General features: G+C 32.9%; 64 protein-coding genes. All 64 read left to right on the top strand.

Features of this window, described 5'->3' with window-relative positions; translation table 11 throughout:
• Positions 1 to 108 precede the first annotated feature (108 nt).
• The 64 genes from CH361_RS18535 to CH361_RS18880 all read left to right on the top strand — a co-directional run bounded on the left by CH361_RS18535 (position 109) and on the right by CH361_RS18880 (position 55,877).
• The gene (locus CH361_RS18535) at positions 109 to 798 is read left to right on the top strand and encodes a hypothetical protein (RefSeq protein ID WP_100792319.1); all 690 of its coding nucleotides are present in this window, start codon (positions 109 to 111) and stop codon (positions 796 to 798) included.
• Positions 799 to 997: 199 nt separating this feature from the next.
• On the top strand, positions 998 to 1,699 hold the full coding sequence (locus tag CH361_RS18540) for a hypothetical protein (RefSeq protein ID WP_100792320.1): 702 nt from the start codon (positions 998 to 1,000) through the stop codon (positions 1,697 to 1,699).
• Positions 1,700 to 1,995: 296 nt separating this feature from the next.
• A complete protein-coding gene (locus CH361_RS18545) occupies positions 1,996 to 2,631 on the top strand; it encodes a hypothetical protein (RefSeq protein WP_100792321.1) in 636 nt (211 codons plus the stop codon).
• A gap of 227 nt (positions 2,632 to 2,858) precedes the next feature.
• Complete coding sequence (locus tag CH361_RS18550; RefSeq protein WP_100792322.1) at positions 2,859 to 3,569, top strand: SH3 domain-containing protein; 711 nt, start codon at positions 2,859 to 2,861, stop codon at positions 3,567 to 3,569.
• 210 nt (positions 3,570 to 3,779) lie between these two features.
• Positions 3,780 to 4,376: a hypothetical protein gene (locus tag CH361_RS18555; protein WP_100792323.1), complete on the top strand. Its 597-nt coding sequence runs from the start codon at positions 3,780 to 3,782 to the stop codon at positions 4,374 to 4,376.
• 200 nt (positions 4,377 to 4,576) lie between these two features.
• A complete protein-coding gene (locus CH361_RS18560) occupies positions 4,577 to 5,272 on the top strand; it encodes a hypothetical protein (RefSeq protein ID WP_100792324.1) in 696 nt (231 codons plus the stop codon).
• 294 nt (positions 5,273 to 5,566) lie between these two features.
• Positions 5,567 to 7,666 (top strand): UvrD-helicase domain-containing protein, encoded by a 2,100-nt coding sequence (locus CH361_RS18565; RefSeq protein WP_100792325.1) that lies wholly within the window; start codon positions 5,567 to 5,569, stop codon positions 7,664 to 7,666.
• Positions 7,667 to 7,683: 17 nt separating this feature from the next.
• Positions 7,684 to 7,992 (top strand): hypothetical protein, encoded by a 309-nt coding sequence (locus CH361_RS18570; protein ID WP_100792326.1) that lies wholly within the window; start codon positions 7,684 to 7,686, stop codon positions 7,990 to 7,992.
• A 242-nt stretch (positions 7,993 to 8,234) separates the two neighbouring features.
• Complete coding sequence (locus CH361_RS18575) at positions 8,235 to 8,594, top strand: hypothetical protein (protein WP_100792327.1); 360 nt, start codon at positions 8,235 to 8,237, stop codon at positions 8,592 to 8,594.
• A 17-nt stretch (positions 8,595 to 8,611) separates the two neighbouring features.
• On the top strand, positions 8,612 to 9,007 hold the full coding sequence (locus CH361_RS18580) for a DUF1801 domain-containing protein (RefSeq protein ID WP_100792328.1): 396 nt from the start codon (positions 8,612 to 8,614) through the stop codon (positions 9,005 to 9,007).
• 194 nt (positions 9,008 to 9,201) lie between these two features.
• Positions 9,202 to 10,446 carry a hypothetical protein gene (locus CH361_RS18585; protein WP_100792329.1) on the top strand — a complete coding sequence of 415 codons (1,245 nt, stop codon included), beginning with the start codon at positions 9,202 to 9,204 and terminating at the stop codon, positions 10,444 to 10,446.
• A gap of 309 nt (positions 10,447 to 10,755) precedes the next feature.
• Entirely contained in the window at positions 10,756 to 11,457 is a 702-nt protein-coding gene (locus CH361_RS18590) for a hypothetical protein (protein ID WP_165782285.1), read from the top strand.
• Between the two features lie 195 nt (positions 11,458 to 11,652).
• Positions 11,653 to 12,402, top strand: a complete 750-nt coding sequence (locus tag CH361_RS18595) for a hypothetical protein (protein WP_125232079.1) — start codon at positions 11,653 to 11,655, stop codon at positions 12,400 to 12,402.
• 299 nt (positions 12,403 to 12,701) lie between these two features.
• Positions 12,702 to 13,016 (top strand): nucleotidyltransferase family protein, encoded by a 315-nt coding sequence (locus tag CH361_RS18600; RefSeq protein WP_100792332.1) that lies wholly within the window; start codon positions 12,702 to 12,704, stop codon positions 13,014 to 13,016.
• Positions 13,006 to 13,356: a HepT-like ribonuclease domain-containing protein gene (locus CH361_RS18605; protein WP_100792333.1), complete on the top strand. Its 351-nt coding sequence runs from the start codon at positions 13,006 to 13,008 to the stop codon at positions 13,354 to 13,356. The genes CH361_RS18600 and CH361_RS18605 overlap by 11 nt, the downstream gene beginning before the upstream one ends.
• A gap of 203 nt (positions 13,357 to 13,559) precedes the next feature.
• Positions 13,560 to 13,832, top strand: a complete 273-nt coding sequence (locus CH361_RS18615; protein ID WP_100792335.1) for an ECs_2282 family putative zinc-binding protein — start codon at positions 13,560 to 13,562, stop codon at positions 13,830 to 13,832.
• 7 nt (positions 13,833 to 13,839) lie between these two features.
• On the top strand, positions 13,840 to 14,292 hold the full coding sequence (locus CH361_RS18620) for a hypothetical protein (RefSeq protein ID WP_100792336.1): 453 nt from the start codon (positions 13,840 to 13,842) through the stop codon (positions 14,290 to 14,292).
• Positions 14,293 to 14,507: 215 nt separating this feature from the next.
• Positions 14,508 to 14,963: a hypothetical protein gene (locus CH361_RS18625; protein ID WP_125232080.1), complete on the top strand. Its 456-nt coding sequence runs from the start codon at positions 14,508 to 14,510 to the stop codon at positions 14,961 to 14,963.
• A gap of 359 nt (positions 14,964 to 15,322) precedes the next feature.
• The gene (locus CH361_RS18630; RefSeq protein ID WP_100792338.1) at positions 15,323 to 16,108 is read left to right on the top strand and encodes a hypothetical protein; all 786 of its coding nucleotides are present in this window, start codon (positions 15,323 to 15,325) and stop codon (positions 16,106 to 16,108) included.
• 213 nt (positions 16,109 to 16,321) lie between these two features.
• Complete coding sequence (locus CH361_RS18635) at positions 16,322 to 16,711, top strand: hypothetical protein (RefSeq protein ID WP_125184883.1); 390 nt, start codon at positions 16,322 to 16,324, stop codon at positions 16,709 to 16,711.
• A gap of 572 nt (positions 16,712 to 17,283) precedes the next feature.
• Positions 17,284 to 17,592: a nucleotidyltransferase domain-containing protein gene (locus tag CH361_RS18640; RefSeq protein WP_208861470.1), complete on the top strand. Its 309-nt coding sequence runs from the start codon at positions 17,284 to 17,286 to the stop codon at positions 17,590 to 17,592.
• Complete coding sequence (locus CH361_RS18645; protein ID WP_100792340.1) at positions 17,582 to 17,971, top strand: HEPN domain-containing protein; 390 nt, start codon at positions 17,582 to 17,584, stop codon at positions 17,969 to 17,971. The genes CH361_RS18640 and CH361_RS18645 overlap by 11 nt, the downstream gene beginning before the upstream one ends.
• Positions 17,972 to 18,623: 652 nt before the next feature.
• Positions 18,624 to 19,379, top strand: coding sequence for an Lp29 family lipoprotein (locus CH361_RS18650; RefSeq protein ID WP_100792384.1), 756 nt, complete (start codon positions 18,624 to 18,626; stop codon positions 19,377 to 19,379).
• 34 nt (positions 19,380 to 19,413) lie between these two features.
• A complete protein-coding gene (locus tag CH361_RS18655; RefSeq protein ID WP_100792341.1) occupies positions 19,414 to 19,920 on the top strand; it encodes a hypothetical protein in 507 nt (168 codons plus the stop codon).
• 218 nt (positions 19,921 to 20,138) lie between these two features.
• A complete protein-coding gene (locus tag CH361_RS18660) occupies positions 20,139 to 21,029 on the top strand; it encodes a hypothetical protein (protein WP_100792342.1) in 891 nt (296 codons plus the stop codon).
• Positions 21,030 to 21,273: 244 nt separating this feature from the next.
• Positions 21,274 to 21,933, top strand: coding sequence for a homing endonuclease associated repeat-containing protein (locus CH361_RS18665; protein WP_100792343.1), 660 nt, complete (start codon positions 21,274 to 21,276; stop codon positions 21,931 to 21,933).
• Positions 21,934 to 22,000: 67 nt separating this feature from the next.
• The gene (locus CH361_RS18670; RefSeq protein ID WP_100792344.1) at positions 22,001 to 22,567 is read left to right on the top strand and encodes a hypothetical protein; all 567 of its coding nucleotides are present in this window, start codon (positions 22,001 to 22,003) and stop codon (positions 22,565 to 22,567) included.
• 651 nt (positions 22,568 to 23,218) lie between these two features.
• Positions 23,219 to 23,659: a WapI family immunity protein gene (locus CH361_RS18675; protein WP_100792345.1), complete on the top strand. Its 441-nt coding sequence runs from the start codon at positions 23,219 to 23,221 to the stop codon at positions 23,657 to 23,659.
• Positions 23,660 to 23,869: 210 nt separating this feature from the next.
• A complete protein-coding gene (locus CH361_RS18680) occupies positions 23,870 to 24,643 on the top strand; it encodes a hypothetical protein (RefSeq protein WP_100792346.1) in 774 nt (257 codons plus the stop codon).
• Between the two features lie 191 nt (positions 24,644 to 24,834).
• Complete coding sequence (locus CH361_RS18685) at positions 24,835 to 25,668, top strand: metallophosphoesterase (RefSeq protein ID WP_100792347.1); 834 nt, start codon at positions 24,835 to 24,837, stop codon at positions 25,666 to 25,668.
• Positions 25,669 to 25,943: 275 nt separating this feature from the next.
• A complete protein-coding gene (gene vapB / locus CH361_RS18690; RefSeq protein WP_100792348.1) occupies positions 25,944 to 26,174 on the top strand; it encodes a type II toxin-antitoxin system antitoxin VapB in 231 nt (76 codons plus the stop codon).
• Positions 26,174 to 26,572: a type II toxin-antitoxin system tRNA(fMet)-specific endonuclease VapC gene (gene vapC, locus CH361_RS18695; RefSeq protein ID WP_100792349.1), complete on the top strand. Its 399-nt coding sequence runs from the start codon at positions 26,174 to 26,176 to the stop codon at positions 26,570 to 26,572. The genes vapB and vapC overlap by 1 nt, the downstream gene beginning before the upstream one ends.
• 199 nt (positions 26,573 to 26,771) lie before the next feature.
• On the top strand, positions 26,772 to 27,860 hold the full coding sequence (locus CH361_RS18700; RefSeq protein WP_100792350.1) for a hypothetical protein: 1,089 nt from the start codon (positions 26,772 to 26,774) through the stop codon (positions 27,858 to 27,860).
• A 216-nt stretch (positions 27,861 to 28,076) separates the two neighbouring features.
• Positions 28,077 to 28,739, top strand: coding sequence for a hypothetical protein (locus CH361_RS18710; protein WP_100792352.1), 663 nt, complete (start codon positions 28,077 to 28,079; stop codon positions 28,737 to 28,739).
• A gap of 229 nt (positions 28,740 to 28,968) precedes the next feature.
• Positions 28,969 to 29,589, top strand: a complete 621-nt coding sequence (locus CH361_RS18715; protein WP_100792353.1) for a hypothetical protein — start codon at positions 28,969 to 28,971, stop codon at positions 29,587 to 29,589.
• Positions 29,590 to 29,856: 267 nt separating this feature from the next.
• Positions 29,857 to 31,182, top strand: coding sequence for a hypothetical protein (locus CH361_RS18720; protein WP_100792354.1), 1,326 nt, complete (start codon positions 29,857 to 29,859; stop codon positions 31,180 to 31,182).
• A 176-nt stretch (positions 31,183 to 31,358) separates the two neighbouring features.
• A complete protein-coding gene (locus tag CH361_RS18725; RefSeq protein ID WP_100792355.1) occupies positions 31,359 to 32,249 on the top strand; it encodes an LA_2444/LA_4059 family outer membrane protein in 891 nt (296 codons plus the stop codon).
• A gap of 202 nt (positions 32,250 to 32,451) precedes the next feature.
• Positions 32,452 to 32,967 carry a hypothetical protein gene (locus CH361_RS18730; protein ID WP_100792356.1) on the top strand — a complete coding sequence of 172 codons (516 nt, stop codon included), beginning with the start codon at positions 32,452 to 32,454 and terminating at the stop codon, positions 32,965 to 32,967.
• Between the two features lie 309 nt (positions 32,968 to 33,276).
• Positions 33,277 to 33,846, top strand: coding sequence for an SH3 domain-containing protein (locus tag CH361_RS18735; RefSeq protein ID WP_100792357.1), 570 nt, complete (start codon positions 33,277 to 33,279; stop codon positions 33,844 to 33,846).
• Between the two features lie 295 nt (positions 33,847 to 34,141).
• Positions 34,142 to 34,480, top strand: coding sequence for a type II toxin-antitoxin system RelE/ParE family toxin (locus tag CH361_RS18740; protein ID WP_100792358.1), 339 nt, complete (start codon positions 34,142 to 34,144; stop codon positions 34,478 to 34,480).
• Position 34,481: 1 nt separating this feature from the next.
• The gene (locus tag CH361_RS18745) at positions 34,482 to 34,811 is read left to right on the top strand and encodes a helix-turn-helix domain-containing protein (protein WP_100792359.1); all 330 of its coding nucleotides are present in this window, start codon (positions 34,482 to 34,484) and stop codon (positions 34,809 to 34,811) included.
• A gap of 239 nt (positions 34,812 to 35,050) precedes the next feature.
• Positions 35,051 to 35,608: a hypothetical protein gene (locus tag CH361_RS18750; RefSeq protein ID WP_100736188.1), complete on the top strand. Its 558-nt coding sequence runs from the start codon at positions 35,051 to 35,053 to the stop codon at positions 35,606 to 35,608.
• Positions 35,605 to 35,982 carry a hypothetical protein gene (locus tag CH361_RS18755; protein ID WP_100736187.1) on the top strand — a complete coding sequence of 126 codons (378 nt, stop codon included), beginning with the start codon at positions 35,605 to 35,607 and terminating at the stop codon, positions 35,980 to 35,982. The genes CH361_RS18750 and CH361_RS18755 overlap by 4 nt, the downstream gene beginning before the upstream one ends.
• Positions 35,983 to 36,291: 309 nt before the next feature.
• A complete protein-coding gene (locus CH361_RS18760) occupies positions 36,292 to 36,591 on the top strand; it encodes a nucleotidyltransferase family protein (RefSeq protein WP_100792360.1) in 300 nt (99 codons plus the stop codon).
• A complete protein-coding gene (locus CH361_RS18765; RefSeq protein ID WP_100792361.1) occupies positions 36,584 to 36,952 on the top strand; it encodes a HepT-like ribonuclease domain-containing protein in 369 nt (122 codons plus the stop codon). The genes CH361_RS18760 and CH361_RS18765 overlap by 8 nt, the downstream gene beginning before the upstream one ends.
• Positions 36,953 to 38,329: 1,377 nt before the next feature.
• A complete protein-coding gene (locus CH361_RS18775) occupies positions 38,330 to 38,509 on the top strand; it encodes a type II toxin-antitoxin system HicA family toxin (protein ID WP_100792363.1) in 180 nt (59 codons plus the stop codon).
• A complete protein-coding gene (locus tag CH361_RS18780) occupies positions 38,506 to 38,931 on the top strand; it encodes a type II toxin-antitoxin system HicB family antitoxin (protein WP_100792364.1) in 426 nt (141 codons plus the stop codon). The genes CH361_RS18775 and CH361_RS18780 overlap by 4 nt, the downstream gene beginning before the upstream one ends.
• Before the next feature lie 269 nt (positions 38,932 to 39,200).
• Positions 39,201 to 39,947, top strand: a complete 747-nt coding sequence (locus tag CH361_RS18785) for a hypothetical protein (RefSeq protein WP_125232081.1) — start codon at positions 39,201 to 39,203, stop codon at positions 39,945 to 39,947.
• Positions 39,948 to 40,257: 310 nt separating this feature from the next.
• Positions 40,258 to 41,199, top strand: coding sequence for a hypothetical protein (locus CH361_RS18790; protein WP_100792366.1), 942 nt, complete (start codon positions 40,258 to 40,260; stop codon positions 41,197 to 41,199).
• Positions 41,200 to 41,357: 158 nt separating this feature from the next.
• Positions 41,358 to 41,954 (top strand): hypothetical protein, encoded by a 597-nt coding sequence (locus tag CH361_RS18795; protein WP_100792367.1) that lies wholly within the window; start codon positions 41,358 to 41,360, stop codon positions 41,952 to 41,954.
• A gap of 313 nt (positions 41,955 to 42,267) precedes the next feature.
• Positions 42,268 to 42,729 carry a hypothetical protein gene (locus tag CH361_RS18805; RefSeq protein ID WP_100792369.1) on the top strand — a complete coding sequence of 154 codons (462 nt, stop codon included), beginning with the start codon at positions 42,268 to 42,270 and terminating at the stop codon, positions 42,727 to 42,729.
• A 212-nt stretch (positions 42,730 to 42,941) separates the two neighbouring features.
• Complete coding sequence (locus CH361_RS18810) at positions 42,942 to 44,303, top strand: hypothetical protein (protein WP_100792370.1); 1,362 nt, start codon at positions 42,942 to 42,944, stop codon at positions 44,301 to 44,303.
• Between the two features lie 253 nt (positions 44,304 to 44,556).
• Complete coding sequence (locus tag CH361_RS18815) at positions 44,557 to 44,901, top strand: hypothetical protein (protein ID WP_002975840.1); 345 nt, start codon at positions 44,557 to 44,559, stop codon at positions 44,899 to 44,901.
• Entirely contained in the window at positions 44,888 to 45,436 is a 549-nt protein-coding gene (locus tag CH361_RS18820; protein WP_100792371.1) for a hypothetical protein, read from the top strand. Before CH361_RS18815 ends, CH361_RS18820 begins: the two co-directional genes overlap by 14 nt.
• 199 nt (positions 45,437 to 45,635) lie before the next feature.
• Entirely contained in the window at positions 45,636 to 46,598 is a 963-nt protein-coding gene (locus CH361_RS18825) for a hypothetical protein (protein ID WP_100792372.1), read from the top strand.
• A 1,066-nt stretch (positions 46,599 to 47,664) separates the two neighbouring features.
• Positions 47,665 to 49,458 carry an NACHT domain-containing protein gene (locus CH361_RS18835; RefSeq protein ID WP_100792374.1) on the top strand — a complete coding sequence of 598 codons (1,794 nt, stop codon included), beginning with the start codon at positions 47,665 to 47,667 and terminating at the stop codon, positions 49,456 to 49,458.
• Between the two features lie 272 nt (positions 49,459 to 49,730).
• Positions 49,731 to 50,030, top strand: coding sequence for a type II toxin-antitoxin system HigB family toxin (locus CH361_RS18840; RefSeq protein WP_100792375.1), 300 nt, complete (start codon positions 49,731 to 49,733; stop codon positions 50,028 to 50,030).
• Positions 50,031 to 50,435: a helix-turn-helix domain-containing protein gene (locus CH361_RS18845; protein ID WP_100792376.1), complete on the top strand. Its 405-nt coding sequence runs from the start codon at positions 50,031 to 50,033 to the stop codon at positions 50,433 to 50,435.
• Positions 50,436 to 50,658: 223 nt separating this feature from the next.
• The gene (locus CH361_RS18850; protein WP_100792377.1) at positions 50,659 to 51,498 is read left to right on the top strand and encodes a hypothetical protein; all 840 of its coding nucleotides are present in this window, start codon (positions 50,659 to 50,661) and stop codon (positions 51,496 to 51,498) included.
• 230 nt (positions 51,499 to 51,728) lie between these two features.
• Positions 51,729 to 53,096: a hypothetical protein gene (locus CH361_RS18855; RefSeq protein ID WP_100792378.1), complete on the top strand. Its 1,368-nt coding sequence runs from the start codon at positions 51,729 to 51,731 to the stop codon at positions 53,094 to 53,096.
• A gap of 254 nt (positions 53,097 to 53,350) precedes the next feature.
• Positions 53,351 to 53,563: a hypothetical protein gene (locus CH361_RS18865; RefSeq protein WP_100792380.1), complete on the top strand. Its 213-nt coding sequence runs from the start codon at positions 53,351 to 53,353 to the stop codon at positions 53,561 to 53,563.
• Positions 53,563 to 53,940, top strand: a complete 378-nt coding sequence (locus CH361_RS18870) for a PIN domain-containing protein (RefSeq protein WP_100792381.1) — start codon at positions 53,563 to 53,565, stop codon at positions 53,938 to 53,940. The genes CH361_RS18865 and CH361_RS18870 overlap by 1 nt, the downstream gene beginning before the upstream one ends.
• Before the next feature lie 231 nt (positions 53,941 to 54,171).
• Positions 54,172 to 54,963 (top strand): hypothetical protein, encoded by a 792-nt coding sequence (locus CH361_RS18875; RefSeq protein ID WP_100792382.1) that lies wholly within the window; start codon positions 54,172 to 54,174, stop codon positions 54,961 to 54,963.
• A 266-nt stretch (positions 54,964 to 55,229) separates the two neighbouring features.
• A complete protein-coding gene (locus CH361_RS18880; RefSeq protein WP_125232082.1) occupies positions 55,230 to 55,877 on the top strand; it encodes a hypothetical protein in 648 nt (215 codons plus the stop codon).
• Positions 55,878 to 55,978: the final 101 nt, after the last annotated feature.

The following is a 55,978-nucleotide window of genomic DNA, read 5'->3' on the forward strand; positions in this document are numbered from 1 at the left end:
CAAGAAGTCGCGCCGACGCCAACACCTACTTCGTAGGCTCGGCTACAGGGAACTTCGGGAAGACTAGTTCGTTATGCGCAATTTAAGAAATTATATTCAAAAATTAATATGATTAAAAAAATAAATTATATATTAGTTATTTTAATCTTCACAAATTGCAGTAAACCAATAGAAAATGATGATAAAATTTATAAAGGATTCAATGAGGTTCCTTTTATTCATGAACATTGGACAAAACATGATTTTGCTCTTTTAAAAAATAATGTTGATATTTTTGAAAATTTAGGAGATAAAGTTCCAGTAGATTATTGTCCAAAAGATACAATAAGCAAAATTGAAAAATTTTCCTCTTTCTTTTATTTAAATAAAAATCAACAAATCCGATTAGATCGAATTCTCATTAAATGTGGTGCTCTTTCTGGATGGATTAATTTAAAAAATAGAAATTTAATTTTAGGAAATGAATCATTTCTTCAAAATCTAAATGGAAAAACTCTTTCAATCGATAAATTTAAGAGAAGAATGACTGGAATTACTACATTAAGTTATTTCAGAATTTCTCTTACTCCAGAGCAATCAGTTTATTTTGCCTACGTAGATCCTAAAAAAACTATCAGAGAACTTTTTCCAATTTTTCATGAACAGAGTGAAAATAAATGGATTTTAGAAAATGAAGATACTAAATTACAAATTGAAAAAAATCTTAAATTTTATAAATTCAAAGTAATTAAAGACAATCGCAATATTTTTCAATTCCTAAACAATAAAGAATTTAATTTAGAAATTAATAAAATCTAATAATCTTAAACTGCGCATAACAGCGACTTAACGCTTCGCCGCGGGACTTACGCCCTTGCTCGGTCTGCGACACATTCCTCTCTGGAACTTCTCTTGCCTCCGCAAGCGTCGTTCCAGTCCCTAACGTCCCTTCTAGGGACTCAGGGCCGAGGAACGTCGTTAAGTCTAGTTCGTTATACGCAATTGTTTTAAAAATTTTATGAAAATCAAATATCTCAATATAATCATTACGTTCTTATTATTCTCTGTTGAGATTAACTCAGTCTCAGGAAATGAGAGAAAACAAGAAGGAATAGGTATTTTGATTGAAAAGCATGACGATTACCTTGGCGAAAAATTGCACTTTCCGGAAAATTCATCAATAGATGTTTACAATTCAAAACATAAAATTATCGGGAAAATAAATTCTATAAAATTTAGACCAATTCTGAATATAAATAATCAAAAAAGTTTCATCAACACCGAAATGATTGCCTACGATGGCATTGCTATAATCTTCTATCTTAATAATGAGAATTTTTATGAAATAAAAGCTGAGAACATAAATTATTCAATTTGGGTCAAAAATTCTGATTTAGCAAAAATCGGACTAGAACCTTACTTATGGATTAACTTCTTTAAGAAGTTTCAAAAACATCTCTATCCACTAACTCCATTAAACTTAAGATCAGCTCCCCAAAATACTGGGGACAAAATTGCATTAGTAAAAGATGAAAGATTTGAAATTATTTTAACTGGAAAAATTAAAAATAATTGGGCACAAGCAAATATAAGAGAATATGTTAACAATGAACAGGATTGTGGATTAAATCCCAAAGTTTTGAAAGAATATACTGGATGGATAAAGATAATTGATGACAATGGGACTCCTAACGTCTGGTTTTATCCAAAAGGATGCTAAAAAAGCAACAAGAGAATTTCTATAATTTAACTCAGTTACACAATTAAAATTTCTAAAGAGCTCAAGCATACCAATCAGTAGAAATCTATAAAAAACAACTGCGTATAACAGCGACTTAACGCTTCGCTTCGGGACAAGCCCTCGCTCGGTCTGCGACACATTCCTCTCTGGAACTTCTCTTGCCTCCGCAAGCGTCGTTCCAGTCCCTAACGTCCCCTTCAGGGACTCAGGGCCGAGGAACGTCGTTAAGTCTAGTTCGTTAGTCGACATAGCTCAAATAACAATCTTAAGAAAATATGATTGAACTACAAAAAGATACCAAGGAATTAATTTTCAATTTCTTAGTAGGAAATATTTCCTTACTGGAGTTTGAAATCTTTCTTTCTGCATCAAAAGAAATAGAATCTAATTTTCAACACGATGACTATATTGAATTACTTTCATTAAACTATAATAAAAGAGAAAACAAATATGAGGCATCTAAATTAATCGAAAGAAATATCGATTTGTCTGAATATGAAGCTTGGAAATTAAACGAAATCTTAAATAATATTATTCATAAGGGAGATAATTACCCAAAATCAATCGCTTCGCTATATGATTTATATTGTAAGGGTTATAATTTTTTAGCAATTCTCGGATTAAGTTTTGGTCTTCAATTATTATGTCCGAGAGAATATAATTACGAAAAAAATTTAGCTGAGCTTAGCAAGGAAGAACAGGAATCCTTAGCAAATTCCTTATATCCAGAAATAATTTACCACGCACAGCTAATTCAAGATTTTATTAGCAATAAAAAATTAATTCTTCTGGGATTATCGGATGAAGATAATCATTATGAATATTTCGACTATAGAAATTCGGAAGAAAGAGCAAGAACAGAATTTGGGAAAATAGAAGCAAAGAAGAGATGGTGGCAATTTTGGAAATAGAAATTGATTTTCTAATTTTCACTACGTCGACTAACTACGCCTTATCGCTGCGCTTCGGCACTTGCGGCCTCGCTTGGTCTGCGACACATTGTCCTCCGTCACGCTTCTCGCTCCGCAAGAAGTCGCGCCGACGCTAACGCCTCTTTCAGAGGCTCAGCTACGGACAACGTCGATAAGCCTAGTTCGTTATGCGCAAGTCCCTAAAATCTATTAAAATATAAAAATATATGAACAAAAAGAAATTCACATTCTTAATTCTAGTATTTCCTACTTTTTTATACTCTGAACCGATGATTTTTGGCGGGAACAATCTTGGATCCGATCAAATGGTTTTGGAAATTGAAAATTCAAATGCTAAGTATTATTTTGATGGTGAAGGAGATGGATGCGAAGGATTTAACGCTAAATCTTCTCAAAATGGCGATAATTTCATTTTTACGAATGTAAAATCAAACTGTAATGAAAAGAAACTGAATGATTTCCAATGTTTAAATGAAAAAGATGATAAGTCCTTATTCTTCACAAATTATTTAAAATGTGATAACAAACTAATCTTATATAATAAAAACAAAGCGGTAGAAGAAAATCTAAACAGAAACTACAATGGTTTTGATGTAATTACTTTAGGACTAAAGAATGGAATTGCAACATCTAACTTAAAATTGAGAGAAAAACCAGATTCACAATCTAGAACCTTTACCTGCTATTTTACTCATATTGACGATGATAAGGTTAGAGAAAAAGATATAAATTTTATCCCTAAAAATGTTCAACTTACTATTATTGCCAAAACACTAAATGATTTCACTGTTGGAGGAAAAACAAATTTTTGGTATCTCGTATTTCCTTCATCTGATTCTTATAATGGATGTTTATTAAAAAACTCCAAGCAGAAAGAAGGATGGGTTTTTGGAGAATACATTAAATTTGATAAATAGGGACCAGCGCATAACAGCGACTTAACGCTTCGCTTCGGGACTAGCCCTCGCTCGGCCTACGGCAAATTCCCTTCCGTCACGCTTCTTGCTACTGCAAGAAGTCGCGCCGACGCCAACGCCTCCTTCTGAGGCTCGGCTACAGGAAACTTCGGGAAGGCTCAATCGTTATGCGAACATGCGGAAGCATTTATTCTAAAATCAGAGGTTTAAATGGAACTCTTTCAAACTTACAGCAAAGAAATAATATCTCTTATCATTCCTTTCCTAACATGGATACTAAATAGCTTTTTTAAAGCAAAAGTTAACTTACAATTAAGTAGTCCACATACTTTCACATTCTTAATTCCGGAACCATTGTATGATCAAACTGGAAATCAAATAAAAAATGCTCAAACTGTTGAAACAAGAAGTCATTTTCTAATTAATGCAGGAAGAGAAACTGCAACTAAAGTCGAATTAGTTTTTAATTGGAAACCTCCTTTTATTAACATTTGGCCTTCCCGTCATTTTACAGAATTTACTGAATCAGATAGTCGATATATCATGATCTTCGAAAGCTTGGCACCCAATGAGCATTTACAATGTGAATTATTCTCAATAAATTTAGAATTACCCGATTTAATTACAGTACGAAGCGACCAATGTATTGCAAAATTCGTTGAAGTTGTCCCACAAGAGGTATTTCCACCCTGGCAAATTGTGGTAGCAAGAATACTATTGTTCTTGGGATCAGTTTTCTCAATATACTTACTAATTTTAATTTTACAGTTCCTGGTCTTAAAAACACCCTTTTGGTATTTTAAATAATTCCGCACGTCGCATAACAGCAACTTAACGCTTCGCCTCGGGACTTACGCCCTCGCTCGGTCTGCGACACATTCCTCTCTGGAACTCCCCTTGCCTACGCAAGCGTCGTTCCAGCCCCTAACGTCCCTTTCAGGGACTCAGGGTCGAGGAACGTCGTTAAGTCTAGTTCGTTATACGAAATAAACCAAATCAAATTTTCTATGAAAAAAATATTAGCATTATGCTGGATAATTTGTCTCTCTTTAACATGCTTATCAAGAACAGCTACAAGACTGGAGGAAAAGCCACTAAAAACTTTTGAAAGCAATTTTTCAAATTTCACAGTTAAAATAAACAATAGAAAGGATTCGAGAATATATATTGATTTATATATTCAGGACGTCGAATCATTCGAAAAAAATAATACCCAGTTCCTCCCTATTTACTATTTTAGCGAGTCATTTAAATCTGATAAAATCGATTTTGCTGTTCCAAATGGAAAATATATCGGATTTCTATCAATAACGTTGCTAGATAACGCTTTTTTTAATAGAACCATTACAGGCTATCATACGGTATATTTTGGGATTAACAAGGATCATAAGAAAGCCAATTACTCAGGTGATAAGTGCTCACAATTGAAAAAATATGATTATGATTTCGATAGAATTACAAAAAATACTCACTGTTCCGAAATTGAAATAACCAAAAAGGAAACAATTTTAGAATTTTCCATTAGTGAAAACGATGAGATTAATTCCTTACGAACACTACTATTACTTTGGCCAAGTTTTTCATATGCTGCCCTGCAAGGTCCTCAACAATATCCTTATGCTGTATTTTTAATCATGCAAGGATTTTTTGGATTTACGGCCCGAGACACTTTAATCAATTTCGATAATTTTGATAGTTTTTAAACTTTGATAATTGTAACCTTTCTTACTTATATCTGAAACCTTTAATAGAATTAATCTTATCATTCAAAATCTTCTATACGTGGTTTACTTCGTATAACTTCCGCTAACCACTTCGCTTCGGGACTTCGCCCTCGCTTGGGCTGCGCCAAATTGTCCTTCTGTCACTCGTTTGCATCTGCAAACTGCGTGCCAGTCCCTAACGTCCCATTCGGGACTCAGGGTCGGACAACTTCAGTAAGCCTAGTTCGTTATGCGCAATGCCTAACAAAAACATTCAATATAAATGAGTAAAAAATGATAATAACTATAAAAAATTGTAATAATATTGATTTCGGTTCGATTACTATTGATGAAAATAAATTGAATATCAAATTTGCTCCAAACGGAACAGGAAAGAGTTCCATATCAAATGCCATTGTATATTATGCCAATGGTGGCAAAGACCTTGAGAAATTAACTCCCTTCAAATTACTTGAAACTAATCCTGATGGAAAAAAACCGGAAGTTTCCTGCAATAAATCAATTAACACTATTATGTTATTCGATGAAAAATATCTTAATCAATTTATTTTTAAGGAATCCGAAATAATAGAAAATAGCTTTGATATATTTATTAAAAATGATAATTACAAGAGAATTGAGGAAGAAATCCAACAACTTACCTCAGAAATAAAAGACCTATTCTCTAACAATCCAGAATTGGTAAATCTAATTGCAACATTAAAAGAACTTGGGGATGCTTTTAAATTAACAAAGAGTGGAATTTCAAAAGCCTCAACAGGAATGAAGAGTCTCTCTGGTGGTAATAAAATTCATCATATTCCTGAAGGATTGGAGTCCTATAAATCTTTTATTCAATCCACAAATAGCGTAAGTTGGATAGATTGGCAAATTAAAGGAAATGAATATTCTGAAATTTCGGACGCTTGCCCGTTTTGTACATCTGAAATATCTGACAAAAAAGAACAAATTCAGAAAGTATCAATAGAATATGATAAAAACAACATAAAAAATCTATTAGGATTAATAAAAACTATAGAAAATCTCGGTATTTATTTCACTGAAGAAGCAAATAACGGGCTTAAAAAAATAATTGAATTGAAAAATGGCCTTGAACAAGAACACGAAAATTATCTTATCAATATAAAAAATCAAATTGATGATCTCATTATAAAACTAGAAAAACTTAAATCTTTTTCAGGTCATCACTTTAACGAATCGGACAACGTTGTAACTAAACTTCCAGATTACAAATTGGACCTGCAATTCTTCCCTGCTCTTGATTCGCGAAAAATGCGCGAATCAATTGAACCAATTAATGGCTCTATTGATTCTTTAATATCAAAAGGTGGTCTATTACAAGGTAAGATTAACATCCAACGACGAGAAATGCAGAGTCTTATACAAAGGTATATGAAGGAAATAAATGATTTTTTATCTTATGCAGGCTACCGATATATGGTTGAAACTTCTGGCGATGCAGAAAATACAAAATTAATTTTAAAACATCGTGACCATAAACAGTCTATTTCTGGAGGAAATCAACATCTAAGTTTTGGAGAGAGAAATGCATTTTCTATAGTTTTATTTATGTATGAAGTCTTATCTAAAAATCCGGATTTAATTATACTGGATGATCCAATTTCTTCCTTTGACAAAAATAAAAAATATGCTATTCTCGAAATGCTGTTTAGAAGAGACTCAGCTTTATGTCTGAAGAATAAAACCGTACTGATGCTTACTCACGATATTGAGCCAATCATTGATACAGTGAAATCTCTAGGTAGCAATTTTAACAACCACACAAAAACTGCGTTTTTGAAATTGAAAGATAATGTTATTATTGAGTTTCTTATCTCAAAATCGGACATCCAAACATTTCATCAAATTTGCAAACGTATAATTCATTCCCAATTAAATAATCTAATAAAACTAATTTATCTCAGAAGAATGTTTGAGATTTCTGATGAAAATAGTGATCAATATCAAGTTCTTTCGAATTTATTTAAATCAAGAAGCAAAGATACTTCTATTGATAAGCGAGAACCTAAAGATTCTAATGGAAATTATTCTATAATTAAGCCAGAAATTTTCGATTCAGGCTGTGAGGCTATCAAAGAATACCTACCTAATTTTTCATATTCAGATACGATAAATAAACTGTCTAACAATACAAGTTTATTAGAAATTTATAATTCCTGCCAATCAGGTTATGAAAAATTACAAATTTTTAGATTATTTAATATAGAAGTAGAAAATTCTGTAATTAAAAAATTCATGAATGAAACCTATCATATAGAAAACGAATTCATATGCCAGTTAGACCCATCAAAGTTTGATACGGTACCAGAATATGTTGTTCAAGAATGCGATAAAATGCTCGAAAATATCTAAGATAAAAGGAGAATTAGATGAAGGATATATTTTTTGAAGCTATTAACTCAAAAAAAGTAGTAAAAATTCGAATAAAATCCAATGAAAAAGGAATTATCGAACGGCTATGCATTCCATTTGATTTTGGAGAAAGCCGCCGATATAAGGACGGATTGGTCAGATTTCATTTCTATGATTTAGATAGTCCTGATGGAAAACATAATCTTTCCATATTACCAGAACAGCTTTTACACATTAAAATCACTGATACTAGTTTTGATCCTGCAGATTATGTAAAATGGGAGCCAAATTGGATTTATCCTAGAGACTGGGGATCGTTTTCATAACGGCACAGCGCATAACAGCGCCTTAACGCTTCGCTTCGGGTCAAGCCCTCGCTCGGTCTGCGACACATTCCTCTCTGGCACTCCTCTTGCCTTCGCAAGCCTCGTTCCAGTCCCTAACGTCCCGTCGGGACTCAGGGTCGGGGAACTTCGGTAAGTCTATTCGTTATGCGTAATTGCGTAAAAATAAATAAAATATAAATTCTCATATTGACTTATCAGACAGTTACTAAACATATGCGTATATGAACCAAAATTCTATATCAAAACTTAAGCTTTGGAAAAATGCTTTTTTAATAGGTATAATACTCTCTGTTATTGAAGGATCAATTATTTACATTGCTGATTCACAAACTCCAGCCCTAGTCTTCATACAATCAATATTATTTTGGTTTTTTTGTGGTGCAATTGTCTATTTATCTAATTCAGGGCTTTCAGTTCTATTTCATTCTGTATTGTGGACTTTCTTCTTAAATATTCCTTGGTTTATTAACCTGGCTATCATCACAGAAAATTATGCGCATCTTCCACCATTAATTATTTCTTCCTTAATTCTTGGATTAATCATTGGCCTTCTTTCAAGAAAATTAAGTAAAAATTCTTAGAATTCAAATTGTATACAATGGAAAATTTCGCTAAAAAATTTGTTGCTTTTTATAAATCTCTCTCTAAAGAAGAATTAGAAATTGTTACAAAATTGAAGGAAATAACATCTCAATTCCCTAGTTTAGATGAGAGAATTTCTTATTCAGTTCTATATTATTTCAAAAATAGCAGAATCTGTTTTATTTGGCCTGCTTCTATAAAACAAGGTCCAAAAACAGGTGTTCAATTCGGATTTTGTAATGGTTATTTAATAGATGATAAGTATAATGTTCTAGAAAAAGAAAATAGAAAACAAGTTTATTGTATTACCTATCACAATCCTTCTCAAATTAAAGAATCTGTACTCAAAGAATATCTACAAAATGCTATAGCCATAGATGAAACATTATATAGCAAAAAAGTATCTAGATAAATCGCAACTACGCATAACAGCGACTTAACGCTTCGCCTCGGGACTTGCGCCCTCGCTCGGTCTGCGACACATTCCCCTCTGGCACTCCCCTTGCCTCTGCAAGCGTCGTTCCAGTCCCTAACGTCCCTTCGGGACTCAGGGTCGGGAAACGTCGTTAAGTCTAGTTCGTTATGCGAAAGACGTAAAATTAAAATATGAATAATATACAAAATAGTTTAGAAAGAATTGAAAAAAGATTAGTATCAGCACTAACAACCTTGATCATATTTTCCCTGCTCTTAATTTACCTTGTTTTTGATGCCTTCGTATCATATTATAGAATAAAATATTATGAAGAACTTGAAAATATTAATCTAGATCTCCTTACACTGGAAACTCAGAAGAATCTTACTCTTGACATCATAGAAAATACATTAAAACAAATTGATGAGACAAAACAAATTAAAGTTTTAGATTCTTTAAGCTCAGAGTATAAAAACTTAATTATTTTAAGAAAAAGACTTATAAAAATATTAAAGGGAAATAAAAATATCTTGGATTTCGATCTTAACGAAAATGGCGAATATGTATATATTACCCAAGAGGAAGTTAATAAATTCTGGAACGCAATTGATAAAAAGCAGATTCCAATTTTCCATGAAACTTTAAAGGAGTCAATAAATGGAATTAATTTCAAATCTCTTTATGATGAATTAAATACTAGCAAATCAGGATTTTTTAAAATATCGAAAGATAAAGAACTACTACATTACGAAACTGTTTTAAAAATGCAAAACTACTTTGCAAGTATTAAAGAAATTGATCATAGAATTGAAATCATAAATAATATGGATTTCAAACGAATAGATATTAAATCAGTTTCTAATGACGACCCTGAGTTAGCCAAGTATAAATCAAGACTAGAAAACTACTATAGTGAACTAAAGGAAATAAACTCGAAAATCAAAAAATCACTTAAGCTGCAAATCTCTAAAATTGATAGCAAAGGACGAAACGAAATAAAGAGTAAGAATCATCAAACTATTACTCTAGGAAACATTTCCCTTTCAATACAAACAATACCTTATTTCTATCCAATAGCGCTCACTCTTATATTTCACTGGATACTATTAAATTTAAAACGATTTGAATATCTATTATCGTTCCTAAAGGGAGATGACATTTTTTATTCAAATATGTTCCTAAATTACAGCGGAAAATTCTCTGGATGGACAACTTTCTTAATAATAATGCTCCCTTTATTTACAAGTATCTCTTTTTATATTTATATATTAATTTTTTCAGATTATTTCGTAAATTATCAAGATTTATTCTTATTCAAAAAAGAAGCACTAAATCTAATCCTACTAAGTGTCGCTGGATTTATTATAAGTTATATTTATATTATAAAAATTATTAATTCAATCTCTAAAATAAGTAAAGTAAATATCCTCAAATAACGTCCTTCGCATAACAGCGACTTAACGCTTCGTTTCGGCACAAGGCCTCACTCGGTCTGCGACACATTCCCCTCTGGAACTCCTCTTGCCGCCGCAAGCCTCGTTCCAGTCCCTAACGTCCCTTCCAGGGACTCAGGGTCGGGGAACGTCGTTAAGTCTAGTTCGTTATACGCCATTTTTATAAAAATACACCCTAATGAATAAAATTTAATGGATATTGAAAATGTTTCCAGGAATTACAGTACGTGGATAAAAAACTATATCGTATCCAATTTTCCAAACCTAAAAATTAAAAATATAATTATAAGAATGCCCAGTTTTGAAAATTACTCAGCATACATACTGACAGATTCTTCTGAACATCTATTTATCACGTTTCCAAACTTTTGGTATTCACTAATTTCAGATAACGCAAATACGGAAAAAGAAAAAATTAAAAAGATAACTTCTAAAATAAAGACTGAAAAAATCCAATTATCACTTCAAGAATCGAAAAGAGCAGTGAAATTCTTAGAGGAAGATTTTAAATTAAAAACTAAAGATAAAAATGAAAAATTCTCTGTGATGGATGGGACGACTATTGAAGTCTATTCAAGTAAGTTTGAAAATTTTAAGCAATACAAAGGAAATAAAAATAGAGAAAAATTTAAAATTTTAGAGGAAAAACTCGAAGCTTGGGACTACAAATTCTTCAATAAACAAACTCAAAAAATGAAAGATTACTTCGAAAACGTTTCTAAATTACACGTAAAAGATATTGCCTATAAATCTAAAAATAAATTCATAAAAGAGCCTAGCTTAGACCTTACACTTAATATTGAAATAATAGCAAATGCACTCAATTTAATTCTTAGTGGAGAATCTCAAAAATTACTAAAAACAAGAAAAGGAAAAGAACTATTACTCTCTCAAATAAGCGCTATGGATTCTAAAATTTTTAGTGACTTGAATATAGATCAGATCTCCATTCAAATTCAATTATTAACATATCCTATAAAAAAGAGTTTTTAAAAAATTATTAGAAAAATAAAAACGGCGTATAACAGCGCTTTCCCGCTTCACTTCGGCACTGCCGGCCTCGTTCGGCCTACGGCAAATTTCCCGCTATCCCTAACGCCTCCTGCGGAGGCTCAGGGCGGGAAACTTCGGGAATCCTAGTTCGTTATGCGATATCTTTTAAAACTAATGTAAAGGAAATAAAAAAAATTGAAATCTTTTGTTATAATATTATTACTCGCGACCTCATATATTGCTAAACCAATATCAGCAAAAAATAATGAAATAATCTTGTTTACCTATGAAGCAGAAACTGACGTTTTCGATCAACCTTCAAAAAACTCAAAAATAATTTTCAAAATACCCTTCGGATCTAAGATTAAAGCTAGAAAAATACCAAATGATAAAAATTGGATTTTTTCTTATAACAACGATGGTTACATAGAGTCTAAAAAAACTGTAACACATTTATCAAATTATAAAAGAAAATATTCTATTCTAAGAAAATCTTACTCAGATTGTTGGTGTTATTCAAGTTTGTTTGAAATAGAAACTAAGTTAAAATTGTCATCTAATAAAGTTTATTATTATTACAAAGCAAATGTTGAATATCAAGAAGAAACTGGTTCATCGACTGGATCTTATAATATTGTTAATAATCACTTAATAATTCAAATACCTAAATACATTGCTGAAATATGCTATCCTTCAAAAAATAAATGTGAAAAGGAAGTGTATCCCGAATTAGAATATGATTTAATGTGGAATAATAACGCAAAAGGGTTCTTGGATCCATCTCAATCGAATTATTTTTCAGCTAGTTATTTATTTTTAAATACTAATGAATGTATAATTCAACCGAATTACACTGAAGGATCAAATAGTTGTTCAGAATATTGCAATAATCCAAAAGAAAACGAAAATCGTGCTTTATTTGATGGATACTATTGTTCAAAATAAAAGACATCGCATAACAGCGACTTAACGCTTCGCTTCGGCACTTGCGGCCTCGCTCGGTCTCCGACACATTCCCCTCTGGCACTCCTCTTGCCTCTGCAAGCGTCGTTCCAGCCCCTAACGTCCCTTCCGGGACTCAGGGTCGGGGAACGTCGTTAAGTCTAGTTCGTTATACGTAATCGCTTAAATCTATATCTTAAGAAATGAGAAACACTATTAACAGCCTGGAAATATCAGAAAAACAATAAAAAGAGTCATTTTCAATTGCTTGACTTTTATAGAAAATCGCCAAATTTTGAGATATGGCGACAGTCAGTTCCTTAGATGCAAATTCGATTCAAAACTCCTTAAAACAATACAAGCAGGAGCTCGATTTACTAGGTGTTGAAACAATTCACCTTTTTGGATCTGTCGCTAGAAATGAAGCAAAACTAAATAGTGATATTGATTTCCTTGTGAAGTTTAAGCCTGGAATGAAAAATTTTGATAATTACATTAATCTAACATTTCTACTCGAAGATGTTTTTAATGTAAAAGTTGATCTCCTGACGGCTGACTCTATTTCGGGCTCACTTAAAAATTCTGTTGAAAGTGAGTCAGTATTAATTGAAGTCTGATATCGATTATATTAAACATATTTATAACGAAATTTTGTTTATTAAAGATGAATTAACAAAAACTAATGAGGCTTCATTTCTTAACAATAATGTATTAAAACGAGCTTTTGTTAGAAGTATTGAAATCATCGGTGAAGCCTCCAACAAACTTTCCGATTCTTTCAAGAAAAAATATAATGAACCGGAATGGAGAAAATTCTCAGCCACTAGAAACCATTTAATTCATGGTTACTTTGTTGTTGATTATGATATTGTTTGGGATCTCGTTAAAAACAAAATCCCTCTTCTTGAGATTCAGATTAAAGAAATCCTACAAAAAGAAAAAACGCTTTTCGATTAAATGCGCGACTACGTATAACAGCGACTTAACGCTTCGTTTCGGGACTTACGCCCTCACTCGGTCTGCGACACATTCCTCTCTGGAACTCCTCTTGCCTACGCAAGCCTCGTTCCAGTCCCTAACGTCCCCTCCGGGGACTCAGGGCCGAGGAACGTCGTTAAGCCTAGTTCGTTATCTGCAATGCCAAAAACTTGAGAGGAAAAATGAAAAAAGAATATTCTAGAAAAATCGAATTAATTTGTCCTTTATGTGGAAGTAAATTATTTGAATACGACGAACAAAAGGAAAACCCGGATATAACTTGTATTTCCTGCAAAAAGATTTTTAAAAAAGATGAACTGACGGAAGCTAACCAAGAAAATTTTAACATAAATTTAAATGAATTACACAAAGAGGCAACAAAAGATATTGCTAAAGATCTAAAAGATATATTAAAAAAGACTTTAGGAAAGAATAAAAACTTCAAAATAAAGTGAGAAAGCTATGTTAGCAAGCGATTACATTGCAATTGTTGCAGTTATTGTATCAATAATTTCTATCGTTGTATCAATTTATATTTATAATAATCAAAAAAGATATATTAAAACCCAACACGAATTAAATAAACTTTTGCTTGAAAAAGAGAGGAAGGAAATTGAAACATTAGAAGAGGCGTTTGTTTCAGCAAATGTAGTTAAATTAGGTAGTGGCAAAAATAGAATCAGAATTTTTAACAAAGGAAAAGGCAGAGCAAATAACGTAAATATATCATACCCAGAAGATCATGATTGGTCTATTACAAATCGGATTTTTCCTCTTGAATTCTTAGATTCAGGCCAATCAGTAGAAATGATATTATCAATGCATATGGGATCACAAAGCAAAATTAGTGCAATTCTCACCTGGAATGACAAAGCGGGTGAAAAAACCAATAAAGTAATTCTTACTTATTTATAATTGGCACAGCAGATAACAGCGACTTAACGCTTCGTTTCGGCACTTACGGCCTCACTCGGTCTGCGACACATTCCCCTCTGGCACTCCTCTTGCCTCTGCAAGCGTCGTTCCAGTCCCTAACGTCCCTTACAGGGACTCAGGGTCGGGGAACGTCGTTAAGTCTAGTTCGTTATACGTAATGGCGAATAAAATTAATTACTATAATGAATAAAATAATGAAATCCATATTTATACTTTTTATTTTCATTTCGTGCAAAATTGGTATTAATGGAGACAATGTCGTATCTGATGACACCTTCAAAGCAAATCTTCAAAGATATATTTCTATAAAATATCTTCAGTGTCATAGATTTGAACCAAAAAATAACAACAATTCACCAGATGACCAAAATAAACAAATTACTATAAATGAAATTATTGCGGGTGCTTTTAGCTTAGTTGCTAGATCGACATTTGATAATTTTAATAACAATCAATTTGTTACTAAATCTGATGCAAACTTTTGCTATAATGCAGTTTTATCTTCGCCTTGTGATACAAACAATCAAAACACTATATTATCTATCGCTAGTTCTGTTGCTTTATATTGCAACCCAAAAACAGTATGTTTAACTGAAAGACAACATTTCGGGCAGGGTGATTTTTGCATTGAAGATCCAAATCCTATCTAATTCAGAATTTGCATTATCAAATTTAAAAAAATAGTAAATTCTTCCTACTTCAACGAATGAATAAGAAATTGAAGACTCATTCTTTAACTTGGTGTCCAATATTAGGAAAAATTTCTTATATGCATTCAATTATTTAATTAAAAAAATTCGCCACTACGTATAACAACGACTTAACGCTTCGCCTCGGGACAAGCCCTCGCTCGGTCTCCGACACATTCCTCTCTGGAACTCCTCTTGCCGCCGCAAGCGTCGTTCCAGTCCCTAACGTCCCCTTCAGGGACTCAGGGCCGAGGAACGTCGTTAAGTCTAGTTCGTTATGCGAAATTGAATAAAATTAATTGAAAAACAAAGGAAAATAAATGGAAAATTTCTTAAACTCAAAAATAATATCAGTTTTAGTAATTTCATTCTGCGCAACAATATCAACAGCAGCCATTGTAGAAGTTATGTCTAGACAGGAAATGTTATCTATTCTTGATAATAAAGTTATAGAATTTACAAAAGAAGGACTTGAAACAAACCAAAGTCTTTTAACCGAATTTACCAAGAAACAATCAGACATTGTTGAAATTGTAAAATTAATAGAATTAAAAAACGACGAGATTTCTACACGAATTCGAGATATTCGGAAATTATCTGCTAGAATGAAAACATTAATTTTGGGAGGTTCAATTAAAAAGTCAGAAACGCTAGAAAGAATTGCTTTAGAATATCAAGTTTTAATAAAAGCAAATTTAGATGATGAAAAAAACGAAGGCGAGATACTTTTTTATATCACCTCAAACATAAATTTAGTAAAAAAATTTAGTTCAACCTTCCTAATCGCAATGCTTGCCGTTATGAGCGGAGTTGTAGGCTCACTAGTCACGGTATTCCGTCTCGAGACTTATAGTATTGATTTTTTAAAAAGATTAGTTCTTGGGATTACAACTGGATTTATATCATTTTTGATAATTAAAGGAGGAAGAAGTCTCTTTTTACTGGAAGGAAATGATACTTTACCTATAATGAATCCATATTCTGCTGCTTTATTTAGCTTAATAGGTGGGATGTTTACTGAAAAGTTTTTTAAATTATTAGGAGACCTATTCGATAGCCTAATAGAAAAATTAACAATTAAAAAAGAAAATCAAGAGACTACATAATTCAACTTCGCATAACAGCGACTTAACGCTTCGCTTCGGGACTAGCCCTCGCTCGGTCTGCGACACATTCCTCTCTGGCACTCCTCTTGCCTTCGCAAGCGTCGTTCCAGTCCCTAACGTCCCTTTCAGGGACTCAGGGTCGAGGAACGTCGTTAAGTCTAGTTCGTTATACGTCATTTTTAAAATTTCCATCAAAAATCTCAAGGTATCAAAATGGACATAGATAAAATAAATAAAATATCAGAAAAAATGGAGAATGCATTAGATGAACTTTTTCTGAAATTTTTAAAATTTCTATTCCATATCCTAAAATGGTGTATTTATATCATCCTAGGATATTTATCTTTTAAATTTTGTGAATATATTTACAAAGGCTTTCTAAGAAAAGAAAATTGGGAATTAATGATTTGTTCCGAAAGTCATTGGACTGGTGGTTGTGGAGAAATAAAATACAAACTAAGTGGTTATGAAGATCAGAAAACTTGTATGGAAAAAGGCATTCTTTTTGATCAAGGAAATGGATTTGAATGTGGATTACATTGCAATATGAATCAAGGATTCAATGTTTGTGAAACAATATGTAACGAAAAAGGATGCAATTAACAAATTTTAATTTATATACTACTGTTAAAATATAAAAAACATTGAAATGAATATAATTAGATTATTGCCTTTTATCATTTTAACCTCGTTCTGCTTCCCAACGAATAAAAAAAATATAAATAAAATTTCCGTCATATCAGATTCCAATCCGAACCCTACCTGCAGTTTACTGACTTATAAACGCGGATGCTGTTCATACCACAAAGGTGTTTGCGGCTGCGGTGGATACAATTTAATGTGCTGCGACGGAACCATTAGTCCTTCGTGTTTATGTGATTAATAAAAACGACGTATAACAGCGGCTAACCACTTCGCTTCGGGACGAGCCCTCGCTTGGCCTACGGCACATAGGCTTTCTGTCACTCGTTTGCATCCGCAAACTACGTGCCAGTCCCTAACGTCCCTTCGGGACTCAGGGTCGAGGAACGTCGTTAAGTCTAGTTCGTTATGCGTAATTGACCAAAGGAATGCATTAGGATATGGGTAAATCCTTGAATTTAATTAGTGAAATAAGCCTATTTTAATCACTTATTCTTGCTTGATTTTTTCATAAATTGCCATATCTTATGCCTATGGAAAAAGAGCTAGAAATTTTAAAAACCCAGATCATTTCTCTCGTAAATCCATTGAAAATTATCCTTTTTGGATCAAGAGCAATTAAAACGGCAGGAAAGAATAGTGATTATGATCTTCTAATCATTATGCCTGACGGCACTAATAAAAGGGAAATTGCACAATATCTTTATAAAAATATAGGTAATATCAAAATCTCATTTGACATTGTTGTCGCTACTCCCGAAACACTCGAAAAATATTCTAATATCCGACATTTAATTTATTTTCATGCCCTTAAAGATGGTTTAGAACTCTATGCTGCATGATGACCCAGGTTCTCCAGAAGCTTGGCTTATTCATGCAAAAAGCGATTTACTCCTGGCTAAACTTGGGGATAAAAATGATATTTTACTAAATCAACTTTGTTTTCATGCTCAACAAACTGCTGAAAAATCTTTAAAAGCTGTTTTGATAAAAGAGAATGTGGAATTTCTATTTACTCACAATATTAAAACTCTAATGCTTTCATTGCCAGATCGAATTGAAAAACCTAGTTTCTTTGATGAACTTGCAATTTTAACAGATTATGCAGTCTCTACTAGATATCCGGGTGATTATGAAGAAATTCTTAATACTGAATATGAAAAGGCAATTGAATTAGCTGAACTTGTTTTTAATTGGGCTAACAATTTAATAAAAAAATAAATTTTATAAATGGTCAACTACGCATAACAGCGTGTAAACACTGCGCTTCGGGACTTACGCCCTCGCTTGGTCTACGACACATTCCCCTCTGGCACTCCTCTTGCTTTCGCAAGCGTCGTTCCAGCCCCTAACGTCCCCTCGGGACTCAGGGTCGGGGAACGTCGTTTACACTAATTCGTTAATTGCAATTGGTTAAACCTCTACAACAAAAAATCAGCGCGCAAATTTTCTTAAGAGTTTTTAAGATAAATATTGTCGGTTCCGTTCGTGTGGTTGTGTCATTCCATTTACGCTTTATTAAAAATTGCGCTGTGTTATTTTAAATATAAGAAAATATAAGAAATCTAAGAGAAAGAGAAAGAAAATTAAGAGCGAAAATTTGCGCGCTGAATCTATACTCTTTGCACCATTATCTTTTACAATAGGTAACCAACTGCAATTAACAGCGTGTAAACACTGCGCTTCGGGACTTACGCCCTCGCTTGGTCTACGACACATTCCCCTCTGGCACTCCTCTTGCTTGCGCAAGCGTCGTTCCAGTCCCTAACGTCCCGCCGGGACTCAGGGTCGGGGAACGTCGTTTACACTAGTTCGTTATGCGACATTGCAAAAATTAGTTGAATTTTTATTCATTAAAAAAGAAGGTTTGCAAATGAAATTCTTAATACCTATACTTATTACAATATTAGGATGTAACTCGTATACTAGTTACATGGTGCCCGATTCAAAAATAAGCACCTCAAAACCAAACAAAAAAATCGCTTTAATTGGATTTATGAATTACGAATTCCAAATGAGTAACGATAGACAGGGAAGGTCCTATCGGTCTTCCGCATCAATAGATTACGACAATTCAATGAAACACCTTTTCCCAACCGGCAAAGAAGTTTCCACATTCAATTCTAATAACATTAATAATCAAATAGGAAGAGAAAATTGTTTAGATCTTGTTTATGAATATTTAAATATAGTAAAAGACTCTGGAGAAAGAGAATTAAAAAAATTTATCGAATACAATTTAACACCAGATACTTCTAAATCATCATGCTCAGTTAAATCAAATAATGTAGACTATTATATACTCGGAGTCCCAGGCAAACCTTTCAATTCACGGACTAATTATGATGAAAGCTTTTTTGGTTACCTAAAAAGTGCTCTTTCTGTTCTAACATTCTTTTTAGTCCCCTCAAAACAGGCTGAACCTGTAAATGCATATTTCTATGTTTATGATTCTAAGCTAAATCTTATAGAAAGGTTTGTGTACAATAAAAAAGTAATAATTACAACTTCATGGTGGTTTAATTTAAATGAAAACGAAATCGAGTTTAATGATATTAACCAAAGCATAATAAAATCACAAGAAAATATCACTAAAGAATTTTATTTTGACTTTAACACAAAATATTAATAATATAAATTACAAATACAAGGAAAGAATCAAAATGAGAAACAAACTATTACTACTTTTAGTCGGATTAATATTAAGCAATTGTGTATTAACGCCAGATTATTCAAAAAATTTCAAAAAATACCCTTCGAAAACTGATCTCAAATCAATTTCTTTGACAAAACCCGAAGGTAGATTCGAAATGTTTGCAACTGGATTTTACTATATCTTAGCAGCAAATTTAATTGAAGAAAATTTGAAATATTCGGAACTATTTTCTGAAATAAAAGAAAAAGACGGAGATTACATTTTAACAGCCGAAAAAATTGACGATAAATATTCTGGAGAATTTATTGATGTTGCGTATTCGATCACTGTTGAATATTCTCTATCTTTAAAAAATAGACTAATCTTCAAGAATAAGTATAATGCAACGGCTACTTCAGAACCGACTGAACATTTTATGTATGCTTTTAGACAAAGATTAGCTCGGGAAAGAGCACTACAAATCACTGTGAACAAATTTCTAGACGATTTAGACAGTATGAAGATTCTCAAATAATCTTTACCTTCTGCTTCTTCGCAACGTCGCATAACAGCGTCTTCCCGCTACGTTTCGGCACAAGGCCTCACTCGGCCTACGGCAAATTCCCTTCCGTCACACTTCTTGCTCCGCAAGAAGATGTGCCGACGCCAACACCTACTTCGTAGGTTCGGCTACAGGGAACTTCGGGAAGACTAATTCGTTATACGACATTTCGAAAAACTTTACTATATAATATGAAAAAAATAATTCTAACAATACTTCTACTAAGTCCTGCAATTTATTCACAAACAAATTCAGATCAAAAAAGTAAACTTTGGACTATCACTTTTATTAGAAATTCAACTTACTTATTTCCTTATGAAAAGTATGAATTCAAAGATACTTTTGGCGGTTACAGAAATAAATCAAATGAAACTGTGAATAACTATGAATTCTCTTTAAAAAAGAAATTTGAAAATTCTGATTTTTCATTTTACTTTGATTTTCTTGAATTTAATAAAAGGGCTTTTTCTCAACAATACTCTTTCTATCAGAATAATGAACTAGTAGCTTCAGAACCAGTTTCTATAGGAGATTATTTTCGGTCGCAAATAAGAACTGGATTCGCTTATTCTTTACCTACCTTTAATGCCTTAACTCTTATTATTGGAACTAGATTTGTTAAATCTGAACTTACTGACAGTTATCCTTTTGGATATTCAATCAAATTCGGACAAAAGTATATTGGGCCAGAGTTTGGATTGGAATACCAATCTGATAAATTTGCTAATTTCTTTCTCGGTGCTAGAATTTCATATTTCCAACTTTATGGAAGAACATACAATAATTACTATTTTTCTGCAGTAAATACTGATCAGGGATACATACATGTTGATATTCAACCTTACACTAAATATATCGGGAGTGAAATCTACTTAAAGGCTGGATATTTCTTTACTGAAAATGTTTTCATGACTATAGGATGGAAATCTATTGTGGCTAGGATCAAACCCGATGACCTGAGAGTTTATTCAGGTGATTTGCGATACGACACCATACAAAATACTGAATACGGTCTTAAAGGCAATAACACTACCACTGAAGCTTTTAAATCTGTTGTAATTGAATTTGGAATAAATATTTAAATTCGAAACGTCGTATAACAACGTGTTACCGCTTCACTTCGGCACAGGGCCTCGTTCGACCTTCGGCAAATTTTCCGCTGATCCTAACGCCTACTACGCAGGCTCAGGGCGGAAAACTTCGGTAACACTAGTTCGTTATACGCCATCTTTTAACTGTATTCAATAAATATGAAGTATTACATCATACTTATAAACTTCTTGAAAATAATAAAACTTCGATAATTATAAACTGAATATCATAGAAATGAATGACTTCGAATATATTCCACCCAAGAACGTTCCAGTCTCAGATAAAGATCTCATTGAAGATCTTAAAAAGGTGGCCTTTGAGAAGAATTCGAACGTGTTATCTCACAGTCTTTATAAAGAATTTGGTAAATTTGATGCGAGAACAATATCTAGAAGGTTTGGTACTTGGAATAAAGCGTTATTGATTGCAGGATTGGCTCCAGGGAATATTAGAAATTATAGTGATGAAGAGTTATTTGAAAATGTATTGAATATCTGGCAGCATAAGGGCTATCAACCTACTCGACGTGATCTTAATCTACCTCCTTCTAAGATTTCACAAAGTGCATATAATCGAAGATTTAATTCCTGGACAAACGCATTACAACAATTTGTTAATTATGCAAATGAATCAGATTCATCTTTAATTTCTATCGAAAATCCACGGGAAGGTATACGGAAATCTAATCGAGATCCTTCTCTTAGATTGAGATTTAAAGTTCTAAAGAGAGATAAATTTAAATGTGTAAAATGCGGTGCGAACCCAGCAAAAGATCCGGAAGTAGAATTACACGTTGATCATATAATCCCTTGGAGTAAGGATGGGGAAACTGTTTTAGAAAATCTTGAGACTCTTTGTTCAAATTGTAATATAGGGAAAAGCAATGTTCATTAATTTATTTTGCAAACCATAGTTCGGTCCATGCAAATGTTCAAAATAATATTATTTATAAGGTGAAAACATGAATTTAATAGAATTAATCGATCAGTTGATCTTAAATGAAATAAAAGCGATTCAAAAAACAGGCCATGCTTACTTATCATTTGGACTAATTAGCCAATCAATTGAATTTCTAGGATCAATCATAGATGAATTCGAGTTCAATGAGAAGGGAAAAAGTAAAAATCGATTTAATAATTTAATTAACGAATTCTTTGACGTTAAGTATCATATTTACACAGACCCAACAAATCCATATAACCTATACGAGAACCTAAGATGTGGATTGTTACATGTAATGACACCAAAGGCAAAACTAGCTCTTACTGAAATCTCAAAGCCGAAAGTTATAAACGGAGAATTAAAGCACTTAGAATTAAATAAATTTCATGGAGAAGCTGATGATCGATTAGTGTTAGTAGCCGAAACCTTCTACGAGGATTTAGAGAAAGCTTCCAAGGAAATTATAAAGATCATTCAAGATAAAAGTATATTCCAGAAATTTCCAGTATTAAATACCGTATCTACGATAAAAAAAGATAAAATAAACTTAATTTCTAAGGCTTTAAATGTAAACCTTACTTCTTAAAAAAGACGGCGTATAACTACGGCTTACCGCTTCGCTGCAGGATTCACTTCGTTCACCCTTGCTCGGGTTGCACCACATTGGTCTCCGTCACGTTTCTTGCTTAGCAAGAAAGCGTGCCGACGGTAAGGCCTGCATGCAGGCTCACCTACGACCAACGTCGGTAAGCCTAGTTCGTTATACGAAATGGCAATTTGAATACCGAAGACATAGGTAATAAATATATGGTGGCATCAAAATTAACTCATATATTGAAATAGAAAAATATCTAATAAAAAAGATTGTTTCTAATTTAAGGTAATAATTTCTATTAAAACAAAGGTTTATGTAGCTTTCGATTAACTAAAAAGTTAAATCAAAATTTGACATTTAAAAAATAACATATATTCGATTTAACTTTCGGAAACTTTTAACCGGAAATTACTAATCTGCATTCTTGCAGGAATTCCATTTTCAAAGAAAAGAAAACTCAACATTTCACTAAAAATTCGATAAGGAAATTTTAAATATGGATCTAGAAAATTGCAAAAAAGCGTATCTATACCCAATAATCAAATCATTGTTATTTGATATATTCATAAAAGCGGCCAAATCTACAAATAACGAAATAAGTAAAACACCTAGACTAGAATCTATAGAAACTTGAGAACTTGAATGATATTTATCAATGATAAAAATGAAATGATTCGCATTGAATCTGTAGGATACGAATTTCCAGATAGCAATGATAAATCATATGATAGTAATTGGTTAAATATAAAAGTTTCAATAGAAACAGAAAAATTCAGTTTCCAGGTAACGCATCCTTGCTTGTTGACATACGACCTAAAAACGATATCACAATGGTTTTCTAAAATAGAAATAAAAGAGAACACTCAGTTCTCTGATTTATCATTTATCGAACCAAATATTGAATTTTTATTTATATCTTATTTAGACAATAAATTTGAATTTCAAATAAAATTAAGCTTTGAATGTAATCCCAATAATAATGACGAAGAGTTTCTAGTTATTTATAAAAAAAATCATAATGAATGTAAACTGATAGCATCCATGTGTCTAGAAGAGTATGGGAAATTTCCAGAGAGAAAATAAATCGCCACTTCGTATAACTGCAACTTAACGCTTCACTTCGGGACTTGCGCCCTCGCTCGGTCTGCGACACATTCCCCTCTGGCACTCCTCTTGCTTACGCAAGCGTCGTTCCAGTCCCTAACGTCCCTCCAGGGACTCAGGGTCGGGGAACGTCGTTAAGTCTAGTTCGTTATACGCTATGCTAGAATCAAATTCAAAAGAAGTCAAAAAATGAAAAACCTACCTCTACATTTCATATACGTATCAGGAATACTAATAACTATAATCATAATTCTTTTAACTTTAAAATGGTCCGTAGATTCGAACACGGTTAATTACATCAGTTTCGGAGCTACATTAACATCGCTTTTTTTAGGTTTAATTGCAATATTTTATTCTATTGTAGCCAATAACAATTTAAGTGAAAGCTTTACGAAGCTTTCTGACACTTCCTCAAATCTAAGTACTGCATCAATTTCTTTAATTACTAATGCAGACAACCTAAAAACCCTTCTATCGCAATTGCCAATCTTGGAAGGAAAAATTGATGAATCTAATAATATACTTAAAATAATAAAAGAAAAAAATGAAGAAAATTTATTAGACAGTTCGACAAACACTAAGGACAAACCTATAACCACAAATGCAACATTAACAAAAGAAACAATAGACATGATATTAAGAAAATCATCGTTATATGGGTTATTCAGTTTATATTTGTGCCAAAAATCCTTTTCTACTAAAAAAGCATTCAACCTAAACGATTTACTGAAAACATTTGGCGAAAGTTTTTATTCTTTATACTTTTATGGATATATTGTTGCTATTGGATGTACAGAAATAATAAAAGTAAACATTAGTGATAACATTTTCAATATATACCATGTAGATAAAAATGCAGAAGAATTAATTGAAAAATATTTAATAGAGAAAATAGATGGACAAGGTGATATGAAATCACACTACGCAGATTTAAAAGATCAAATCTATAATCATTTCTTATAGATCCAGCACAGCGTATAACAGCGACTTAACGCTTCGCTTCGGGACTAGCCCTCGCTCGGTCTTACGACACATTCCCCTCTGGCACTCCTCTTGCCTCCGCAAGCCTCGTTCCAGTCCCTAACGTCCCTTCGGGACTCAGGGTCGGGGAACGTCGTTAAGTCTAGTTCGTTATACGACATGTTTCTAAATTTATGAAGAATAAAATATTAAAACTCATAGTAGCAATTTTTTGCTTAATTTCTATAAATTCACTTTTCATCGAAAGATATTTTATAAGGTTTCCTGAATATGAAATTCAATCAAATAAGATTCCTAAAAGTTTCGACGGTTATAAAATTGCTGTTGTTTCGGATCTACACTATGGATTTCTAGTCCCTGAATTTTGGATAAAACATACTTTAAAATCAATTAATGATAAAAATCCAGATTTAATTGTTGGCATTGGAGACTATGTAAAAAGGAGAAATTTTGATCAGGAATTAATAAACGTCTGGAATTTATTAAAAATATTAGATGCAAAAAACGGCGAATTTTTCGTTAACGGAAACCATGACCATTGGGCAAACAATCAACTCGCATTAAAACTCCTAGAAGAAAGCGGAAAATCCATTAGAAATAAACAAGTAGTTCTAAAAAATGGAAATGATAAAATCATTATTGCTGGATTAGGTGATTTTTGGGAGGATCATATTCCTATTGATGATGTCTTTAAACATTCCGATCCTAACCTTTATAGAATTGCTATCGCGCACAATCCTGATTCTTCAAATACTACTCATTTTGAAAAAATTGATCTATTCATCACTGGACACACTCATGGTGGACAAGTTAGAATTCCAATTTTAAATTGGTCTCCAATCTTACCTGTCAAAGATAAAAACTTTGACACCGGAATTAAAAAATCTAAATTTAATGAACTAGTCCTAATATCAGCTGGAATTGGATGGTCGATTATTCCAGTTCGGTTTAATTGCCCTATTGAGGTTCCAATCGTTATTCTTCGCTCTAACGAAAATAATAACTAGCAACGAAACACGTCGTATAACAGCGACTTAACGCTTCGCTTCGGGACTTGCGCCCTCGCTCGGTCTGCGACACATTCCCCTCTGGAACTCCTCTTGCCTACGCAAGCCTCGTTCCAGTCCCTAACGTCCCCTCCAGGGACTCAGGGTCGGGGAACGTCGTTAAGTCTAGTTCGTTATACGACATGGCGAAAATGTATTACTTAAGCTCGAGAAATAGAAGGTCAAAAAAGTAAAAAAAGTTGACATGGTATATACCGGGATACATACTTTTTTATATGCAAACAGCTAAAATTTTTGTTAATGGTAGAAGCCAAGCAGTCAGAATTCCTAAAGAATTTCAATTTAAAGGTGAAGAAGTTTTCATCCAAAAAGTTGGAGATGCTGTTATACTAGTCCCTAAGAATAAAGCATGGAATGCATTTCTTGACGGGTTAAACGGTTTTACTGACGATTTTCTTAGTGAAGGAAGGTTTGATTTACCAGAATCAGAAAGAGAACAATTCTAATGTATCTAATTGATACAAATATATGCATTTACCTCATAAAAAAGAAAAATATTAAACTCCTAGAAAAATTTAAAAAGAATTATAATAAAGGAATTTTAATATCCTCTCTTACTTTAGCTGAACTCGAATTTGGCGTAGAGAATAGCGAACGTAAGGAAACAAATAGAATTTCTTTAATGGAATTTCTTACTATTTTTGAAATTTTAAACTTCGAACAAAAAGATACTCCTGCCTTCGGAAAGATTAAAAGCGATTTAAGAAAATCGGGAAGAATGATTGGCACTATGGATGCATTATTAGCAGCCCAATCAATATCAAGGAATCTTATTTTTGTTACAAATAATACAAAAGAATTCGAAAGAATAAAAGATTTAAATATAGAAGATTGGACTTTATAAAATAAACACGTCGTATAACAGCGACTTAACGCTTCGTTTCGGCTCAAGGCCTCACTCGGTCTGCGACACATTCCTCTCTGGAACTCCTCTTGCCTCCGCAAGCCTCGTTCCAGTCCCTAACGTCCCTTCCAGGGACTCAGGGTCGAGGAACGTCGTTAAGTCTAGTTCGTTATGCGAAATCGAAAAATGAATTCTCAAAATGACTAAAAAAAAATTTTTCATTATATTTTTGTATTTAATCGTATCATTTCGAAACACTATTACTTCCCAAGAATTAACAATTAACACAAATGAGAAAAAATATATTAAAATACTCTCAAAACCTGGGTTGGAATTAAAAACAAAACCAATCGAATCATCTAAGACTATTAAAATTTTAAAATATGGCGAAATTGGAACTGTAGTTAAAATCTCGAATCAAGTTTCTCGTTCATACAGTATATCTGGCTATTGGTATCAAGTGATCTTCAATGGCAACCCTGGCTATGTTTTTTCACCATTTACTCTCTTATCCTATAATAAAGAATTATTGGAAGAAATGAATTTTGCAGACACCAGCTTCAGAACTGATGTGCCAGTCTTAAATATACTGCCTGTTTTTCCGGAAAATACAATATTAAGTAACGATCAAATATTTAAGCAAGATAGCGAGTATCCTCCAAAAAACAAAACTAACTATAGCATCAAAATTATCAACATTAACGAAACTTATTCCCTTGATTCTCTATTTTTTTCTTACAAAGAATATATAAATGAAAATATAGTTTTTAAAAATATTTCAGAAAAAACAAAATTTACCTCTGAATTAAATAACCTTCGGATTTATTCATTTTCTAAAAATGCAAATCTATTATGGGGAGGATCAGATCAATGCCATAATTGTGATGGAATAACACTAAGTTACCTCTTTTACCTAAGTAAATTCAAAATATTAAAAATTCCACTTTGGGACTCTGAGGCTGGTGATAAATGTAACAATGAGGATGACGAACCAGTTACAAATCATATTAAAATATCTTCTGATAAAAAAATAATATACATAATTCATTCTCGATTTGATTGCGAAAGAATTGAAGAAGAAAACTGTGATCTCTATCAAACCTGTGAGAATTATCCGCCAACTTTTTTTGAAGCAAGACATAGAAAAACATATTACTTTAAGATATTAAACAATACCAATGAACCTATTCTAGACGGAAATATTCTCAGAGGTCCAGAAAAAGAAATGAACAATAAATATTTTTTAAAAACTCAAGAAGATATAATATTTAAAAATATTTTAAAATGAAATCGACTTCGCATAACAGCGACTTAACGCTTCGCTGCGGGACTTACGCCCTTGCTCGGTCTGCGACACATTCCTCTCTGGAACTTCTCTTGCCTACGCAAGCGGCGTTCCAGTCCCTAACGTCCCTTCTAGGGACTCAGGGTCGAGGAACGTCGTTAAGTCTAGTTCGTTATACGACATGATTTAAAATCATACGATTCACAAATAATTTGTAAAATGATTACTCCTTCCGATTTCGCATATAATGAGACAAAGGATCTATTAAAAGGTAAGAAAAAAATTCAAGAACCATTTGATGAACTTTTAACTTGGATTTCAGCAAAATATGATGTAAAAACAATAAATGTTTTCTATGATTTTGTTATACCCGACCATAGACCGCGTTTACAAGTTATACTAGAAAAGAGAAATGATTATCTCTTCTTCAAAGAAAAAGGATCTTTTAATTTCAAAAAAGAAATACAAGAGGAAATTTCCGAGAAATTCATCGAAATTATAAATAGAGATAATTATAATAATTTCGAAATTAATTCCTTATTCACCGTTTTCTCAGATTTCGAATCTATTGCGATAGCGGAAGCCAATACTAAAATAACCGAAAGAGAAATCGAAACTTTACTTTCAGAAATTAACGACAAAGAATTATGGAAAATTGAACGTTGTTTCGCGACAACAGTATTATTCTATTACACACTTAAACAAAAAGAAAAATCACTTTTAGAATTGAAAAACAAATTATACACTCTAAAATATTTTGACTTAATTAAAAAATATGATGAATTCGGATTTCTGAATAAAGATACATTTTCCATTTTATTTGACTGCAAAGAAAATTTTGATAAAAATTTTAATGGAAATTGGTTTAATTACTGGCGATAAAACGTTTAATTAAATCACGTCGTATAACAATGACTTAACGCTTCGTTTCGGCACTTGCGGCCTCACTCGGTCTACGACACATTCCCCTCTGGAACTTCTCTTGCCTCCGCAAGCGGCGTTCCAGTCCCTAACGTCCCTTCCGGGACTCAGGGCCGGGGAACGTCGTTAAGTCTAATTCGTTATATGCAATTGCCCCACTTTTCTTGAGTAAAAAAGTATTTGAAAGAAAATGATTACATTCACTCAAACTTTTAAAAATGTTGAAAACAATATTAATTCACTTATATCTAATCTAGGATATAAGTTGGAAGATTTGCACACTTATGAAGCAGATAATACGATGGCAGTGTTCGCTTCCGCAACTTATATAGAAAAGTCTAAAAAACTCTTTTCAAAGAGAAGTAACAAATTTATTAGATTGAGCATAGCACCACTAAGACTAGAAATAGATTTAGATTTTGGTTGGGGAGAGAATACATTTACCATCTATGAACTATATAAATTAGAAGGTAATTTTAAATTTCCTGAGCGGAAATATAGCTTATACGAAGCAATGTACGATGAAAAACAACTGCAATTTGAATTTGAACGTTTGATTAAAATTTTCCAGTTATGCGGGAAAAGATTCCTATCAAACGATATTTTACTAAAACGTGATTTAGAACAGCAAAGACAAAATATATCTTCAGTTACCAAAAATGAAATGATTTCTAAAAAAGCTGAAAAAGCATTCAAAGATCATCTTTGGGAAGATGTGGTAACATTACTTACTGGCAAGGAAAACTCTTTAAGTTCATTAAATCAAATGCGTTTGAAATATGCAAAAAAAAAGATTCAAAAAATCAAATGACAAACTATTTTAAATCATATATTAATCAATATACATATACTTTTAAACCTTCATAAATCAATAACAAGGGCAACTGCATATAACAGCGACTTAACGCTTCGCTTCGGGACGAGCCCTCGCTCGGTCTGCGACACATTCCTCTCTGGAACTTCTCTTGCCTACGCAAGCCTCGTTCCAGTCCCTAACGTCCCTTCCAGGGACTCAGGGTCGAGGAACGTCGTTAAGTCTAGTTCGTTATATGCAATCCCCGAAAATAGGAATTTATAAATGGGTAAACATCAATTAATCACAGGAAAAAGAACGATAGCAATAATTTCGGAACTAGGCAAAGCATTAGGATATCATGTGAAACACGAATATCCCGTCCGAGCTAATGGTAACCCAAATGAAGCTGTTGATGTAGCTTGGCTTTTTGATGAATTACAAGAATTTCCATTGTTCATCTTTGAAATTGAATCAAACAGCACCAATTCTATGGTATATAATCCAACCAAGGTATTTTCACAAGAAGCATCGAAATTCTCCAAACCGCTTTTCCTTTTTCAATTAATTCTAAAAGGTTCATCAAAATCTGGTGTATATACGTCACTGGAAAATCAATTTGGCAAATTTAACTATAAGGCAATTATTCTATCTGAGGTGGGATGGTCAGAAGTTCTTTACGAAATACTTCTACAACATAGAAGATTAACACTGGAATTTGATACTGTCGCTTTTCTAATTTTTCTTAATAATAATTCTGATAAAATCATAATAGACAGTAGTTTTCTTATAAATCTCTATAATCTAAATTATTTGAATTCCAATCGAAGATTATTAGCAAACTATGCAAGATTATCCATTGTAGATAAAACATATAAAGAAGCATTTTCTCATCTTCTAAATAAACTATTTCAGGAAGAAGAAAAAGGAACTCCAATGTCGGACTATGATACATATTATGGAGATCATTGGTATCGACCGTTACACATCGGTCTCGTATATTATTTTGCTACTGAAAACGAAATTAAACTTGAGTTGATTGAAAAATTTAAGAGCTGGCAAGAAAAAAATTCTTTTATGACTATGATTGGTCCGCATTTCGGATTAAACTATGATTATGACACATTCCTAATTTTGAATTCCGGATTTTTACTTACCAATATTTCATGTCTATTGGGCGGTAATAAAGAAATTACTGAATATTGTGGAAATATTTTATTGAATATAATTAAAAAATCAAGAGAGGATAATAAAATTAATAATCTAATTTGGTTATATCATCTTATTACACCTCATAAAAAACAATTAAATTCCTTATATAAATGGACTATCGAACAACTTTATAACTTAGAATGCCTAAATGCAGATATATTACTATTCCCTTATGATGAACCCTTAGAAGAAGATGAATGGCTCGAAAACATTAAAAATTTAAGAAAAAATGAAGAATCGGAATACACAGAATCCAAAATTAAGGAGAAATTAAAAAATGAAGAAAATGAAGATATCTATTCTATAGCTATAGAAATATTAACAAACATTGAATTTGATCAAGAATTAAAGCCCAAAATATTAACAATATTACATTATCAAATCGGGGACTGCATATAACAGCGACTTAACGCTTCGCTGCGGGACTTACGCCCTCGCTCGGTCTCCGACACATTCCTCTCTGGAACTCCTCTTGCCGCCGCAAGCCTCGTTCCAGTCCCTAACGTCCCTTCAGGGACTCAGGGTCGAGGAACGTCGTTAAGTCTAGTTCGTTATACGCCATTTTAATAAAACTTATGAAAAAAAGAAAAATATTAATTTTAATAGCATTACTCATCGTAAACTTCAGCATCTATGCAGAAGAAAAGGAAGAAAATAAACAAAATGAAAGAAAAGGGAACCAAGTTTATATCAGAAGAAATAATGGATATGCTGCACCGAATGAATTTAATATGTATAACAGCTTTTTTCCGATTTCTTTTGCATTTGAGATTCCTTCTATTCAATATAATACTTTCGGATTTCTAAAATTTATAGGTGATTCTAAGCTTAGCATCGAAGGAAATTTTTTTGAGTATAAAAAAACCAATTCTTCTTTTGAAAGAATTAATCCTTATACGGATCAAATTAGCAAAGGAAATCTTGGTACATATTATAGGTCAGAACAGAACTTATTCTTAAATTACCATCTAATTGAAAATAGGATCATTCTTAACTTTGGAATTCAGAGATTGCAAAGTGATTTAAGCGATGGTAGATTTGGATTTAACAACTATAATTTTTCTCAAAACTTTACTGGGGTTACGGCTGGCTTGTTACTTGAATCTCCCCGATTCTATGGTTTTTATATTTCAGCAGGATACAGATATTCGATTCTAAATGGAGTTTCCAATATTAACCACACAATTGTTACTTCGGCTAGAAATTTTGAATTCTCTCAAATTAAAGACAATCCATTCACTAAATACTATGCTACTGAAACAAAGGTCATACTTGGTTACGAATTCAATGATTCCATACTATTATCCATAGGCTTTATTGAACAATCAGCGAAAGTCGTTCAAAATAGAAGTCAAATCATAACTAGCGATCCCTTTTCTACTATATTTATAAGATCTTCTATTGAATATTCTGCAACCAATGAATATTTCGGTTCTACATTTGCATCAATTACTTATAAATATTAAAACGGCGTATAACAGCGTCTTCCCGCTACGTTTCGGCACAAGGCCTCACTCGGCCTACGGCAAATTCCCTTCCGTCACGCTTCTTGCTTCGCAAGAAGTCGCGCCGACGCCAACACCTACTTCGTAGGCTCGGCTACAGGGAACTTCGGGAAGACTAGTTCGTTATGCGTAATCTTTTAAATTTAATATAGGATAAATAAAAATGAAAAAAATTCAAATACTGATTTTCTCTACCATTCTGAGCTGTTCAACTTTACCAAAAGGATTTTCGCCAATTGCTCCTGAATCAAATATAATTGAGAAAAAAGATCTAGTAGAGAATAGAAATATCTATACTCACTCTGATTTAGTTGGCTTATTTAAACCAAAGCCGCTGCATATGTATGTCATTACAAAAGACAAAAACAAATGGTTGAGAATAGTTTTCACTTATACAGGCACAGATTGGATATTTTTTGAAAAAATGTTCCTTTCAGGAAAGGAAGAGAGAATTGAATTTTCAATAGAAAATTATGATAAGTTTACTAATGTTGCAAGCGATGCTTCGATCACGGAAAAAGCTGATATTTTGATTGATAAATCAGAAATTAAAACTTTAAAGAATTTGTTTGCCAAACCATTTACGCTTAGGCTAAGAGGAAAATATCAAAGAGATTTTGACTACGATAATTGTATTTCCTGTTTAGAATTAATAAATTATTATGATTCTTTGAAATAGAAAAAGACTACGCATAACAGCGACTTAACGCTTCGCCTCGGGACTTACGCCCTCGCTCGGTCTACGACACATTCCCCTCTGGCACTCCTCTTGCCTTCGCAAGCGTCGTTCCAGTCCCTAACGTCCCTTCCAGGGACTCAGGGTCGGGAAACGTCGGTTAGCTAGTTCGTTATGCGACATGTGTAAAAAATTCAGCTAGTAATAAAAGAAATAATCTCTTTTCTAAATCAAAAAAACCAAAATCTAAACAAAATTTCTTATAGTAAACTGGTTCATAATTCGCTAAAACCAAATAAGATCGAGTTAAAAATGAAAAGAACATCTCCTGTCATAATACTACTATTAGCCTTCTCTACTCTAAATTGTCACAAATCAAAAAATTTGTATGTAACAGCTAATGAGTCGCTATCTTTAAGAGAAGAGCCTAGTGTATATGGTAAAGTCATCCTTACTCTTCCAAGAGGAACATTAGTAAAATCTCTAGATGAAATTGATAAACAAATAACAATAACTGAAAAAAACGGAAAATGGACAAAAGTCGAAGTATATGATATTACTGGCTGGGTTTTTGGAGGTTACCTCTCTGAAGAAAAACCACCTGAAAAGCCTCTCCTCCCGCCTTTACCAATTACTCTTACATATAGAGATTCTATATGGGGAAAAGGTTACGTGTTAATTTTGAACAATAAATCTAGGCATTATTTGCAAATTAATGCTACTTTTCATAATCCGACTTTCAATCAAACAGGAACATTTCCAATCGATATACCGGCTCATGGATCAACGGAATTTGGATGGAGAGAAGGTTGGAGGTTTAGTCACGGTGAAACAATTACTCTTCAACATGCGGACTATCTTCCACTAAATAGTAAATTTTAAATTTTACACACGTCGCATAACAGCGACTTAACGCTTCGCTTCGGGACTAGCCCTCGCTCGGTCTGCGACACATTCCTCTCTGGAACTTCTCTTGCCTACGCAAGCGGCGTTCCAGTCCCTAACGTCCCTTCCAGGGACTCAGGGTCGAGGAACGTCGTTAAGTCTAGTTCGTTATGCGAACATTTCCGAGATCCCAATTAAGAACGGGCGTCCATGCCCGTTAGAGATATAATAAAGAATAAAAAGCTACAAAAAGCCACTTGACAGATATAACGCATATGTTATATTACTTCTAGTGTATGAGATAAAGAGAACTGAGGAAATAATTCTCTGGATCAAAGAACTAGATAATGACGCAAAAAAAGATATTCTAGTTTCTATTGAAATTCTTAAAGAATTTGGTCCTAGACTTGGACGTCCGCACGTAGATACTATTACCGGATCCAAGATTAAAAACTTAAAGGAACTTAGAGTTAATAGCAAAAATAGACCTTTTCGAATCTTTTTTGTTTTCGACCCTAAAAGAAATGCTATTTTGCTCATTGGCGGAAACAAAGCGACTTCAAAAAAGTTTTATCCTATGATGATTAAAAAATCAGAAGAATTATATTCTGAATACTTGGGAGATTTGTAAGATGCTTAAGAAAAAACAAAAAAAAGAATTAAAAAGCTTTGATACTGACTTAGCCAAATTTGTTCCACAAGATATAATTAGCCAAGCAAAGGCTGAGGCTCAAAAAGAAATTTTCAAATTAAAACTCGCTGAGTTAAGACAAAATCAAGGTATCAAACAAACCGATGTTGATGGTTTTTCACAAGTAAGCGTTTCTAGAATTGAATCTAGATCTGACATTAAAATTTCAACACTAATCGATTATGTTCATGCTTGTGGTTTTGATGTTGAAATTAAAGCTGTTCCAAGAAGAAATAAGAAGAAAGAGGAATTTGTTCTCTTAAAGGCTTAGCTTAAACGCCATCCGTGGCTTAATTTGATTGCTTACATCGGAAACGTCGCATAACAGCGACTTAACGCTTCGCTGCGGGACTTACGCCCTTGCTCGGTCTACGACACATTCCCCTCTGGAACTTCTCTTGCCTACGCAAGCGGCGTTCCAGTCCCTAACGTCCCTTTCAGGGACTCAGGGTCGAGGAACGTCGTTAAGTCTAGTTCGTTATGCGAAATGTTTTAAACTAAAGGAGAAACATGAAATTTAAATTAGTTATTTTATCTATCTTACTATATTGTAATCCAAATCAAAACATTAAGCATAGCGAACAGAATAAAACTATGCCTATACAGAATCAAAATTCCCAAATGGAAGAAAATAAAATCAGAATGTTGGTTGAATATCAATATAACCTTTCATGCACAGAAGACAGTAAAAGTAAAATTTTAATATCCTACTTGAGACAAAATTTGATATTCCAAGCAACAAACATACTATCGGATGAAAAAACTGAAATTATAAACCGAGAAAATTTAGATTTGATATTAAAAGAAGAATATTTGAATAAAAGTGGAATTATTAAAAATAGAAAAAATAGTCAGCTAAATTTACAAAGCCCTGACCAGATTTTCGTATATAACGACCATATTCAGTGTAACAAAAACAATAGATATACAGTTTTCTCACGAATGTATACAATAAATATAACAAACGGACGTGAATTCCCGCACAAATTAATGGTAATTAGCGAATATGAATTAACTCGGCAAAATCAAATCTATCAACTAAATTCTTATTTAAAGGAAATTCAATGAGAGTATTTCTATTCTTTCTAACGATAATTTTTCTAAACACAAAAATTCATTCGCTTACTGCCAGTCAATTAATTCTGGGAATAGAGCTTTCACAAAAAAAAGCACAGAATGGAAAACTTTCAAATGATCAATCAATAGTTGCAACCATGATTGATTATTACATTGAGGGATTCCTTGATGGCACTGTTATGGAATTTGAGACGAATGCAAGACGAGGAAAACGCAATTTCTACTGTACTCCTCAAGAAGGTGTCAATGTAAATCAATTATATAATTTTATATTACGAAATAAATCCAAATTTGATGATCAAGATACACCAAGATCCATTCTCACTATAGCATTATCGGAACTTTATCCCTGTGGTCGGTATTAGCTAGTATCATAAAACACTTCGCATAACAGCGCCTTAACGCTTCGCTTCGGCACAAGGCCTCGCTCGGTCTGCGACACATTCCCCTCTGGAACTTCTCTTGCCTACGCAAGCGGCGTTCCAGCCCCTAACGTCCCTTCCAGGGACTCAGGGCCGGGGAACGTCGTTAAGTCTAGTTCGTTAACCGCCATTTCGCAAAAATCTATCTAAAATATGAAAAAATCTCACCGATTTAATAAAAGAAAGTCAAAACATAAAGAAATTCGATGTTCCTATTATTGACTTTTGAGACCGAATTAGGATAATTCAACCATGAAGGTAGGATCCAAGCAAGAATTGATTAAGGAACTTTCTAAAATCAAACCCATTCTTAATAATGATTTTGGCGTTCTTCAAATTGGTATTTTCGGTTCTTTTGCAAAAGATAAAGTTAACTCGGAAAGCGATGTTGACCTACTTGTTGAAATGAAAAATCCAGATTTCGATTCATTGGTTGGTTTAAAAATATACTTAGAAAAGCTTTTTGAACGAAATGTTGACCTCGTAAGAAAACGAAATCAAATTAAACCCTCTTTCCTCAATAGAATCCAGAAAGATATAATCAATGTCTGAGGAGATAACAGAGCGGTTTGAGTTTATTCTCGAATCTATTCTACTGATCGAAAATCGATTCCTTAAAATCAAATTTCCGGATGATCTCATCAACTCTCAAGATGGAATTACTATCCTAGATTCAATAGCTATGCGATTACAAGCAATCGGAGACAATATTAAATCTGTTGTAAAATTAGACAGTCAATTTCTCAATAAATTCCCTGAAATCGAATGGGAAAAGATTATGAAAATGAGAGACGTTATTTCTCATCATTATGAAGGTCTCGACCACGAAATTATTTTCAATATTTGTAAAAACAAAATTCCGGACTTAAGAATTTCAGTAGAATCAATTCTAAAAATACTCAACGGCGGTTAACAGCGACTTAACGCTTCGCTGCGGGACTTACGCCCTTGCTCGGTCTCCGACACATTCCTCTCTGGAACTTCTCTTGCCTACGCAAGCGGCGTTCCAGCCCCTAACGTCCCTTTCAGGGACTCAGGGTCGAGGAACGTCGTTAAGTCTAGTTCGTTATGCGCAATATTTCAAACAAATTTTTATATGAGAAATTTTTCTACTATATGGATTCTAAATTTTGTAAATATTAATGTCTATAGTGAATTCAGAAACCTTGAGTACGAAATTAGAAATTACCCTCCCAATCAATCAGTCAAAAAGATAAAAATTTAATGAAATTCTTCATTCTTATAGTCTCCCTAGTCTTAAGTTGCCAAACATTATCATCTGATTTTATCATCGGAAATGATTTGCAAACTAAATTACTTTCTCAAACAATTCCTCTATTGACAAATTCAGATAAAAGAGATAGGTACATATTGCAATTGCTAACGATAGCAAATAAGTTTAAAGCCTCAACAAAATATGATAAAAATTCCGCTTCAGCCTGTATAAATGAACTGACATTACTTATATTGCTAAACAATTCCTTGGGTGAACCGTTTGATTTAAGTATTCCTTGCAATGTCGAAGCCGCTAAAGTACTTTAAAATAATCCTTTTGGTAATCTTCCTTTCAGGGAAGCATTTAGGTTCAGAAGAAGAATTTCGATCTGGAAATATCGAAATTAGAATGTGCATTGAAAGAGTAAATAAATGCTTAGATACTTGCAATGTAGAATATCCAAGTCAATATACTAGGTTTCCTGAATATAAACGATATTTATGTCGAGAACAATGTATTACTTACTCCGAAAATAGAATATGCAGTAGCTTATTTAAATCAAGTTATAAATAGATTCTATATATTTAATGTTTGAATTTATCAAAAATCACATTTTAGCAAATAAATCTTCTCAGCGAACTGTTCAAAAATATCGTAAATTGGGAAGAAAAAATATATCTTGAATAGGATTTGACAATTTGTTTAATTGAGATGGTTTGGGAAAATTAATTTGACTAGAAAGTTCCTATATACTAGATTAAAAAAGAAAATCTCATTAATCTTGAAATTAGAAAAAATCGATTCTTTTAATTAATGAAATACTGCGCATAACAGCGACTTAACGCTTCGCTTCGGCACTTACGGCCTCGCTCGGTCTGCGACACATTCCTCTCTGGAACTTCTCTTGCCTACGCAAGCGGCGTTCCAGTCCCTAACGTCCCTTCGGAGACTCAGGGCCGAGGAACGTCGTTAAGTCTAGTTCGTTATGCGAACAGTCGTGAAAATCTCAAATATGTAGAAAAATATCAGAAATAACCAATTGACAAATACAGCCCAAATGCTGTATTATTACTTGTGACGGGAAAAGAATTAGTAAAAATTCTGAGAAATAATGGTTGGGAATTAGATAGAATCAGTGGATCACACCATATTCTTAAGAAAAAAGATAAAACTCTTTCAGTTCCCGTTCACAGCAATCGGGACATTCCAACCGGAACGATGAATGCAATACTTAAGCAGGCAGGACTCAAATGAAAATATCATATCCAGCTATTATTAAATACAGTTCAAAAGAAAAAGTTTTTAATGTTGAGTTTCCTGATTTACCTGGATGTTTCACTTTTGGAGATAATGAGAACGAGGCTATCCTAAACGCTCAAGAAGCTTTAACTGGTTATTTAGAATCAATTGATTCTAGAAGACTAAGCATTCCTGAACCTTCTAAGCTGAAAGGAAAGGACATCAAATTCATTACTCCTGATAAAAATGTCTCTTTTGCTATTTGGCTTAAAAAAAGTAGAGAAAAGCAAGGTTTAAGTCAAAAACAAATTGCTCAAAAACTTAATATCGCATATCAAACTTATCAAAAGTTTGAGGATCCGCATAAATCTAATCCTACTCTCAAAACGATTATAAGATTAGAAGAAGTTTTTCATGAAAATCTTATTAGTGTATAACACGACCGTCGCATAACAGCGACTTAACGCTTCGCCTCGGGACAAGCCCTCGCTCGGTCTACGACACATTCCTCTCTGGAACTTCTCTTGCCTACGCAAGCGTCGTTCCAGTCCCTAACGTCCCCTTCAGGGACTCAGGGCCGAGGAACGTCGTTAAGTCTAGTTCGTTATGCGACATTTTTAAAAAATAAATTTAGTATTTCCATCAAGAGAAGCAATAATTGTCAAATTTAAACATTCAATATAAAACGAAAATTTCAGAAGTGAAAATGAATCTTAATCAAAAATCCTACTGGCTTATAATTACATTTCTGCTATTAAATCTATCCGTTGGGAAACTTAATGCTGATTCTAAGAACTGCTATCTTCCTTTAGTTCGTGGTCAAGTTTTACCTCAAAAAGATTCCAGGGGTGACTGGGAAGGAATCAGGATGCGGCCAGCGCACGGATATCAGTTATTTTTAGAAAGTTCTCTCAAACTAAATCCTTTTTTACCAGGCGATCTTCTTTTAGATATCGACGGATGTTCATTTTCTCATCCAGATTCTCCACCGAAAGGTTTTATGCACCGACTTCTTTTTATTATGATATACCCGCATCTTCAAGGTGATTGGATTCAAAGGTCCGTTATCACACTGATTCGAGGCACTCAAGTCCTCAAGCTCTACTGTCCAAACTTTGATAAAAAACGGTTAATCGAACAGGTTCCTCTCAAGTCAGATGAATCACCATATTTATTAGGAAAATGGATTGAATTTGAAAAGGATACTGATAATTATCTTCAAATCAGTTCTACAGAAGGAATTTATACCTTTATGACAAAATCTAAAATAGATTCAAAAGATAAGAACGATACTGCGGTTACATCAAATTTAATTTGTGATCAAATGAAACTTAATTGTTTTGGTTTTAATGAAGAAAATCATGTAACTGTTATTACTACTAGTGTTTCAAAAAACTATATTATTCTTAACATTAAAGGAATTGCAAATGACCATTACAGACGCATTGAATAATGCTATAATTGGCTTATTTTAATCTAAACGCTACTTTTAATAATCTATTATAAACTTTAAAAATTTTATTGCACTAGATAATAGGTACTTTCAAATATATTAGATAAAAACGTCGCATAACAGCGACTTAACGCTTCGCTTCGGGACTAGCCCTCGCTCGGTCTACGACACATTCCTCTCTGGAATTCCTCTTGCATACGCAAGCCTCGTTCCAGTCCCTAACGTCCCTTCCAGGGACTCAGGGTCGAGGAACGTCGTTAAGTCTAGTTCGTTATACGACATTTGATAAAATTAGATTAAATAGGGAAACATGAATAAGATATTACTTAAATCAATTTTGATAATTTCAATATTATCTATTAAAATTAATTCACAAAATCTAGAAGTAACTGATGAAAGTTTCCAATTTCCATCTCTAATATTTCAAAATAGTAAAGGCAAAAACATAAATTCAGATGCAAACGGAATTGTTACCAAAATTGTCAGAAATAAAGATGATAAAATTCTTATCTTTATTAAAACTAATATAACTTATTTTTATAAAAATACCGAAGTTTCTGAAACTTATAATTTAATTTACGGAAATTTGTCAAAAGTATTCGTTCAGGAAAATGAAAAAATAGGATATGGCAATTCACTTGGATTATGTGAACCAGAATGCTATGTTACTTCTAGCTTCGAAAAACTGTCTCCGTTTCCTGTTCGAATGTCCCAAAGAAAAGCTTTAAAGTTTGATAATCATTTCCTTTTTACTCCAGATTGGATAAATAGGAAAAACACTAATTTCTTATCTTTTAGAAATGCACCATCACTACAAAAGTATTTAACTGATTATTTCAATCGATGGAAAAAAGAAAAGGATAGCCCAAGCGATTATACAATTTTCCACACAAATTCAATAGACAGAATTCAATTCCAAATAAAACTTACGGAAATTCCAAATGTTACAAAAAGAAATGAAGCACTTCTATACACTGAAGAACAAATATACTCCACACAAAATCTATTTTTTACTGAAAACACAATAAATAGCTATAAGATTTCCGGTTATACTCCCGTTATTTTTTGGCAAAAAAATTACGATCAATATTTAAAAGAAGAATATAAACTCAATACTCCTTTATATATCTACGCAAGTGTTACTACTATAGACCATATTAATAAGAGAATTTATATTTGCGCAAGAGATTTTACATTAATCGACAATGAAAGAGTTATTAACGATCGATTAGCCGAATATGAAAAGTTTTAACTATCAAACGTCGTATAACAGCGTCTTAACGCTTCACTTCGGGACAAGCCCTCGTTCGGCCTCCGGCAAATTTCCCGCTAATCCTAACGCCTCCTCCGGAGGCTCAGGGCGGGAAACTTCGTCAAGACTAGTTCGTTATGCGACATGAAAGAAATTTTATGAAAAATTTTGAAAAATTAGACCTACAAATGAAAGCCTATCAACAGGAATTAGTCGAAAACGTTTTTCTAAACTACCAACAAACGATAAAAATCGCGACCAACCTTGGAATAGATTTTACAAACTCAAAAGAGAGAATTCTTAGAGAAATTAATGAAAATGATAAAATATCATTTAACGATAGATATAATGAATTTTTATCTTTCCAAGGAATGATGGATATATTCAATTCAAACAAATCAATTTTAAAAAATCCTGAAATTGTAAGAATGCAAGTAATTGCTCAAAACTACATTTCTTTTACGTATTTTAATGAAATAATTTATCACTCAGTTGAAAAATTCATGCAAAATGATTCAGTTGCAAAAAAATGCATTAACTTTATCACCACTGGAAGAGTCAGATTATTCAGAAACGCATTCTCGCATGGAAATTGGAAATATAAATCTGATTATTCAGGTTTGATATTTTATGCAAGAGAAAATAAGCATGACACTTCATTAAAGGAATTTCATTTGGAGGATTTTGAATTAGGCTTCTGGCAATCATTGAGTAGAACAATTAACTATACATTGTTAGAAACTATAAAACATTAAATTTTAGAAATGAGATGTTGAATTCGGTTTCACGTCGCATAACAGCGACTTAACGCTTCGCTGCGGGACTTGAGCCCTCGCTCGGTCTGCGACACATTCCCCTCTGGAACTCCTCTTGCCTCCGCAAGCCTCGTTCCAGTCCCTAACGTCCCTTCTAGGGACTCAGGGTCGGGGAACGTCGTTAAGTCTAGTTCGTTATGCGAAAGTTCCAAATCTTTTTCCAATAACCTATAAAGATAAAATAGAATTTCAAATTTTTAATTTTAAAAAACCTGCGGCAGTTTGGACATTAATCAAAAAAAAGTGAACAATAATGGAAAAAATACGGTTTGACCTTGATTTTCAGAATCTTTGTAAAGAAGTTATCCAAGTAGCCTATGACTTTATAGGAAATAACGAAAGGGAAACTGAAGTTATTTACTTTTTCGGAACAAAAGAACAAAATGTTTCATATACAGGAGTGTTTTATAAAATAAAAAATCATTTTGCTGAATTGCATGAAGTTAACAACATTTTAGAAAAAAAAATTGACTATTCCAATAAAAATATTTCAACATTAACAACCAAAAATTTGGAAATTCTAGAACAAATATTCTCTTTATTTAAGCTAGACAACAGAGAAATTCCTACCCAAATTAAAATTATATATAACTTAAAAGAGAATAATCTAGAGTCAAAATTGGATTATAAGTTCCATTTTTCAAAGCATAAAACAAAAAGGCCGCCTGATCTGTTCGATGAATGGATAAATTCAATTAAATCAAAAACCAAATAAAAAGAAATTATACTAAAATTGGAACCTTCGCATAACAGCGACTTATCGCTTCGCTTCGGGACGAGCCCTCGCTCGGTCTACGACACATTTCCCTCTGGCACTCCTCTTGCCTCTGCAAGCGTCGTTCCAGTCCCTAACGTCCCTTCCAGGGACTCAGGGTCGGGAAACGTCGTTAAGTCTAGTTCGTTATTCGCAATCCTTAAAAATTAATAATGATCATCAATTTTAGAAAACTACAGGAACTATATACAAAGGAAGGAGCAAGATATGCATTTGAACTTCTAGTAAAAGACCTTCTAAATTCGGAAAATGGCCCTATTAGATCAGTTGCATTAAGTCAAGGAGATAAGGGTATTGAATGCTACTTAGGGAGTCTTGAAGAAAAATCCGTAATTTTCCAATGCAAATATTTTCCAGATCAAATTAATGAAAGCCAAAAGAATCAAATTAGGGAATCATTTAATAAAATAAAAAATAACAAAGATATAAAATGTGAAAAATGGATTCTCTGCATACCAAAAGATTTAAATTTTGATGAAAATGTCTGGTTTGATACTTGGAAAAATAAACAAACAATTCCTATCGAACTATACGATGAATCTTTTTTACGCCATTTATTGAATAAATACCATTCAATAAGGGATCACTATTTTCAAAATTCGAATATTGATCTTTTAAAGACTATAATACAAGAGCTTTATAGGGTAAATATAAGTTTAGAAAATTTAATTGTTAAAGAAAGAACACCAGATTTAAGATTAGGAATTATTACAAATGGCGATGAATTTTCGACAGATAAAATAAATATACTACCATATGCAGATTATAAACTCTTAATTGAAGAAAATATTTCAAAACCAGAATTAATAACTATTGATAACGCAATTGAATATATCCAGTCGAAAGAGAATCAACGGATAAAAACCGAAGAAATAAGTCAAATTGCAGATAGACTTTTCACCTCGTATAGAAAACACTATACAAAATATCAAAATTCAATTCAAAATCATTATCAATTAGTAGCGGAACAACTTAATGAATCATTCTTTGTATTCTTTGTTGAAAATAATGGATCAGTTCCAGCATCAAATATAAGCGTTAAAATCAAATTTCCTCAAAACCTTTTTGTAACCGAAGCTGAATATTCGGATAAATTCAAAAAAAAAGAGTACGATCTAATAGATCCTCCAAATATTGAATCTATTCTAAATGACATTTTAGAAGATGACGAAGACATTATTCCCTTTTTTCAGCCATTATACGATTTAAGTAAATTTAATAAAATTAAACCTATGATACTCCCAGGCTTATTTGGGAAAAGTCAACAAGTCAGAGATAAAATCAAATATAATGAAAAAACGCAAATTGCCCATTTTTGGCTGAATCGAGTATCTCATGCAGGAAGATCTAACTTTCATATAGATGCTCTTTATGTTCGATTAAAAAATTCAGATAACATTACTTTAAAATATAAAATTATATGCGATGAATATGAAAATTTCGTAGAAGGTGAATTAAGTTTTGAATTCACGAAAGAAACTACACAAAAATTACCATTCGATCAGTTCAAGTAAAGCGGACTGCGAATAACAGCGACTTAACGCTTCGCTTCGGGACTAGCCCTCGCTCGGTCTGCGACACATTCCCCTCTGGAACTTCTCTTGCCTCCGCAAGCGGCGTTCCAGTCCCTAACGTCCCCTTCAGGGACTCAGGGTCGGGGAACGTCGTTAAGTCTAGTTCGTTATGCGCAATCCCTATAAACTAATTTCTAGTCCATATCGACTATTTTTTAGTTGATATCTTTGGACAAAGTAGTATCCTTTACCTATGATACTTGATGGCATATTTGGAAATAAAACAGCATCCAGAGTTCTTCTACATTTATTCCATTACAATGAAATTCATTCCGCTGCAATAGCTAATGATTATCAACTCGCTCCGACACCAATCAGATTGCAACTGGAACGCTTCGAAAAAGCCGGTATTCTTGTCGCAAAAAATGTTGGGAGAACTAGAGTCTTTTCATTTAATCAAAAATCTCCTTTTGTTAAACCAATAAAGGCTATCTTAGAAATTTTCTATAATTCATTAACAATAGAAGAAAAAGAAAAAATATTTTCAGAAAGAAGAAGACCTAGGCAAAAAGGGAAACCAGTATATGGAAGAACCTAATTGGTCAGACGTTAACGAAGAAGATCTATGGAAATTCGTTGGATGGCATCTCGCAAATAAAGGAATTCATTCCGTTTTAGTCGGTGGGGCTGTCGTTGCTATTTATTCAAAAGGAGCATATCGTTCTGGTGACATCGATTTAGTTGAACCTCTTTTATCAAAGGCAAGTGATATTAAATCTACTATGGAAAGTATTGGCTTTAGTAAAGTTAACCGCCACTATGTACATCCTAATTGCAAGCATTTATACATTGAATTCGTTTCTGCACCAGTATCAATAGGAGATGATTATCGAATTATTCCTGACGAACAAGAGTTTAAAGGAAAAATTCTTAAAATTCTTTCTCCCACTGACTGTATTAAAGATAGACTAGCTTCCTTTATACACTTTAAAGCAAGAGAATGTTTAGATCAGGCATTGCTAGTTGCAAAAAGTCAAAAGTTTGACTTAAAAAAGGTAGAAGAATGGTGTTTAAATGAGTCTAGCAGTGGAAAAGAAGCTTTCGATGAATTTTTTAGATTATATAAGAAATAATTAAATATACGGGACTGCGCATAACAGCGACTTAACGCTTCGTTTCGGCACTTACGGCCTCACTCGGTCTGCGACACATTCCTCTCTGGAACTTCTCTTGCCTCCGCAAGCGGCGTTCCAGTCCCTAACGTCCCTTCCGGGACTCAGGGTCGAGGAACGTCGTTAAGTCTAGTTCGTTAGTCGCAATCGCAAAAACAATATGAAAATAACAAACATAATTCCTTCCATAATAAATAATTCACTCCAACCTTTCATTAAACTGGAAGTTTATATTGAGTTTGATAGTAATACTTGTTTACCAATAAGTTATAATTCGTCCGTATTTACAATTGATCGAAAATTTATTTCTAACCTAGAAGAGATTTCCTTATTCGTAGACAATAGAACAAAGACTTTAAGTAATACAATGTCCCGGGCAGCAGGTAGAAAAGAAAATTTAGAGACATTTAATATTTCATTTGCATTAAGAATTTCCAACTCTGAGTTAGAATATCTTGAGAAAATAAGAAATGAAGGAAACTTAAAATTAAATATATTAACTTCTGTAAAATATTTGGAAAATAATTTTTCAATATCAAATATAAAATATGGCAGAATTAAAGACCTAAATGTAAATAAAGAACTATTATTTTATGAATATGATCCAAATTATCATCCACACTACACGGATATGAATCTCATTTCGGTAAACTCAAATAGAGACTTCCTAAAATTTAATACAGAAACTATAAACTACTCTCTAGAAATAAAAAGTTCCGACTGGTTAAACGACTTTGCTCCTTACCTTGGCTTGGGTAACTTTTTTGTTATAAAGATACCGACTAATAACAAAACTCTAAAAAATGCTTGGAATTATATAGCTAATGGAGACAAATCCCTATTAGCATGCAATTATAAGGGCGTTTTAGCAAATTGCAGAGAATGTATCTCGCTCATTGATAAAAAAGTGAAATCCAACCCCTACTATCAAAGCAATTTTTTCTTTAAAGAGAAATGGAATCGTAAAATTAACCATTATTTATCATTGGGTCTTCATTTAGAAGATATCAGCGAGAGTTCAGAAGAAATCAATAGTATCTCTAGAGCCGATGCTCATTTTGCATTATTTTCAACAAAAGCTATATTAAACTATTACGAAGAGATATCAGAGAATCTGGATTAAATGCGACTGCGACTAACTACGGGGAAACGCTTCGCTGCGGCACTTACGGCCTTGCTCGGTCTCCGACACATTCCTCTCTGGAACTTCTCTTGCCTACGCAAGCGGCGTTCCAGCCCCTAACGTCCCTTTCAGGGACTCAGGGTCGAGGAACGTCGTTAAGTCTAGTTCGTTATACGTAATGGCGTAAAATTACATAAAAAATTAAATTTCAAATTAGAATATCAAAGCTTCGATGTTTACTCAAAATATAGTTCGGTTCAAAAAGGAAGAAAATACTGTTATTCGCAACTCTATTAATAAACTTTTTATATTTATTTTTTGCTACGCTTCTATTAATTGTAATAAACCTCTTTTCACAGACTCAATATTGGAAAATAAAGATCTGGAATTTAAATATTTAGATTTAAAATCGGTAATTCCCTTTAAATACGACGACATATATTTACAAGTTGATCCCGGACCTTTCTCTACTAACATTTCAAATTTAATTCCAAATTTAGATCTCTTTTATAAGGAAAACGGCTCCGTAAACGGGAATTTCATTAACCCATTAAGCCAAATGTTTAAGAGAACGCAATTTATATTCACTTTTAATCGGCAGGCAATCTATTTGGAATCGATTAACCGAAATTACAGAAACGCTATTGAATTCGATACAAATTGCTTGATTAAAATTAAAGGAAGCGAAAAACCTTATGAAAATGTTGAACCTGCTTTAGCAATAGATTTTTATAAAGTAAAGCATAATGTGAAGTTTAAAAGAATATTGAAAAATGAAAAATATACTCTATTATGTAAATAAGTCCACTAACTTTACAGAAAACTGAAGTAATCAATATAATAACTAACAATTAACCTAAAAGACGCCACTACGTATAACAGCGACTTAACGCTTCGTTTCGGCACTTACGGCCTCACTCGGTCTGCGACACATTCCTCTCTGGAACTCCTCTTGCCTCCGCAAGCCTCGTTCCAGTCCCTAACGTCCCTTCCAGGGACTCAGGGTCGAGGAACGTCGTTAAGTCTAGTTCGTTATACGCCATTTATAAAAATTTGAGGAAAAAATATGATTGAACAAGAAATTCTTAAAGCAAGTGTAAAAGAGATACCTAAAGTACTAAGCGTATTTTTAAATACGTTCACCGAAATTAAGGAAGAAATAAAATTTACATTCGGAGAAGGAATTCAAACTTATATTTCACTTAAATTAAATTCCTTCTCAAATATAAAAACCATACTACATCGACAGTTACCTAAATATTTTTATGATATTTATCAAACCCAGGCGGTGTATTGCAATAAATTACGTATAACAATTGATAGCCATAAGTCACTAGAACAATTTGGACCTTATATAACTGTAATTGGAGGTCCAGGGTCAGGGAAAACCACGTTACTCAGACATATTTTCATGAGTAGTATAAGCTTAGGTGAAAAAATACCTCTATACCTCGAACTCAGACGAATAGACTTTGACAAACTTAGTTTGAACGACATAATTAATCAAACAGTTCAGGAAAATTTTTCAACTGAAAGTAAAAGAATAATTAAAAAATTATTAGAATTAGAAAAATTTATAATATTATTAGATGGCTTCGATGAACTAACATTCTCTATGAGAGAAAAATTCATATACAGTTTAAATAATTATAGAGAAAAATATCCAAACAATTTTTTTATCCTTACAAGCAGACCTAGTCCTGTAGCTGAATTAATTCCAAATTTTACGAACATTAAAATATCTAATTTCACATTAGACGAAGCTATTTCTTTTATCGAAAAGCAAGATTTAGAAGAAGAATTATTGACAAATTTAAAAAAGGATATCAAAGAAAAAAAATGGAATGAAACAGAAAAATTTCTTTCCAATCCACTTCTTTTATCAACTTTCATTCTAACATATAAAAACAATTCAACATTGCCTGAAAAAAATAGTGAATTTTACGAACGGGTTTCAAATGCTCTATTCTCTGAACATGATAGCTGGCATAAAAATGGATATGTTAGAAAATCACACTCAGAGCTAAGTATTGATTCAGTCAAATTTTTACTCAATGAATTTGCTTTTAAAAATACCTTTAAACTACAATATTCTTTTGACTCAGTAACCATTAATTCAGATTTCGAGCAATTTATCACTAATCAAAAATTTAACGCTCAAGTTGATAAGCTTAAAGAAGACTTAACTGTCTCTTATGGTATACTAACGGAAGATTCTGGAGTTTATCAATTTATACACAGAAGTCTACAAGATTATTTCGCTGCCCAAAAAGTACAAAAAATAAACTCATTACATAAAACAATAATTTATGATAAAATTTATGATTTAACAAAAAGAACTTCAGGTTATGAAATCGGAAATTTTATAGAATTTATTTCGGAATTAGATGACTACTATTATAATAAACTTTTTATGCTTAGAGTTTTATCTGAATTTTTCACAAGAATTGATGAAGATTTTTTTATATCTTCGATAATTTCAATTTTTTATTCAAGTTTAAATTTTGATGATTCTGAACATCAATCTATAACCATACCTAGCCATTCATATAGAGCAATTTTTGAATTTTCTTCAATTGAGCGATTGATTTCTAAAACATTATTTAGCTTTAAATTTAAAAATGAGCCTGATATAAAATCTAACTCTAAACTATCAAAACACACCCCAAAGGATAGATATGTATATTCGATTAATAAAGCAAATTATGAAGATTTTGAAAATATGATTTCAAAATTATTTCCGAAGCTTAAATCTGAACTCGAATCTGAAGTTCAAAAACTTTCAAACCTGAGAAAAACAATCGAAGAATACTTAGAAAAATCATTAGAAGAAGAAAGAAGATTACTTGAAAATTTATAAACAGCGCATAACAGCGACTTAACGCTTCGTTTCGGGACTTACGCCCTCACTCGGTCTCCGACACATTCCTCTCTGGAACTCCTCTTGCCTACGCAAGCCTCGTTCCAGTCCCTAACGTCCCTCCGGGACTCAGGGCCGAGGAACGTCGTTAAGTCTAATTCGTTATGCGAAAATTTTCGGGCGCTTATGTTTTAATAAATTGCGAGCATCCGTGCTCGCTAAAATAGCAAAAAGTGGTTGTTACCAATTCGGTAACATACATATATTGATTTGTGAGGGTTATTTCAAGAAAAATACTCCGAGATTTCTATTCTATTCCTAAATACTCCGACTCCAAAATTCCGATCGAAGTTTGGTTTAAAGAGACTTCGAAAGCTATATGGAAATCTCCTTCTGACATCAAAGAAAAGTATCGAAATGCTAGTTTTCTTAAAGATAATAGAGTCGTTTTCAATGTACATGGTAACAAATACAGATTGATCGTGAAGATTCACTATAATTTACAAACTGTTTTTATTCGTTTTATTGGAACTCATGAACAATATGATAAAATCAATGCTGAGGTGATTTAAATGAACATTAAACCTATTAAAAATCAAAAAGATCACTTAGAAGCTCTATCTGAAATTGAGAAACTTTGGGATGCAAAGAAAAATACTCCAGAATACGATAAATTAGACATTTTAATAACATTAGTTGATGCTTACGAAACTAAACATTATCCTATTGAAGATCCAGATCCAATAGAAGCTTTAAAATCTGTTATGGATGACATGAACATGAAAAGCGTTGATTTAGGAAATCTCATCGGTGGGCGAAGTCGTGCCACTGAAATCTTAAATCGAAAAAGAAAGCTTACTTTGGAAATGATTAGAAAGATTAATCAAAATCTCGGAATCCCTACTGACATTCTTGTAAAAGAATATAAAGTCAAAACTACTAAGACAGGAAGAAAAAGAACGCCGTCCGTGGCGTAATCGCTTTTGTAGGCCCGAAAACTTCGCATAACAGCGACTTAACGCTTCGCTTCGGGACTAGCCCTCGCTCGGTCTGCGACACATTCCTCTCTGGAACTCCTCTTGCCGCCGCAAGCGTCGTTCCAGTCCCTAACGTCCCTTACAGGGACTCAGGGCCGAGGAACGTCGTTAAGTCTAGTTCGTTATACGCAAGACTGCTAAATCTCATAATAAAAGGAAATAAATGCAAAAAAGTAAAAAAAACTTAATAATATTCTTACTCTTTCTAATGAATTACAATGTTAAGGCAGAAAATTTGTATGACAAAAGGAAATTCTTTATAGAAGCAACTACTTCTCGTTCGTTGATCATTCCAAACACAAATCTTCATCAGATTGACAGCACTGTCATGAACAAAAACAATGATTTCTTCAATAGACAAGAAGTAATTGGTGACAGAACGGCTACCTATGGATCGGATCAGCAGAAAATCGCGAGTATTTATGCATTCGAAAATTCTCCTAAACCCAAATTAAAAAGTAATACATATGCTATATTTGCAGAATACCTATTTAACCCTAAATTTGGATTCGGTATCAGTTTAAACAATGCTAGTTTCCAAGCTCACAACATTAGCGACACAAAGTTTCAAAATAACTTAGCTAATGACTATCTAAATACATATCTAACAAATCAAGCCGCTAGAGAAAATTCAATTATTCGTGAAATTCTAGTTCCATATAATACAAAGAGTAATAATGAGTTTTTACAAATTGTAACCGTTGGGTTACATATAGCTTATCATTTCATTAGCCACCCTACTTTCGATCCGTACATAAGAATTGGTTTTGGCTATGGCAGAAACATAGAAGATATGGCTGTTATTTACCAGTCAACTTTATCTCTAGGAAATAGATTCTTTCTATTTGATAATTTTTATCTTCTCTTTGAAGGTACTGCTTCTAACTATGATGCTCATAAAGTCCCTGATTCAATGCCATTTGAAGCGAGAAAGAAAAATCTATCTCACGCTTGGTCGCTACAAGAATATTCAGGTAAGATAGGCTTAGGAGTCACTTTCTAAACGCAGTCCAGCGTATAACAGCGACTTAACGCTTCGCCTCGGGACTTACGCCCTCGCTCGGTCTGCGACACATTCCCCTCTGGCACTCCTCTTGCCTCTGCAAGCGTCGTTCCAGTCCCTAACGTCCCTTCCGGGACTCAGGGTCGGGGAACGTCGTTAAGTCTAGTTCGTTATGCGTAATGGTCAAACTCTGTTCTCATAATAAATGAATTAAATAATTAGGAAAAAAAGTGGAAGAAAACGGACAAAAAGCGAAATCAACTAATGAAAATTTAGATAAAAATTCAAAACATCCGATTGTAATTTCGATAGATCATGCTCTTCATAGCTATCGAGATATTGAAGCTATTTCTCGTTTATTATATCGAACATTAATTGTTATGCAGCAGAATATGTGGGATGCCTCACTTATAGAACTGAAAAAGGCTTCAACGATAAAAGATCCAGATGGAATCGAATATTTTTCAAATGAAATGCCAGCCAGTTCGGATGAAGCACTTTTATTAATAGAAAGATTAAAAGAATCTAATCTTCCATCAACTTTATTAACAAGTCTATTTCTCGGTTTATTCTCGTCATTCGATGCATTTACTGGAAATTTATTAAAATCAATTTATCAAAAAAAACCTGAGCTATTGGATACCTTAAATATTGAAGTTCCACTATCTGAAATTTTGAGATATGAATCATTTGAAGATTTAAAAGAGAGCGTCCTCAATCAAGAAATTGAAAAATTTAGAAGAAAAAGCTATGTCGAACAATTTGATCATTTAGAAAAGCAATTTGGTATTAACCTAAAGAAATTTCAGAATTGGAGTCATTTTGTTGAAATGGGTCAAAGGAGAAATTTAATAACCCATTGCGAAGGTATTGTATCTAAACAATATATAAAAATATGTAACGAAAATAAATTTGAGCTAGATTCAGAAATTATAGAAGGTAAAAAATTAAATATTGATTATGAATATTTCACCATAGCTTGTTCTTTAATTTATGAAGTCTCTTTAAAACTAGGACAAACACTTTGGCGAAAAATTTTTCCAGATGAAAACGATGAAGCAAACGAACATTTATCTCAGCCTATCTATGAGTCTCTACGATTTGAAAGATATGACAGAGCAATACTCCTTTCCGAATTTGCAATTTCAGTTGAAAATAAAATAAAGGATTTAGATCGAAGAATAAGAGTAATAAATTATGGCATAGCCTTAAAATTCTCTGGAAATACAGAAAAATGTTTAGAAATTTTAGAGAAAGAAGACTGGTCTGCATGCGCGTTGGACTTTCGATTAGCAGTTTCCGTTTTAAAAAATAATTTTGAAGAAGCCTGCAAGATTATGCTTCAAATAGGTGAAACAGGTGAATTAATTAAGAAACAATCATATCATGTCTGGCCTTTATTTAGAGAATTTAGAAAATCAAATATTTTTTTGGAATCTTACAAAACTGTCTATGGTAGCTCATTTAGTGAAGACGTTTCAGAAGAAGTCAATAAAACAGAGAAACCAAAATCATTCGAAGAACCAGAAAATCAACTAGAAACAGGTGCAGGTGAGAATTTACCTCCCTTCGAACTAATAAAACATTTAATCGGTTAAGAATTGACCACTACGCATAACAGCGACTTAACGCTTCGCTTCGGGACTAGCCCTCGCTCGGTCTGCGACACATTCCCCTCTGGCACTCCTCTTGCCTCCGCAAGCCTCGTTCCAGTCCCTAACGTCCCTTCCAGGGACTCAGGGTCGGGGAACGTCGTTAAGTCTAGTTCGTTATGCGACATGTTTGCAAAACTCATCTTATATTACAAAAAACAGGATTGACAAATCCGATATTTTATCGTATTATATATCGTATGAAAGTAACGGCAATATTACCAGATGATCTAATAACCGAAGTTCAAAAATATACAGAAGGTAAAAATATTACCGATTCTCTACAAAAGGCACTATCTGAGTGGGTTAAACTTGCAAAAGTTAAAAAACTAAATGAAAAACTAAGAAAGCAACCTTTGCAATTCTCTCTTGAATTTAGTGCAGAAAAAATCAGAAGAATTAATAGAACATAATGATTCTAGTTGATACCTCTGTTTGGATTGAATTTTTTCGTGGAAAAGAACCATATTTCTCTAAATTAGTTCAATTGATTGAAGCTTCAGATATAATTGCTCACGAAGTTGTTTTTGGTGAACTTTTGCAGGGTTGTAAAAGCAAAACTGAAATTACTTTTGTTTTAGATTACTGGGAAAGTTTAAATAACATTTTGTCTAATGGAACCTTCATTCAAGCAGGGAAGTTATCTTTTGAAAATAAACATTTAGAAAATGGAATTGGAATTATCGATTCTATATTAATATCCGAGACTAAACAAAGAAATTTAAAACTTTGGACTTTGGATAAGAAAATATTAAAAGTCCTACCAGCTCAATATATTTACGAAATATAGCAAACACGTCGTATAACAGCGACTTAACGCTTCGCTGCGGGACTTACGCCCTTGCTCGGTCTACGACACATTCCCCTCTGGAACTTCTCTTGCCTCCGCAAGCGGCGTTCCAGTCCCTAACGTCCCTTACAGGGACTCAGGGCCGGGGAACGTCGTTAAGTCTAGTTCGTTATATGCAATAAGCGAAAATTAAATTCGATTTTGCAGCCAGTTCAAAGAAATTTGAAAATTATGAATAAATCTGAATCGTTAATCACTTTAGCACGGAGATACTGCTTAAATCACTACATATACTGGTTAAACAAATATTTAAGAGAAAGAACGGGAAATGATTTTCCATACACCTACACCGAAAAGGATTACAATTTATTTCCAAGATATAATGCTCTTTTAGCCATTCTAAATGGAATTGAATTAATTGTTGGGAATCAATATGACTCTATTGATGAATGCAAATCTAAAATAATCGAATTAGGATTAAAATCAGAGAGTCCTTTTACAAAAAATACTTTAAACATGATTGCAGATAAGTCAATACTTGAGGAACGAAATAAATTTCTTAATTATATAAACAACCTTTCTGACTCTGATTTAATAAATGTTGAACCCTTGCCTCATAAAAGAAGATTATCTGAAATAGAATCTTTAGAAATACGAAATCTATTAAAAGAAAATTGGGAATTTAATGGAGGCTATTGGTATCCACTTTCCCCGTTAAAAACTAAAAAGGCATACTTTCTTAACAAAGATAATATTACAGAATCCGATTTTCTAAAAATTTCTAATTTCATTTTAAGCAATTCAAATCATCATCTTTACAAGATTACAGAAGAACAGCTAGATTATGAAATTGATGCTAGTGAATTTGAACCAAACTGTTACGAAACAATGTATACTGATAAAAATACTAGCTGGTTAATTTACGGATCACATGAAGGAACACTTTCGTTCGCCGGTAGCAAAATATCAAATTTTATATTGAATTTGTTTTCGGATAGAACAGATTTTATTAATAAATGGTAAACCATTTTCAAAGTATACATATCAGAAATTCCATTAATTGAAATTTCATTATTATCTCGCTTACTGCATATAACAGCAACTTAACGCTTCGCTTCGGGACTTGCGCCCTCGCTCGGTCTGCGACACATTCCCCTCTGGAACTTCTCTTGCCTCCGCAAGCGTCGTTCCAGTCCCTAACGTCCCTTCCAGGGACTCAGGGTCGGGGAACGTCGTTAAGTCTAGTTCGTTATACGACATTTTCAAAATCCAATTTTTTTACAATAAATATGAAAAATATAAAAAATTTCTTAATAATTTTTATTCTAGCGATAAATTGCGAAAGCTATCAAAACTATGAAGATTATATATCCGAAATTAAAGAAAGCGAAACGAATACCAAACAACTAGTTTTAAAATTTAATAATTTTGAAAAATATCCTCTTCTTCTTGATGTTTTATTATATAAAATAATTTGGAAGAATGCAAAGGAATTTAAATGCTCCGAAAAAATTCAAGAAATTCATATTAAAGAACCAAAAGATATTAAAATTCCTTTAGCTGAAAATACTCATCTATGTGCAAAAATATTTGTAAGGTACAATACTATTCGACCTTTCCAAAAAAATGAAATCGCTTTCCTGAATTTAGATCTAACCGACAATAAAGATTGTCTAAAATTAAACTATAAGTCTGATTTCTACCCAGAATACTTAAATTGCAAATATTTGGATTTTTCAAAAAAATCGAATCAAATTGTTTTCGATCATATAATTACACAAAAAGTGGATATTGATAAAACTTTTATGACTTATGGACTAACTTTCATGTCTTTAGTCGCCCAAACACCAACAAGTTATCTTGCTCCTATTCCAATGTCACTTTCAGGATACAAAACTGTTAAAAACTTCGTTGTTTTTGAAATAACAGAAATCTAGTTATGACGTTTCCACGTTACTTAATATGGTAGGTTCAAGAATTTAACGCACAAGAGTCCGTATTTCATCTTCAGGTGTATTCCAATTCAAGGTTTTTCTAG

The organism is Leptospira brenneri, assembly GCF_002812125.1.
Lineage (GTDB): Bacteria > Spirochaetota > Leptospiria > Leptospirales > Leptospiraceae > Leptospira_A > Leptospira_A brenneri.

Coding starts and splice junctions, on each gene's coding strand:
- CH361_RS18535 (WP_100792319.1), top strand. CDS start 109: ATGATTAAAAAAATAAATTATATATTAGTTATTTTAATCTTCACAAAT.
- CH361_RS18540 (WP_100792320.1), top strand. CDS start 998: ATGAAAATCAAATATCTCAATATAATCATTACGTTCTTATTATTCTCT.
- CH361_RS18545 (WP_100792321.1), top strand. CDS start 1,996: ATGATTGAACTACAAAAAGATACCAAGGAATTAATTTTCAATTTCTTA.
- CH361_RS18550 (WP_100792322.1), top strand. CDS start 2,859: ATGAACAAAAAGAAATTCACATTCTTAATTCTAGTATTTCCTACTTTT.
- CH361_RS18555 (WP_100792323.1), top strand. CDS start 3,780: ATGGAACTCTTTCAAACTTACAGCAAAGAAATAATATCTCTTATCATT.
- CH361_RS18560 (WP_100792324.1), top strand. CDS start 4,577: ATGAAAAAAATATTAGCATTATGCTGGATAATTTGTCTCTCTTTAACA.
- CH361_RS18565 (WP_100792325.1), top strand. CDS start 5,567: ATGATAATAACTATAAAAAATTGTAATAATATTGATTTCGGTTCGATT.
- CH361_RS18570 (WP_100792326.1), top strand. CDS start 7,684: ATGAAGGATATATTTTTTGAAGCTATTAACTCAAAAAAAGTAGTAAAA.
- CH361_RS18575 (WP_100792327.1), top strand. CDS start 8,235: ATGAACCAAAATTCTATATCAAAACTTAAGCTTTGGAAAAATGCTTTT.
- CH361_RS18580 (WP_100792328.1), top strand. CDS start 8,612: ATGGAAAATTTCGCTAAAAAATTTGTTGCTTTTTATAAATCTCTCTCT.
- CH361_RS18585 (WP_100792329.1), top strand. CDS start 9,202: ATGAATAATATACAAAATAGTTTAGAAAGAATTGAAAAAAGATTAGTA.
- CH361_RS18590 (WP_165782285.1), top strand. CDS start 10,756: ATGCCCAGTTTTGAAAATTACTCAGCATACATACTGACAGATTCTTCT.
- CH361_RS18600 (WP_100792332.1), top strand. CDS start 12,702: ATGGCGACAGTCAGTTCCTTAGATGCAAATTCGATTCAAAACTCCTTA.
- CH361_RS18615 (WP_100792335.1), top strand. CDS start 13,560: ATGAAAAAAGAATATTCTAGAAAAATCGAATTAATTTGTCCTTTATGT.
- CH361_RS18620 (WP_100792336.1), top strand. CDS start 13,840: ATGTTAGCAAGCGATTACATTGCAATTGTTGCAGTTATTGTATCAATA.
- CH361_RS18625 (WP_125232080.1), top strand. CDS start 14,508: ATGAAATCCATATTTATACTTTTTATTTTCATTTCGTGCAAAATTGGT.
- CH361_RS18630 (WP_100792338.1), top strand. CDS start 15,323: ATGGAAAATTTCTTAAACTCAAAAATAATATCAGTTTTAGTAATTTCA.
- CH361_RS18635 (WP_125184883.1), top strand. CDS start 16,322: ATGGACATAGATAAAATAAATAAAATATCAGAAAAAATGGAGAATGCA.
- CH361_RS18640 (WP_208861470.1), top strand. CDS start 17,284: ATGGAAAAAGAGCTAGAAATTTTAAAAACCCAGATCATTTCTCTCGTA.
- CH361_RS18645 (WP_100792340.1), top strand. CDS start 17,582: ATGCTGCATGATGACCCAGGTTCTCCAGAAGCTTGGCTTATTCATGCA.
- CH361_RS18650 (WP_100792384.1), top strand. CDS start 18,624: ATGAAATTCTTAATACCTATACTTATTACAATATTAGGATGTAACTCG.
- CH361_RS18655 (WP_100792341.1), top strand. CDS start 19,414: ATGAGAAACAAACTATTACTACTTTTAGTCGGATTAATATTAAGCAAT.
- CH361_RS18660 (WP_100792342.1), top strand. CDS start 20,139: ATGAAAAAAATAATTCTAACAATACTTCTACTAAGTCCTGCAATTTAT.
- CH361_RS18665 (WP_100792343.1), top strand. CDS start 21,274: ATGAATGACTTCGAATATATTCCACCCAAGAACGTTCCAGTCTCAGAT.
- CH361_RS18670 (WP_100792344.1), top strand. CDS start 22,001: ATGAATTTAATAGAATTAATCGATCAGTTGATCTTAAATGAAATAAAA.
- CH361_RS18675 (WP_100792345.1), top strand. CDS start 23,219: ATGATATTTATCAATGATAAAAATGAAATGATTCGCATTGAATCTGTA.
- CH361_RS18680 (WP_100792346.1), top strand. CDS start 23,870: ATGAAAAACCTACCTCTACATTTCATATACGTATCAGGAATACTAATA.
- CH361_RS18685 (WP_100792347.1), top strand. CDS start 24,835: ATGAAGAATAAAATATTAAAACTCATAGTAGCAATTTTTTGCTTAATT.
- vapB (WP_100792348.1), top strand. CDS start 25,944: ATGCAAACAGCTAAAATTTTTGTTAATGGTAGAAGCCAAGCAGTCAGA.
- vapC (WP_100792349.1), top strand. CDS start 26,174: ATGTATCTAATTGATACAAATATATGCATTTACCTCATAAAAAAGAAA.
- CH361_RS18700 (WP_100792350.1), top strand. CDS start 26,772: ATGACTAAAAAAAAATTTTTCATTATATTTTTGTATTTAATCGTATCA.
- CH361_RS18710 (WP_100792352.1), top strand. CDS start 28,077: ATGATTACTCCTTCCGATTTCGCATATAATGAGACAAAGGATCTATTA.
- CH361_RS18715 (WP_100792353.1), top strand. CDS start 28,969: ATGATTACATTCACTCAAACTTTTAAAAATGTTGAAAACAATATTAAT.
- CH361_RS18720 (WP_100792354.1), top strand. CDS start 29,857: ATGGGTAAACATCAATTAATCACAGGAAAAAGAACGATAGCAATAATT.
- CH361_RS18725 (WP_100792355.1), top strand. CDS start 31,359: ATGAAAAAAAGAAAAATATTAATTTTAATAGCATTACTCATCGTAAAC.
- CH361_RS18730 (WP_100792356.1), top strand. CDS start 32,452: ATGAAAAAAATTCAAATACTGATTTTCTCTACCATTCTGAGCTGTTCA.
- CH361_RS18735 (WP_100792357.1), top strand. CDS start 33,277: ATGAAAAGAACATCTCCTGTCATAATACTACTATTAGCCTTCTCTACT.
- CH361_RS18745 (WP_100792359.1), top strand. CDS start 34,482: ATGCTTAAGAAAAAACAAAAAAAAGAATTAAAAAGCTTTGATACTGAC.
- CH361_RS18750 (WP_100736188.1), top strand. CDS start 35,051: ATGAAATTTAAATTAGTTATTTTATCTATCTTACTATATTGTAATCCA.
- CH361_RS18755 (WP_100736187.1), top strand. CDS start 35,605: ATGAGAGTATTTCTATTCTTTCTAACGATAATTTTTCTAAACACAAAA.
- CH361_RS18760 (WP_100792360.1), top strand. CDS start 36,292: ATGAAGGTAGGATCCAAGCAAGAATTGATTAAGGAACTTTCTAAAATC.
- CH361_RS18765 (WP_100792361.1), top strand. CDS start 36,584: ATGTCTGAGGAGATAACAGAGCGGTTTGAGTTTATTCTCGAATCTATT.
- CH361_RS18780 (WP_100792364.1), top strand. CDS start 38,506: ATGAAAATATCATATCCAGCTATTATTAAATACAGTTCAAAAGAAAAA.
- CH361_RS18785 (WP_125232081.1), top strand. CDS start 39,201: ATGAATCTTAATCAAAAATCCTACTGGCTTATAATTACATTTCTGCTA.
- CH361_RS18790 (WP_100792366.1), top strand. CDS start 40,258: ATGAATAAGATATTACTTAAATCAATTTTGATAATTTCAATATTATCT.
- CH361_RS18795 (WP_100792367.1), top strand. CDS start 41,358: ATGAAAAATTTTGAAAAATTAGACCTACAAATGAAAGCCTATCAACAG.
- CH361_RS18805 (WP_100792369.1), top strand. CDS start 42,268: ATGGAAAAAATACGGTTTGACCTTGATTTTCAGAATCTTTGTAAAGAA.
- CH361_RS18810 (WP_100792370.1), top strand. CDS start 42,942: ATGATCATCAATTTTAGAAAACTACAGGAACTATATACAAAGGAAGGA.
- CH361_RS18815 (WP_002975840.1), top strand. CDS start 44,557: ATGATACTTGATGGCATATTTGGAAATAAAACAGCATCCAGAGTTCTT.
- CH361_RS18820 (WP_100792371.1), top strand. CDS start 44,888: ATGGAAGAACCTAATTGGTCAGACGTTAACGAAGAAGATCTATGGAAA.
- CH361_RS18825 (WP_100792372.1), top strand. CDS start 45,636: ATGAAAATAACAAACATAATTCCTTCCATAATAAATAATTCACTCCAA.
- CH361_RS18835 (WP_100792374.1), top strand. CDS start 47,665: ATGATTGAACAAGAAATTCTTAAAGCAAGTGTAAAAGAGATACCTAAA.
- CH361_RS18845 (WP_100792376.1), top strand. CDS start 50,031: ATGAACATTAAACCTATTAAAAATCAAAAAGATCACTTAGAAGCTCTA.
- CH361_RS18850 (WP_100792377.1), top strand. CDS start 50,659: ATGCAAAAAAGTAAAAAAAACTTAATAATATTCTTACTCTTTCTAATG.
- CH361_RS18865 (WP_100792380.1), top strand. CDS start 53,351: ATGAAAGTAACGGCAATATTACCAGATGATCTAATAACCGAAGTTCAA.
- CH361_RS18870 (WP_100792381.1), top strand. CDS start 53,563: ATGATTCTAGTTGATACCTCTGTTTGGATTGAATTTTTTCGTGGAAAA.
- CH361_RS18875 (WP_100792382.1), top strand. CDS start 54,172: ATGAATAAATCTGAATCGTTAATCACTTTAGCACGGAGATACTGCTTA.
- CH361_RS18880 (WP_125232082.1), top strand. CDS start 55,230: ATGAAAAATATAAAAAATTTCTTAATAATTTTTATTCTAGCGATAAAT.